Raw genomic sequence first — 57,671 nt, forward strand, 5'->3', positions numbered from 1 at the left:
GCGGCGGCCCCGCGGGGCGGGGGGGGCGCCGCCCCCCCCGCCCGCGGGGGCGGGGCGGGGGGCGGGGCCGGGGCCCCCCGCCGCCGGTTTCGCGGCGGCCGGAGCGGCCTTCGCGGGAGCCGGGGCCGGGACGGCGGCGGCGGGCTTCGGAGCCGCGGGAGCGGCGGCCGGAGCGGGTGCCGGGGCCGCAGGAGCCGCCGGAGCGGCCTGGGCCGGAGCCTGGGGCGCCGCGGGCGCGGCGGGTGCTGCCGGAGCGGCAGACGCGGACGCGGCGGCCGTGGTGGTGGTCCCTGCGGCCCCCGCGGCCGCAGTACCCGCCGGAGCCGAGGCGGCCGGAGCCCCTGGCTTGTAGTCGGCGAAGAAGTCCCACCAGGCTCGGTCTACCGAATTCGGGTCCTGGAGGTACTGCTGATAGATCTCGTCGACGAGCCACTCATTGGGACCGAACGCAGCGGCGGGGTTCTTCCCGGCTTGGTCTTCGGTCGAAGTGCTCGAGTTACTGGGGGACTGTGGCGACACGGCGGCAACCGCCCTCTTCCGCTTCACAAGGTGATGGACAGCGGGAATAAAGGCTACGCCTCTGTGGCCGGGAAGGTCAGGCCGGGCCCGTCCAACGTCGCGCAAGTCACATCGGAAAGCGTGTTTCGGTGAGGGAAATGGCGGGAAACAAGCGAGGTTCCGGACCGGAATGGGTACGTCGATTCGGGGTCGCGGCACGACTCACGCGGCCCTCTGCCTGATCACACGTGTCCACGAGCACCGGACACGGATGGATCTTGTGGCTCCGGTTCGAACTTTACGTCAACTTGGCAGAGATGGAAGGCCCGGAAGGGTGACCTGGATCCGGCAGCCCCGCTGGGATTCGGCCACGCCGATCCGGCCGCCGTGCAGATCGACCGCCCAGCGGGCGATGGCGAGCCCCAGGCCCGTACCGCCGTCGCTGCCGGGCCCGTGCGGCGCCGGCACCCCGCCGCGGTTGAACCGCTCGAAGACGCGGTGCCACTCCGACTGAGGGATGCCGGGGCCCTCGTCCAGGACCTCCAGGGCCAGCGACTCGGGGAGGTCGCCCCTGCGGGCCTTCACGGTGACCCGGCCGTGCGGCGGGCTGTGCTTGACCGCGTTGTCGATGAGGTTGGCGACGACCTGGTGGATCCGCTCCGGGTCGGCGTGCGCGGTCAGCTCCGGCGGGGAGACGTCGAGGTGCAGATGGACGTCGGTGCGGGTGTGGCTGCCGGAGCCCGAGGCGAGGCCCCCGCGCGCGGAGGCGACCATGTTGGCCTCCTTCAGGACGCCCGACAGGTAGGGCCACACCTCGAAACGGCGCTTGCGCAGCGGTACGACGCCGTTGTCGAGCCGGGAGAGGTCCAGCAGCGTCTCGACCAGCCGGCCCAGCCGCTCCGTCTGCTTCAGGGCCGTGCGCATCGTCTCGGGGTCGGCGGCGGAGACCCCGTCCACGACGTTCTCCAGGACCGCGCGCAGGGCGGCGATGGGGGTGCGCAGCTCGTGCGAGACATTCGCCACGAGTTCCTTGCGCTGGCGGTCCTGGGCCTCCAGCTCGTCGGCCATGAGGTTGATCGTCTGGGCCAGGTCACCCAGCTCGTCCCGGCGGCTGTCACTGACCCGGCGCGTGTAGTCACCGTGCGAGATGGACCGGGCGACCGTGTTCATCTCGTCCAGCGGGGAGGTGAGCGAATGCGCCACGAACTGCGTGATCAGGAGGGTGGCGATCATGGAGAAGACCGTGATGAAGCGCAGTTCCGTCTCGGTGCGCACCGCGATCATCAGCAGACCGGTGGTGATGAAGACCGAGACCACGACCAGCGTGCCCAGCTTCGTCTTGATCGAGAAGGGGCGCACGGAGCCCCAGGGGCCGGCGTTCCCGCGTTCTCCCGGTCCGCTCATGAGATCAGCCCCCTCAGGCAGGTCCTCGCGCGGGCCCCGCTCAGGGAGTCGGGGTCTCCAGCGCATAGCCCACACCGTGCACGGTGCGGATCCGCTCGGCGCCGATCTTCCGGCGCAGCGCCTTGATGTGGCTGTCCACGGTCCGGGTTCCCGAAGCGTCCGCCCAGTCCCAGACCTCGGCCAGCAACTGCTCGCGGGAGAGTACCGCGCGCGGCGTGTTCGCGAGGCAGACCAGCAGGTCGAACTCGGTGGGGGTGAGGTGCACGTCCTCGGAACGCACCCGTACCCGGCGCTGCGCGTGGTCGATCTCCAGCTCGCCGAGGCGCAGGATGCCGCTGCGCGGCGTGGAGGCGGCCACCACGGCCCGCTCGACCCGGCGCAGCAGGACGTGCACGCGGGCGGCCAGCTCGCGCATCGAGAACGGCTTCGTCATGTAGTCGTCGGCGCCCACGCCGAGCCCGACCAGCATGTCGGTCTCGTCGTCGCGCGCGGTGAGCATCAGCACCGGTACCGGGCGCTGGGCCTGGACCCGCCGGCACACCTCCAGGCCGTCGAAGCCGGGCAGCATGATGTCGAGGATCAGCAGGTCCGGCTGCCAGGCCTCCGCCGTGTCGACGGCGGCCGGTCCGTCGCCGGCGGTTTGCACGAGGAACCCTTCGGCTCGCAGACGGGCCGCGATGGCGTCGACGATCGTCGGGTCGTCCTCGACCACCAGCACCCGGCGCTGAGCGCCCGGCGTCGCCGCCGTGCCGTTGTGGGATGTGTGGGTCTGCTCCATCGCCCGCCCCTGATGTGTGCTTTCCGGAATCCGTGGGGTGATCCCATGACTGCGCTTGACGCTTGAATGATCCGCGCCAGGGGAGCAGCGTAAGGGCAGTCGCCCGCGCTCGGCTATCCAGGCCCTGTCGCGAGGTGGACGACGTCCGGAACGCCCCGGGCAACCGGGATCTCTTCGGTACGCACCCGCCGGAATCCGGCATTCCGCAAGCTACCTTCAAATTCCGGAGAGGGCTGGGCCGACCACACGGCGAGCACTCCGCCGGGTCTCAACACCCGTGCGCAGTCGGCGAGTCCGGCCGGTCCGTACAGGCTGTCGTTGTCCTCGGTGACGGTCCAGCCGGGTCCGTTGTCGATGTCCAGGCAGAGCGCGTCGTACGTGGCGGATGTCTCACGGAGGTGGGCGGACAGGTCGGCCTCCACGATCTCGGTGCGCGGATCGGCGAACGCCCGCGCGGAGAGCCCGGCGAGCGGACCGTCACGGTGCCAGCCGACGATGGCCGGCTCGCGTTCGACGACGGTGATGCGCCCCCAGCGCCGGTCCGCCGCCGCGTGGGCGAGCGAGAACCCGACGCCGAGCCCGCCGATCAGCACGTCCGGCTCCGGGCGTCCGTCGAGGGCGTCGTACGCGGCGTCGACGAGCAGCCGCTCCGAGCGGCCGTCCGAGGTGTCCATCAGGAAGCACCCGTTGGCGATGATCTGCAGCAGTGCGCCGTGGCGCCGCAACACGACCTCGCCGTACGGGCCTTCCCTGCGGTCGATGACTACGGGGATGTCGTACGGAGCCGTCATGGCGCCCATCCTGGCAGTTCCGCCCGGACGCGCGGCGGGACCCGTTCCCGGGCGCGGGGCCCTCCCTGACGGCGCACCGCATACACATACGCATCGCGTACGCGGATGCGAGGTTGCTGTGAATCCGCTCGCGGGTGGCGTCGGTCATAGACAGTGACGCGTGGGACACCCAAGGGTGGGAGGGGACGGAAGGAGCCCTCCACCTTGGACCGGAGCACGACCGCGGCGGCCACGGCCTCCCCGTCCGACGTCGCGCCGAAGGACACGGAAGCGGGCACGTCCGTGCTGGACGGCATGCCACGCCAGCGCGGCGACGCGGTCACGCGGACCTGCGCGCCCCACCCTCCCGCCCCCGGCGCTCACGCCCTCGCCCGCGTCCGGGCCCGCGCGCCACGGCCCTGGCGGCTGCTCCCCACCCCCACCGGCACCCCTTTCACCTTCGGCTACGCGGCCGTACTCGCCTTCGTCTCGGTGACCGCGGAGCACGCGCCGCCCTCCCTCGTCCACGCGCTCCAGCAGGGCTCCAGCACGGACGTGGCCCACCTCGTACGTCATCCGGTACTGGTGCTGCTGGCCAGCGCGCTGTGGATCGCGGGCGGCGTCGCGTCGATGTACGCGGCCGGGTTCGTGCTCGTGCTGACCGCGCTGGAACGGCGTATAGGGGGAGTGCGGGCGGCGGGTGTCTTCCTGCTCGGACACGTCGTGGCCACGCTGGCCACCGAGGTGCCCGTCGGTCTGTCGGTGCTGGCGGGACACCTTCCCGGCAGTTCCCTGCACCGTCTCGACTACGGCATCAGCTTCGGTGTCGCCGCGAGCGTCGGTGCCCTCGCCGGGCTGCTGAGGCCCTGGCTGCGCTGGCCGGTGCTGCTCGGCTTCGCGGCGGTGCTGGTCGGGGACCTGATCGCGTTCGCGGACCCGATGACCGACTGGGGGCACCTGCTGTCCCTGGCGGTCGGGGTCTCGACCTGGCCGCTGGTGCGGCGCCGGCACCGGGCGGGCGGGGGCGGGGGCGGAGGCCGTCGCACGGGCGACCCCGCCGTCCGGGCGGCCCAGGCGCCCGGCACCGTCGCCGCCTGAGACCGTCCGCCTCCATGGGGGCGGGCCGGCACGGCCCGCGGGACGGGCGAGACGGGGGATACGGGCGAGACGGTGGATACGGGCGGGCCATCGAAGAGGTCCCGAGGTCGGTCCCGAGGTCCTGAGGATCCGCTGACCCGAGGACCCGACGCTCCGATACCTCTCGGGAACAGGGCGCGTCCCGTGCGGGTTCTTGCCGTAGACACCCGCCCGGTGGCACTCCCGGCGCCCGCGTCGGCCCGTCGAGGACGGCGCTGACCTGGGCGGACGACCGTCGTACCGAGGGGTGGCCGGGTGATCGCCCAGAGCGAACAGGTCCGGGGGAACAATCGGGGACTCACGTGCATTGAGTCGGTGTAGCTCAACTTGACTGCCGGAGGGAAGATCATGGCTTCGACGTCCACATCGCTCACCCTGCCCGTGCTGCCGCTCGACGACGAGGTCGTGCTGCCCGGGATGGTGGTTCCGCTGGACCTGAACGACGCCGATGTGCGCGCCGCGGTGGAGGCCGCCCAGGCAGCCGCGCGGTCGGAGCCCGGCAAGCCGCGGGTCCTGCTGGTGCCACGCATCGACGGGGCGTACCCGAGCACCGGTGTGCTCGGCACCGTGGAGCAGGTCGGCCGGCTGGCCGACGGCGACCCGGGCGCGCTGATCCGCGGCCGTGGACGCGTGAAGATCGGTGCCGGGACGACGGGTCCGGGTGCCGCACTGTGGGTCGAGGGCACCCAGGTCGACGAGACCGTGCCCGACCCGCTGCCCGGTCACGTCACCGAGCTGGTCAAGGAGTACAAGGCCCTCGCCACCAGCTGGCTGCGCAAGCGCGCCGCCTGGCAGGTCGTGGACCGCGTACAGGCCATCGACGACGTGTCCGCGCTCGCCGACAACTCCGGATACTCACCGTTCCTGAGCACCGAACAGAAGGTCACGCTGCTGGAGACCGCCGACCCGGTGGCCCGGCTGAAGCTCGCCACCGAGCAGCTGCGTGAGCACCTCGCCGAGCAGGACGTCGCCGAGTCCATCGCCAAGGACGTCCAGGAGGGCGTCGACAAGCAGCAGCGCGAGTTCCTGCTGCGGCGCCAGCTGGAGGCGGTCCGCAAGGAGCTGCGCGAGCTGAACGGCGACGCCAAGGAGGGCGAGGAGTCCGACGACTACCGGACCCGCGTCGAGGCGGCCGACCTTCCCGAGAACGTCCGCGAGGCCGCGCTCAAGGAGGTCGACAAGCTGGAGCGGTCCAGTGACCAGTCGCCCGAGGGCTCCTGGATCCGGACCTGGCTCGACACGGTGCTGGAGCTGCCGTGGAACGAGCGGACCGACGACACCGGCGCGTACGACATCCAGGGCGCCAAGGCCGTCCTGGACGCCGAGCACGCCGGCCTCGACGACGTGAAGGAACGCATCACCGAGTACCTCGCCGTGCGCAAGCGGCGTTCCGAGCGCGGACTCGGCGTGGTCGGCGGGCGGCGCGGCGGCGCCGTGCTCGCGCTGGTCGGACCGCCCGGTGTCGGCAAGACCTCGCTCGGCGAGTCCGTCGCCCACGCGATGGGCCGGAAGTTCGTCCGGGTCGCCCTCGGCGGCGTCCGGGACGAGGCCGAGATCCGCGGCCACCGGCGTACGTACGTCGGTGCCCTGCCCGGCCGTATCGTCCGCGCCATCAAGGAGGCCGGGTCGATGAACCCGGTGGTCCTGCTGGACGAGATCGACAAGGTGGGGTCCGACTTCCGGGGCGACCCGGCCGCGGCCCTGCTGGAGGTCCTCGACCCCGCGCAGAACCACACCTTCCGGGACCACTACCTGGAGGTCGAGCTCGACCTCAGCGACGTGGTGTTCCTGGCCACGGCCAACGTGCTCGAAGCCATCCCGGAGGCCCTGCTCGACCGCATGGAGCTGGTCAGGCTCGACGGGTACACCGAGGACGAGAAGGTCGTCATCGCCCGTGACCACCTGCTGCAGCGGCAGCTGGAGCGGGCGGGTCTGGCGAAGGACGAGGTGACGCTCGACGAGAGCGCGCTGCGCAAGCTCGCCGGGGAGTACACCCGGGAAGCGGGCGTCCGCAACCTGGAGCGGGCCGTCGCCCGACTGCTCCGAAAGATCGCGGCGCAGCACGAACTCGGCGAGCGCGAGCTGCCGTTGACGGTGACCGACGCCGATCTGCGCGGGCTCCTGGGACGGCCGCACCACGTGCCCGAGTCCGCCCAGGACCCGGCCGAGCGCCGTACCGCTGTACCCGGTGTCGCCACCGGTCTGGCCGTGACGGGCGCGGGCGGTGACGTCCTCTACGTGGAGGCGTCGCTCGCCGACCCGGAGACGGGCGCGGCGGGTCTGACCCTGACCGGTCAGCTGGGTGACGTGATGAAGGAGTCGGCGCAGATCGCGCTGAGCTTCCTCCGGTCGCACGGAGCCGAGCTGGAACTGCCGGTCGGCGATCTGAAGGACCGGGGCGTGCACATCCACTTCCCGGCGGGCGCCGTTCCCAAGGACGGTCCGAGCGCGGGCGTCACCATGACGACGGCCCTCGCGTCGCTGCTCAGCGGGCGGCCGGTCCGTACGGACGTGGCGATGACCGGCGAGGTCTCGCTGACCGGCCGGGTGCTGCCGATCGGCGGCGTCAAGCAGAAGCTGCTTGCCGCCCACCGGGCCGGGGTGACGACGGTCGTGATCCCGAAGCGCAACGAGCCCGACCTGGACGACGTCCCCGCGGAGGTCCTGGAGAAGCTCGACGTGCACGCGGTCACGGACGTCCGGCAGGTGCTGGAGCTGGCGCTGACCCCGGCGACCAGCGGTGCGACCCCGGAGGTGCCGGTGGCGGCGTGACGGACGCCGCCGGTCCGTCCGGACGGGGAAGGCCCGGGCCCGTGAGGGAGCCCGGGCCTTCCCCTGTCCGGACGCCGGTCCGGCGGTCGTTCACCCGGTGGCGAGTGCCTGCAACCGGTCGTAGCCGCCGTTGAACCTGTCGTGGTCACCGACCGTCGGCCCCGACGACGTGTACTGCCACATCGTGTAGAAGGACCAGCCGGCCGGGAGCGCGCCGGGGTCGGAGGCGTAGCGGGCGATCCACAGCGGGTCGGCGGCGGCGAATCCGCCGTGGTCGCCGGTGCAGTCGCTCCACCAGCCGGCGGCCGTGTAGATCACGGCGTCCCGTCCCGTGCGCGCCTTGTACCGGGCGAGGAAGGAGCCGATCCAGCTGACCATCGCGCTCTGGGTCTTGCCGTAGCAGGCGGCCCCGTACGGGTTCCACTCGATGTCGAGCACGCCCGGCAGCGTCCTGCCGTCACGGGACCAGCCGCCGCCGTGGTCCACGAAGTAGTCGGCCTGGGCGGCGCCGGTCGTCGTGTCCGGGGTCGCGAAGTGATAGGCGCCGCGGATCATGCCGACGCCGTACGAGCCGTTGTACTGCTGCGCGAAGTAGGGGTTGGTGTAGTACGTCCCCTCGGTCGCCTTGGTGTAGGCCCACTTGACCCCGCTGCTCCACAGGGTCGACCAGGCGACGTTGCCCTGGTGGCCGCTGACGTCCACGCCCTCCGTCTGGGCGGCGTCACCCGTGCTGGGCGAGCCGCCCCGGCCGTCGTGCGCGAGGACGCCCATGCCGAGATGGGCGGAACCGCGGGCGGGGACGGGTTCGGCGGTGGTGGAGGGGGAGAAGGGGGCGGCACCGCGTACGGGCGGGGCCGGGGGTGCGGAGGACGCCTGGGCCGGAGGGGTGAGGAGGAGGGGGAGGGAGAGCGCGGAGAGTGCTGCGAGCAGCGTCCACGCCCTGGACAGGCGCCCCGGTGGGCGCGCGGTGCGGCTTCCGGATCGGTGCGCGGGCATGTCGTGCCTCCGAGGGGATCGGTGGTGCACGGTGGGGGGAACACTGGCGGACACCGACGGCATCGCGCCCGAAGCCCGTGGGGCCAGGTCCTCGTCGGCCCGTTGATGGCGTGCGCATGCCAGTATTTGTCCGTCAATGAAGCTAGGCACGGGGAACGCCGCGGGGAAGGGGGCCCGGAGGCTGCCGTTGGTCTATGCCTGCGAAATACTGGCGGAGCTGCGGCAACGGCGACTTTTGGCAGAAACTTTCAGGATCGGGAAACCGGGTCAGGGGTGCTGACGTGCACGAGGGCGCAAACGGCGACGGACGCCGTGTCGAATCCGAGGCGTCGGAAAATGGTGTGGACCAGGAATTCCCGGCACTGGAGCGGGAGTTGACCGTTTTCCTGCGCCGTGCACGGGCGAATTCCGGTGAGATGGCCCGCGAGGTCCACCCGGACCTGGAGTCGTCGGCGTACGGACTCCTCTTCCGCCTGGAGGAGTGCGGGCGGCAGCGCGCCACGGAGCTGGCCGCCTACATCGGCGTCGGCAAGGCCACGATGTCCCGTCAGCTCCGCGCCCTGGAGGAGCTCGGCCTGGTCGCCCGGGAGCCCGACCCGGCCGACGGCCGCGCCTGGCTCGTCCACCTCACCGAGGGGGGCCGGGAACGCTTCCGCCGGGTCCGGGAGGCGCGACGGGCACGGTACGTCCGTGAACTCGCCGGCTGGGACCCGCACGAGGTCGCCGAACTCGCCCGGCTGCTGCACCAGCTGAACCAGGGCATGGAGAAGTAGGGGCCGCCCGTTCCGGCGGGGTCCCGCCCCCGCGCGCCCGACGGCGGGGGCGGGACCGTTCAGAACTCCACGAACACCGCCGTCGCGTCGTCGTGCGTCTTGCTCCGTCGCAGGCGTATCCGGGTCTCCGCGTCCTCGCGCTCCAGCGTCCGTACGCGGTCGACGAGGGCCTGCGTGCCCTCCTTGCGGACCAGCGTGAACAGGTCGCCCCAGCCGCCCTCCTCGAACTTCTCGACCCAGCGGGTGGCGCCGTCCGTGAGGGCGGTCAGCGCGCGCACCTCCGCACGCGGCAGCACGCCCGTCACGGCCCGTGCCGCCACCGACGGATCCGCGGCCGCCGTGAAGAAGCCCCCCTCCTTGTTGCGGACCCTCGCGTCGGCGATCGCGTCCGTGGCGAGCCAGGCGCGCGGGACGAGGTCGAGGCGGCCGTCCAGGACCGGTGTCACCTCCCCGGCGGGGGACTCCAGCAGCAGGGCCGAGTCCGACAGGACCAGGTACTCGACCTGTTCGGCGGACCACCGTGCGACCACCACGGTTGCCTGCGGCGTACGCGGGTGAGAAAGGTCACAGGAGCCGGCGTGGGCCTCGGCGGTGCGCCGGATCGCCCGGGAGAGGACCTCCGTCAGGGGTAGATCCCGGCGGGTAACGGACAGTTCGGTCAGGGCTCCGCCGAGCCGCGCCGAGAACCAGGCGACGGAATGGAGACACCCGTAGTCGCTCGGCGGCGGTGTCACGCCGTCGAGGAGGACCAGTGAACCCCCCTGTCCCGAGGCCGGAAGTCCGACCGATGCGAAGTCCTCATTGGGGCGGCCCGGGTCGCCCGGTTCGGAAACGAGTTCGGTGCGCATCCAGCCAGTCTGCACGACCTCTTCACAAGGTCCACGAAAGGCTGGCAACGGCCGCCGAACCGGTGCGGAGCAGCAGCTCAGCCGCCTGGTTTGACATGGAATGATCGACTCCGGGAACGCGTGGCGGCGAATACTGCCAAAGCCCGCCGCCGACGTCCAACCGGCCCACCGCGCAAGGGGGGCGCACACGCCAGAGGAACTTGCCCGCCAACTCCCGTCCGGGGTTCACTCCTTCGGGTGGCGGGTCAGATGATGCGGGACCACTGCCCACCGGCACTGGGAGGGTCGGGAGCCGATGGGGGGTACCCCCTGCGCACGCCGGGTCGAAGGCGCGCGGAGGGCGGACACCTTCATTGACGGAGCGTCACCCGGGCCCTTGGGTACACGAGTCAGGAATGCGAGCACCGGTGCAAAAGATGCGGTCTCGGCGCACAGGCAGGCAGTCGGCCCCCGAGGGGGGCGCGGAACGCACGCCGGGGGCCGCGGGGGGCACCCCCGCGGGCAAGGGCCGCGCCGCTCACGTGCGCAATCGGCTGATCGTCGCCGTGGCGGTCGTCGCGGCGGCCATCGCCGGCGCCGGAGCGCCCACGGTCATGGCGGCCTCCGGGCAGCTCAACGATTCCCAGAACCTGGTGACGCTCGCGCAGCGGACCCAGGAGGCGCTGACGCTCGCCCACGCGCTGGCCGACGAGCGCGACGACGTCACCACGTACATCGCCGCGGGCCGCCCCAAGTCCAAGGCGCCCTCCGAGCAGCGCAGCGCCCGGGTCGACCGACAGGTCACGGAGCTGCGGGCGGACGAGGAAGCGCCCGCCGTGCTGCTGAACGACCTGGACGGCATCGGCGCGGTCCGCAGAGCGGCGCTCACCGGCAAGAGCGATGCTCTCGAGACGCACGACGCCTACTCCGCCGTCATCACCGAACTGCACGGGCTCGCGGAGGACCTGGCCGAGCGGCTGCCGCCCCGGGCGGGCTCCGGCGCGCACTCCCTCGCCGAGCTCGACTCCGCCGTCCAGCAGTCCGCCGCGGCCCGCGGGCTGCTCCTCGCGGCTCTCAGCATCCCGCGCACCACCCGGACGGTCATCGACCCGCTCACCGGACTGCCGACCACCACGAGCAGCTCCTCGGCCGCGGGCACCAAGCAGCGCGACGCGCTCAGCGCCGCCGCCCAGCAGGCCGGACTGCGCTCGGAAGCGGCCCTCGCCGATTTCCGCGAGACCGCGCCCAAGGCCGCCAAGGCCTCCTACGACTCGACGGTCACCGGACCGGACGTCACCACCGCCGACAAATACCTCGCCGGCCTCACCGACCAGCCGACGCTCTCCGACGACGAGCTCGACACCAGCACGAAGAAGGCGGACGCCGCGCTCTCCGCCCGTGTCGAGCTGATGCGCGGCGCGGAGGCCTCCCTCTACGAGCACCGCACCAAGGGCCTCGAACTGCTGCGGGACGACGACGTCACCGCGCTGGAGGTCCGGATCGCCCTGATCGGCGCCCTGCTGCTGGTCGCGGTCGGCGTCTCGATGGCGATGGCCCGCACGCTCACCCGCCCGCTGGCCGTGCTGCGGATCGGCTCGGCCCGTCTCGCCGCCGACCCGGGAGCCGGGGAACCGGTCAGGTTCACCGGCCGCAACGACGAGTTCGCCCAGGTCGTCCGCTCCGTCAACGCGCTGCACGAGCACGCCGCCGCCCTGCACGAGCGGCTCGCCACCCTTGAGGGGGACCGCAAGCACCTCGTCGGGCAGCGCCAGCTGATGGCCGACGAACGCGACCGGCTGCGGGCCGAACTCGCCCAGGCCGCCGCCCACTTGGAGCAGGTCCGCGGCACCATCCACGGCACCTTCGTCAACCTCGCGCTGCGCACCCTCGGCCTGGTCGAGCGCCAACTCGGCGTCATCGAGGGGCTGGAGGAGCGCGAGCAGGACCCGGAGCGGCTGGGCACGCTCTTCAAGCTGGACCACTTCGCCACCGTCATGCGGCGCCACAGCGAGAACCTGCTGGTCCTCGCCGGACACGAGCACGTCCAGCACCACGCCGGCCCGGTCCCGCTCGTCGACGTCGTACGCGCCGCGGTGAGCGAGATCGAGCGGTACGAACGGGTCCGTATCGCCGCGCTGCCGCCGCACGCCCACCTCGCCGGATTCGCCGCCGACGACCTCTCGCACCTGCTGGCCGAACTCCTGGAGAACGCCTCGTCGTTCTCGCCGCCCGACCTCCCCGTCGAGGTCTCCGGCTGGCTCCTGGAGAACGGCGAGGTGATGCTCTCCGTGCAGGACGAGGGCATCGGCATGGCGGCCGACCGGATGACCCAGCTCAACGCCCGCCTCTCCGCGTTCGAACCGGACGACGCCTACGACCAGGAGAGCGGCGAGGGACTCGGGCTCGGCCTGTACGTGGTGGCCCGGCTCGCCCACCGGCACGGCGTACGCGTACAGCTGCGCGAGCAGAAGCAGGGCGGGACCGCCGCGGTGGTCGTCCTCCCGAAGACGCTGCTGTCCGCGTCCCCGGCCGGCACGGTCCCCTCGACCGCCCCGGTCCCCGGCGGCGCACCCACGGTGACCCTTCCGGGGGCCGCCGCCGAGGTCAACTCCAACGTCCTGCGCGGACGTTCGGCCCTCAGGGCAGCCGTTCCCGCCGCCCCGGCCGGGGACGAGGACCCCTTGATAGCCGCGGCGGAGGAGGCCGTACGGGACGCCGGGACGCAGGACGCGTCCGCACCCGGTCCGTCGGCTTCCGAGACCACGATGGAACTCCTGGCGCCGGTGCCGCCCGCCGACGCGCCGGTACCGCCGCCGCGCGGCCCGGTCACCCGGACGGACGGCGCGATGGCGCCACCGGACGCACCGACGGCGCCCCCGGACGGACCCGCCGCGCCGGCGGACGGACCGGGCCCGGCCGCGGCGGCACCCGCCCCGCACACCGTGCCCGCCCCCCGGCCCGCCAGCGATCCCTACGCCATCGGGCCCGACGTCCACGACCGCGCCCCGGACGAGGAACCGGAGCGGGTCACCGACAAGGGCCTGCCCAAGCGCACACCGAAGATCTCCGCGCCCGCGCCCGCCCCCCGGGCACGTGCCGGCGGGGTGGACGCCGAGGCGCTGCGGCGCAGGCTCGGTGGCTTCCACCGGGGCGCGACGGAGGGCCGCCGCGACGTCGAGGCGGAGATCTCCGAACAGACGGCACAGACACGCACCCCCGGCGCGCCGGACGGCCCGGCCACCGCACCGCACCGGGCACCGGACGCAGTAGACGCATCGGGGGGCACAGTCGAGGAGGCAAGCAGTTGACCGCGCCCAGTACCTTCGGCCTGAGCAGTGAAGCCCGCAATCTGCACTGGCTGCTGACCAACCTCGTCGAGGAGGTGCCGGGACTCCTGTCGGTCGCGGTCGTCTCCTCGGACGGTCTGCTGCTGCTCTCCTCCGACCCCGGCAGGAACGCGGAGGCCCGCACCGGGACGGAGCAGCGCCCCACCGGACCGAAGGGGTCCGCCGCCGACCTCGCCACCATCGTCTCCGGCATCGGCAGCCTGACCATCGGCGCCGCCAAGCTGATGGAGGCGGGCGGCGTCAAACAGACCATGGTCGCGATGGACGACGGCAGCCTCTTCGTCATGTCGATCAGCGACGGCTCGCTGCTCGGGGTGCACGGCGCCCCGGACTGCGACATGAGCGTGGTGGCGTACCACATGGCGCTCTTCGTCGGCCGCGCCGGCCATGTGCTGACCCCCGAACTCCGCAGCGAACTGCGCCAGTCACTAGAAGCCAAGCCGACGGGGAGTGCCCAGTGAGTTCATCCTCCGCGCCCAAGCTCCCCATACGCGGCGGCGATCGCAAACCCGCCCGGGTGCGCCCCTACTCGCTCACCGGTGGCCGTACCCGCTTCGGGCACGTGCTGCTCGTCGAGACCTTCGTGGCGGCTCTGGAGGCCCCCGAGGAGCGCCGGGAACTGACCAACGGGTCGCTCGAGACCCGGGTGATGCCCGAGATGCGGGCCATCGTCGAACTCTGCCGCCGGATGCGTACGGTGGCCGAGATCGCCGCCCTGCTCAGGATGCCGCTGGGCGTGGTCCGCGTGCTCCTGAGCGACCTGGCGGACCAGGGAAAGATCCGTGTGTACGGAACAGGTCACGGCCCGGGACAGCCGGACCGCGCTCTGCTGGAAAGGGTGCTGAATGGACTCCGTCGTCTCTGAGGGCGCGCCGAGGAGCGCCTTCCCCGCCACCGCGCCGATGCCGTTGGCCCCGGTGCCGCTGTCCGAGGCGGAGTCCGACGAGAACCTCCACGCCTGGCAGACGGACCGCAGCCGTGCCCCGATCGCCACCAAGATCGTGGTCGCGGGCGGTTTCGGCGTGGGCAAGACCACGCTGGTCACGGCGGTCTCCGAGATCACGCCCCTCCAGACGGAGGCGCTGATGACGCAGGCCAGCGAGGACACCGACGACCTCACCGCGACACCGGAGAAACTGACCACCACCGTGGCCATGGACTTCGGCCGCATCACGCTCGACGACGACCTCGTGCTCTACCTCTTCGGCACGCCGGGGCAGCAGCGCTTCTGGTTCATGTGGGACGACCTGGTGCGCGGCGCGATCGGCGCGGTGGTCCTCGCGGACACCCGCCGTCTCAAGGACTGCTTCCCGGCGCTCGACTACTTCGAGAGCTGCGGACTTCCGTACGTCGTCGCGGTCAACCACTTCGACGGCAGCGAGCCGTTCGACGCCGCCGACGTGCGTGAGGCCCTCACGGTGCCTCCACACATACCTGTCATGATCATGGATGCCAGGCGTCGGATCTCGGTCGTCGAGACGCTCCTCGCGCTGGTGGGGCACGCGCTCGACGTGAGCCCCGAATAAGACGTACGCAGAGTAAGGACGCCCATGCGGAAGATACTCGTCGTCGGAGCCGGTCAGTCCGGACTCCAGCTCGCCCTCGGCCTCCAGTCGAACGGGTACGAGGTCACCCTGATGTCGAACCGGACGGCGGACGAGATCCGCACCGGCCGGGTCATGTCGACGCAGTGCATGTTCCACACGGCACTCCAGCACGAGCGCGACCTCCAGCTGAACTTCTGGGAGTCCCAGGCCCCGAGGATCGAGGGACTCGGCGTCTCGGTCGCCGCCCCCGGCTCCTTCGACCCGGGCCCCTCGCAGCGCGCGATCGACTGGGTCGGCAGGCTCGACGGTTACGCCCAGTCGGTCGACCAGCGGGTCAAGATGGCCGGCTGGATGGAGACGTTCGCCCAGCGCGGCGGCCAGTTGGTGATACACGGCGCGGCGGTCTCCGACCTGGACTACTTCGCCCGTACGTACGACCTCGTGCTGGTCTCCGCGGGCAAGGGCGAACTGGTGTCCATGTTCGGCCGGGACGCCTCCCGCTCCCCGTACGCGCAGCCGCAGCGGGCCCTCGCCGTCGCCTATGTGCACGGTCTGGGTCCGCGCCCGGAGCACCCGGACTACGACGCGGTCCGCTGCAACCTGGTCCCCGGTGTCGGCGAGCTCTTCGTCATGCCGACGCTCACCACCTCCGGCCGCGCCGACATCCTCTTCTGGGAGGGTGTGCCCGGCGGTCCGGCCGACGTCTTCAACGGCGTCAAGGACCCGGCGGAGCACCTCTCCCTGACGCTGGAGCTGATGGAGCGGTTCGTGCCGTGGGAGTACGCGCGCGCCACCAAGGTCGAACTGACGGACGCCAACGCGACGCTGTCCGGCCGTTACGCGCCCACCGTCCGCAACCCGGTCGGCCGTCTCCCCGGCGGCGGCCTGGTCCTGGGCGTCGCCGACGTGGTCGTGGCGAACGACCCGATCACCGGACAGGGCTCCAACTCCGCCTCGAAGTGCGCGGCGGCGTACCTCGGCTCGATCCTGGAACACGGCGAGAAGGAGTTCGACGAGGCCTGGATGCGCTCCACCTTCGACCGCTACTGGGACACCGCCCAGCACGTCACGAAGTGGACGAACGCCATGCTGGGCGTCCCCCCGGAGCACGTCCTCCAGCTGATCGGCGCCGGCACCCAACTGGAGCCGGTGGCTCACCGCTTCGCCAACGGGTTCGACAACCCGGCGGACTTCGAGAACTTCTTCTATGAGCCGGAGAAGACGGAGGCGTACCTCGCCTCCCTCACCGGGGCCTGATCCCCGCCCTGATGTGGGCCGAGCGTGGCCGGCCGCGCGGTTCCCGGCGCTCCGGTGAGGAGCGCCGGCGCCCGCGAGGGCCCGGGAAGTAACGATTCTTCACCACCCTGGTGACAGGACACGCCGCTCCAGTTCTCGCACACATGCGGACAAGACGTGTGTTATTCATCCATGCACACATATAAGCGGCGCACCGTGCTGGGTGCCTCGATCGTGGCCGTCGGCTCGGGAGTCCTGGCAGGCTGCTCCGGCTCCGACTCTGGGTCAGGCCCGCGCTCGGGGCCCGGGGCCGCCGGCAACGGGGGCGGCGTCTTCGTCCCCAAGGGACCCGACGGCTTTGTGAACCCCTCCGATCCCGAGGTCCTCGCCAGTGAGCGCAGACGCGGTACCGGACCCGTCCGCGAGTTCCGGCTCACCGCCGCCGAGACCTCCCTCGACCTGGGCGGACGCACCGTCAGGTCATGGGCGTACGGCGACGCGCTGCCCGGCAAGGAGGTCCGGGTCACCAAGGGCGACATCCTCGCCCTCACGGTCGCCAACCACCTGCCGGTGGAGACGACGCTGCACTCGCACGGGGTCCGGATGCGCTGCGACATGGACGGCGTGCCGGGACTGACCCAGAACTCCATCAAGCCCGGCGCGGACTTCACCTACCGCTTCGCCATGGCGCACGCGGGCACCTACTGGCTGCACTCGCACTCCGGCATGCAACTCGACCGGGGTCTGTACGCGCCCCTGATCGTCGAGGACCCCAGGGAGCCCCTGTCCTACGACCAGGAGTGGGTCGTCGTCCTGGACGACTGGGTGGACGGCGTGGGCGGCTCCACCCCGGACGGAGTCCTCTCCCAGCTGCGCGGCGGCAGGGGCGCGCCGATGGACATGGGGGAGGGCGGCGCGCACAGCGGTTCCGGCCACGACGCGGCGTCCGGCCCGCAGTCGTCGGGCCACTCCCACTCCGCCGGCCCCTCGCGCATCCTGCACGGCTCGCGCAGCCGCATCCTGCGCAGCGAGGGCGGCAACGTCGACTACCCGTACTACCTGGTCAACGGCCGTATCCCGCAGGCCCCTTCGGTCTTCCGGGCCCGTCCGGGGGACCGCATCCGGCTGCGCATCATCAACGCCGGCGGCGACACGGCCTTCCGGGTGGCGCTGGGCGGCCACCAGATGACGGTGACCCACACGGACGGCTATCCGGTCGAGCCCAAGACGACGGACGCGCTGCTGATCGGCATGGCCGAACGCTACGACGTGCTGGTCACCGCCAAGGACGGGATGTTCCCCCTGGTCGCCCTGGCCGAGGGCAAGAACGCCAGAGCCCTGGCGGTCCTGCGCACCTCCAGCGGGAGCCTGCCCCAGCCCGCCGTGCACCCGCGCGAGCTGGACGGCAAGGTGGTGCCGGCCCGACGGATGCGGCCGCACGAGTCCGTGGCGCTCAACGACTCCCGCCCGGACCGCACGCTGCGGGTCAAGCTGACCGGCGGGATGCGGCGGTTCGACTGGGCGTTCGACCACGAGCCCTACTCCCTCGGGCGCCGTCATCCGATCCGCGAGGGCGAACGGATCCGCCTGAGCCTCATCAACGCCACCAACATGTGGCACCCCCTGCACCTGCACGGCCACACGTTCGCCCTCACCGGCCTGGGCGCGATCGGAGCACGCAAGGACACCGCCGTGGTCCTGCCGCACCGGAAGATCGTCGTCGACTTCTACGCCGACAACCCGGGGCTGTGGATGCTCCACTGCCACAACCAGTACCACTCCGAGTCCGGCATGATGACCATCCTCGGCTATCGCAGGTGAGAGCCGGATGTCGCGCCCTGCCGGGGCGGACACCGCTCCCGCCGGACGGGACGCGGCGCCCCTGCCGGGCGGGACGACGGCCCCTACCGGGCGCTCCCGTCCGGCCCGTCGGCCGCCCCCGGGGGCAGCGCCGGGGGTGTGTACCGCTGGACGGGCTTCCCGGCGGGGTCGGGCCGTACGGCGCCCAGGACCGGGTTGGCGGCGATCGGTGAGATCTTGATCCTCGTCCCCGGCCGTGGCGCCTGCACCACCATGCCGTCGCCCATGTACATGGCGACGTGAGTGGCCTCGGGGAAGTAGACGACCAGGTCGCCGGGGCGCAGCTCGGTCAGCGGGATCCGCGGCAGCCGCGCCCACTGTTCCTGACTGGTGCGCGGAATGGGCTGCCCGGCGTGGTCCCAGGCCTGCGAGGTGAGCCCCGAGCAGTCGTACGCCGCGGGTCCCTCGCCACCCCACCGGTACGGCTTCCCGACCTGCCGCACGGCGTACTCCACCGCCTCCTGGCCCTTGGGCGAGGGGGCCCGTACGCTGCTGAGCGCCCCGGACGTCACCAGCTTCCGCTGGGCCACCCGCGTCCCCTGCTCCTCCAGCGCGTCGAGTTCGGCGAGCTGTCGCGCGGTGAGCGAGGCCAGCAGCTTCTCGACCTCCTTGAGCCGGCCGCGGACCTCGTCGCGCTCCTTCCGCTGCCGTTCGGCGAGGGTGAGCTGAGCGTCCAGGGCCTTGCGCGCCCGCCGTGCCAGCGCGTCGGTGTGCCGCTCGCTGCCGGCCAGCCGGTCCACGGTCCTGACCCGCTCCCGGGACAGCTGCCTGAGCACCTGCCCCTCGTTCAGCGCGCGCTGCGGATCACGGGTGAGCAGCAGCCGCAGGTACGAGGAGAACCCGCTGCTGTTCTGGTACTGCTGCCGGGCCAGCCGTCCCGCCGCGCCGCGGCTGTCGTGCAGGGAGAGGCGGGCCCTGACGAGTCTCCCGTCGAGCCGGGCGACCTCGGCCCGCTGCTTCCCGAGCTTCTCCGCGGTCGCGTTGTACGTCTCGGTGGCGCGCTCGGCGTCCCGGTACCGCTGCTGGAGGCTCGTCAGCAGATGTGCCGCGGACCGCGCTTCGGGGCCTCCCGCGCCCGCGCCGGCCCCCACGGACGCCGAGGGGCCGGGGTTCGCGCCGACCCCCGTGGGCCCGGGGCCCGGGGCGGCCACGGCGGGTACGGGCGCGAGCAGCACCCCGGTCGCCAGCGCTGCCGTGCAGACCAGGCGCAGGACGCGTCCTGACACTTCATCACCTCCGGTGCCGCGGTGGAAGGTCCACCTCGCACCGGCAGGATCCGGCGGCCACGTGCCGGGTGCGCGCCCGGTGACCGGTTCGGCCCAAGAAGGTCACTCGTCGGCGTGGGACTCCGGCGTGGCGCCGCCGTTCCTGGTGGCCGGCCTGGACCAGGGCCACTTCGGCCCGCCGCCGGCGCGCCCCTCGGGGTCGTACTCGTACTTCCATCCCTGGTGCAGTCCCAGCCGCTTGCTCCGGGCCGCCTGGACGCGGCGGTAGACGAGGACGGTCGGCGGCCCGCCCGCCGCGTCCGGCACCGGTACGCGGTACACCTTCGGCGGGTGTCCGGTCAGACCGAGCAGGACGGGCAGCACACGCCCGTCCAGCGGGCCTCCCACGAAGGGGGTGTCTTGGCTCTTCACCGCACCAGTGTCACAAACGCGCGGCCCCGTTCCGCCCGGCGCCGCCCGGCGCCGCTCAAAGAAGGCGCGCCGCGTCACCGAGCAGGGGAACGACCCGCCGGGCCAGCACCCCCACGGCACCCTCCGGCGCCTCCAGGGCGAGCGCCGCCCGTACGACGTCGGCGGTCTGCGGATCGCGCCCCGCGCTCGCCACCAGCATCGCCACGAACTGCTCCACCAGCCAGTCCCGCAGCTCGTCCAGCGGCGGTTCCTTGCCCCCGTCGAGCCAGCTGAGCGAGGCGCCCTCGACGGCGGTGATCCACATCCGTACGGTCATCCGCAGCCGGGGCCCCGGATCCCGTACGGCGAGATGGTCGACGATGTGCTCGGCGGCGGCCCGCCGCACTCCGTCCACTATGGCGGTCGTCCTGGACGTCTCGACGACGCTGCCGCCCTGTAGCAGCGCGCTGAAGCCCGCGTCGTGCTGGTCGACGAAGGCGAGATAGCGGTCCAGGGCCCGCGACAGCCGTTCGCTCAGCGAACCCTGCGGCGGCTCCGCGAAGCAGTGCTCCAGTTCCTCCGCGGCGGAGCGCAGCGCGGCCTCGTACAACTGCTGCTTGCCGCCGGGGAAGTACCGGTACACGAGCGGCCGCGACACCCCCGCGGCCTCCGCCACGTCGTCCAGCGAGACCTCCTCGGGGGCCCGGTGCGCGAAGAGGGACAGCGCCGCGTCGAGGAGCTGCGAACGCCGCTCCTCGACGCTCAGCCGACGGTATGCGGGGGTGGGAGCCGCGGAGGTCATGTCGGCAGCGTAACCCGTGGGTTCGACCCCGCAGCCCCTGCTCGCACCGGGCCCGCGGGGGTCCCCTTCCGCCACCTCGTTCGGGGCCCCGCGGCGGGTACCGGCGTGGCGCCCCCTCAGGCCAGCAGGCCCGACGCCTTCCACAGCCGCCGCCCGACCCCCCGCAGCACACCGATGTCGTCCAGGAAGTCGGTCAGGTGTTTCGCCCCGGTCTGCATCACCTCGCGCCGGTGTCCGCTCGCCCGCACCTGCGCCACGGCCTCCCGACGGTCGAGGCCGACGTTCGTGTAGACCTCCGGATTGACGAAGGCGACGGAGAAGACGCGGGCGAACTCGCCCGAGGTGACGCGGGTGAACTCCTGGGACCAGCGTGGCGCGGTCACCATCTGGCGCCGCAGCTCCTCCCGCGCGTAGCGCACGTGCCGGGCCTCCTCGACCACGTGGATACGGGTGACGCCGCGCACCAGGGTCTGCACCCGCTCGTCCGGGAAGGTCAGCCGCTGCATCCAGTCGAGGATCTCCTCGCCGAGCAGTGTGGCGGTGAAGGAGCCGGGGGTGGTCGAGACGGTCTTGAAGAGCCGCCCGAGGTTCAGGTGGGCGCGGCTGACCGGGTAGTGCGGGGTGCCGCCGCGCGAGATCAGCCGGGCGAACATCTTCGAGTGCCGGCACTCGTCCTCGATCTCGGTGAGCGCGTACCGCACGTGCGCGCTCGTGGCCGGCTTGTCGTAGATGTGACGCACCAGCAGCTGCATCAGGATGATCTCGAACCAGATCCCGAGGGAGGCGAGCGCCGCCGCCTCGTGCTGCGAGAGCAGGATGCGCTGCTCCTCGCCCATCCGCTTCCACAGCGGGGTGTCGTAGAGCGACACCAGCTCCGGCGGCCAGAACCACTTGCCCTCCTCGAAGGGCGCGTCCCAGTCCAGCTCCTTGTCCGGGTCGAAGGAGTGCTTGGCGGAAGACGCGAGCAGCCGTTCGGCCACCTGTTCCCGGTCCTTGAGCAGGCCGAGCGCGTCGCGGAGCCCGGCGAGCTCGTCGAGTCCGTCTTCCGTCACCGTCGTCATGACTGTTCCCACCTCGTCGTACGGGATCTTCAGGGTTACCGGCGGTCACTTCTTATGAGACTGCCTGTCAGCAAGCTCGTCAATCCCCTGTGCGCGACTTGTTGACGACGCGTCTACCCCGTGTGAGCCTGCCGGGTATGCCGACGCACGAGCTGTACGCCAAGGACCCGGGAGACCCCCTCTGGCAGATACCGGCCTCGGGGGCAGCACGCTTCAGCTGGGAGTACGACGACGGTCGTGACCGGCTCCTCGCCCTGTACCAGAAGGGCAAGGACAAACAGTGGGACGGACAGCGCCGTATCGACTGGGACATCGAGGTCGATCCCTGCGATCCGCTCGGCACCCCCGACGAGGCGATGACCCTGTACGGGACACCGCACTGGGCGAAGATGACCGACCGGGACAGGGGCGAACTGCGCCGGCACTACACCGCCTGGCAGTTCAGCCAGTTCCTCCACGGTGAGCAGGGCGCGATGGTGTGCGCGGCGCGCATCGTGGAGTCCGTCCCCGACCTCGACGCGAAGCTGTACTCGGCCACCCAGACCATGGACGAGGCCCGGCACGCGGAGATCTACGGCCGCTTCCTGCACGAGAAGATCGGCATGCTCTACCCGGTCAACGACCACCTGCGGTCCCTGCTCGACGACACCCTCCGCGACTCCCGCTGGGACATGCCCTACCTCGGGATGCAGGTCCTCATCGAGGGCCTGGCGCTCGCCGCCTTCGGCATGATCCGCGACACCACGGACAAGCCCCTCCCGAAACAGATCCTCGCGTACGTGATGCAGGACGAGGCCCGCCACGTCGCCTTCGGCCGCATGGCGCTGCGCGACTACTACCGGCAGCTCTCCGACGCCGAACTGCGCGAACGCGAGGAGTTCGTCATCGAGGGCTGTCATCTGATGCGGGACCGGCTGCGCGGGGTCGAGGTGCTGGAGAACTTCGGCATCCCCCGGGCCGAGGCCGAGGTGTACAGCGAGCGGTCCGAATTCCTGCACCTCTTCCGCAGGTTGCTCTTCAGCCGCATCGTCCCCTGCGTCAAGGACATCGGCCTGTGGGGCGTACGCCTCCAGCAGGCCTACGTCGACATGGGCGTCTTCGAGATGGGCGACTCCAGCCTCGACCTGCTGATGGCCCAGGACGAGGAGATCGCGGAACGGCTGGACGCGCAACGGTTCGCGGCGGAGGAGAGGGAGCGGGTGGCCGAGGTCGAGGAGATGATCGAGTCGGGCGCGGACCCCTCCACCTGAGGACGGTGTGCTCGGACCGGGGTGCGGGAGTGCTCGGACCGGGGACGCCGAGTCCGCGCCGGGGTGCGGGAGTCCGCCGGGGAGGTGTGCGCCGACCGGGGTGCGGATGCCCGGCCGCTGACCTGGTGTCCGAATCCCGGCGCGGCGGACCGCCCCGACCGGCATGATCATGCCCATGACGCCCGAACCGAACTCCGTCCCCGCCGACCGTCCGTCGGCGCGCCGCAGCCTGGAGGGCCTGGCCCTGGGCGACGCCTTCGGCGAGCGCTGGTTCCCGCTCTTCCGCGACCGCCCCCAGGCCTACGCGGAGATCCGCGCCCGGCTCACCCCGCAGGAGCCGGCCTGGCACTGGACCGACGACACCGCGATGGCACTTGGTGTGCTCAGGGTCCTCGACCGGTACGGAGAGGTCCGCCCACACGAACTGGCCCAGGCCTTCGCCCTCGGCCACGACGCGGACCCGGCCCGCGGCTACGGCCACGGCATGCACCAACTCCTGCCGCGTCTGCTCCAGGAGCCGGAGCGCTGGCCGGAGCTGGCACGGCAGCTCTTCGACGGCGAGGGCAGCCTCGGCAACGGCGCGGCCATGCGCGTCGCTCCACTCGGCGCCTGGTTCCACCGGAGCCTGCCGCTCGTCGCCGAGCAGGCCGCGCTCTCCGCCCGGGTGACCCACGCCCACCCGGAGGGCGTCGCGGGCGCGGTCGCGGTGGCGACGGCGGCCGCGCTCTCGGTCCGGGGCGAACTGGACCTCGCCGCCGTCGCGGCCGCCACCCCGGCGAGCGCGGTCCGCGACGGCCTCACCGCGGCGGCCCAGGTCTCCTTCGGCACCCAACCCTGGAAGGCCGCCGACCTCCTCGGCAACGGACAGCGCGTCCGCGCCGACGACACCGTCCCGTTCGCCGTCTGGTGCGCCGCCCGTCACCCCGGCGACCTGGTCGCCGCCCTGTGGACCACGGCCGAGGGCTTCGGCGACGTCGACACGACCTGCGCCATCGCGGGCGGCATTGTCGCCGCCCGCACCGGCGTCGACGACGTACCGCAGGAATGGCTGCGTCGCCGGGAGGCGCTGCCCGGCGCCGCCTGAGCGGTCGGGCGACCCTCCGGGCGATCCGTCCGGGCCGCCGGGGACCCCCGTCTCAGTTGTTCCAGCTCTCGTCGTACGGGTCGTGCGGGGTCGGGACCGGCTCGGCCTCGGTGACGTCCAGGAAGGGGATGACACCGTCGTTGACCGGGTCCTTGGCCCGCTTGCCGGTGTAGGTGCCGGTGACCCGCAGCCAGGCGTCGGGCTCCAGGACGGGCGGGATGTGCCCGGTCAGACCGATCTTGACCGGCTGGGCGTCGGCGGCACAGCAGTTGAGGGCCATCCGCACCAGGTACGGGGTGCCGTCGTGGCCGAGGGCGACGAAGCCGGTGACCTCGATCCGCCGGTGCCCCAGGGTGCGGCCGTGACCGTACGCGGCGCGCCCCGCGTAGTCGACGACACTGAGCGGGAGCGGGTCGGTGGCCGGCAGACGCGGATAGGCGAGGGGGGCCTGAAGGGCCGTACCGGTGTGCAGGGCGCTGTAGGAGCCGAGCGCGGGCGGGGCGACCAGGATGAGGGCGAACAGCGGCAGGACGAGGAGCCAGGAGACACGGGGTTCCCGGTGCGTATGCCCGTCCCCGTGCCCGTCCCCGTGCCCGTCCCCGTGCCCGTCCCCGGCCTCTTGGGCCGCCGGCTGTCCCTCGCCCTCAGCCTCGCCCGAGCCCTCGCCCTTCCCGTGCCGGTCCCCGTCCTTCGACGCGTCGCGGGCCCCGTCCTTCGACGCGCGCCGGTCGTACCAGACCGTCGCCAGCGCGGCGAGGATCAGGACGACACCGGCCGCGAGGAGCAGCGGCCGCAGCCCGGCCTTGACGTAGCGCAGATAGAGGTCGGTGAAGCCGGCGTGCAGCACCGCCGCGCCGAGCAGGAACATGATCGCCGCCTGGGCCTGCCGGTTCACAGGAGCACCGCCCCGACGAGCACCGATCCGACGACGGCCAGCGCGAAGGTGGCGGGCGCGAACCGCAGGGCGAACCCGCGGCCGAACGTGCCCGCCTGCATGGCGAAGAGCTTCAGGTCGATCATCGGCCCCACCACGAGGAAGGCCAGCCGCGCGGTCAGCGAGAACTGGGTCAGGGACGAGACGACGAACGCGTCGGCCTCGGAGCAGATGGACAGCAGCACCGCCAGGACGGCCAGGGCCAGGATCGCCACCACCGGGTTGTCGGCCGCGGCGTGCAGCCAGCCGGCCGGCACCACGGCCTTGAGCGTGGCCGCCGCCATGGCCCCGACGACGAGGAAGCCGCCGGCGTGCATCACGTCGTGGCGTACGGAGCCCCAGAACGCGGCCCCCTTGCCGAGGCCCTCGTGCGCGGGGCGGGCCGGTGGCCGCAGCCAGTCGGCACGGCCCAGCCGCTGCCACAGCCACCCCATCGAACACGCCACGAGCAGACTCGCCACGAAGCGGGCCACGACCATCTCGGGGTCGCGGGGGAACGCGACGGCGGTGGCCGTCAGCACGATCGGGTTGATCGCCGGCGCCGACAGCAGGAACGCCAGCGCCGCCGCCGGTGTCACCCCCCGGCGCACCAGCGCCCCGGCCACCGGTACGGACGCGCACTCGCAGCCCGGCAGCACCGCCCCGGCCATCCCGGCCACCGGCACGGCGAGCGCGGGCCGTTTCGGCAGCGCCCGGGCGAAGAACGCGGGCGGCACGAACACCGCGATGGCCGCGGACAGCAGCACACCGAGGACGAGGAAGGGCAGCGCCTGGAGGACCACCGCGACGAACACGGTCATCCAGCTCTGCATCACGGGCGCGGACAGGGCGCCGCGGACCGGGCCCTGCGCCAGTACCAGGACGACCAGCAGCATCACCAGCACGAGCGGCGAGTTGAACTGCCAGCCCTGCGGATCGTCGCCGCGCCCGCGGACGCCCTCCGCCCGCACCGTCTGCGCGTTCGCGTCCGCGACCCGTGGTGGTGCGTCCGTGTCCCGTGGTGCGTCCGGGTCGCGGTGGCCGGACCCGGGCGGGGCCGCTCTGGTGATGCTCACGGGCGAGGTACCTCCGGCATGACAGGACTGGGGCCTCGTGGTGGGGAGCCCCCCATCAGTACGCCGATTCCGGCCGGATATCTCATTCCGGCCGCAACCGGCCTCCACCACGCCCTTCGGAGCCTTCCTCACCGTGCGCCTCCCGGGACCCGAGCACCGCCTCCATCACCGCCTTCGCGATCGGTGCCGCGTCGCCGCCCCCGCTGATGTCGCCGCGGTCCGCCGCCGCGTCCTCGACGACGACCGCGACCGCCACCGCGGGCTCCAGGGAGTCGTCCGCCTGGGCCCAGGAGATGAACCAGGCGTACGGCAGCCCCAGGTTGTCGATGCCGTGCTGGGCGGTCCCGGTCTTGCCGCCGACGGTCGCGCCCGGGATCGCGGCGTTCGCGCCGGTGCCGTCCGTCACCACGTCCGTCATCAGCCGGCGCATCCGCGCGGCCGTCGCCGGGCTCATCGCCTGGCGGAGCGTGCGCGGTCCGGTCGTCGAGACGATGGTGCCGTCCAGCCCTCTCCGCCGTTCCACCAGGTAGGGCGACTTGACGGCCCCGCCGCCCGCCACGGCCGCCGAGATCATCGCCATCTGCAGGGGCGTGGCCCGGGTGTTGAACTGGCCGATGGAGGAGAGCGCCAACTGCGACCTGTCCAGGCGGGTGTCGAAATTGCTGGGGGCCGCCAGGAACGGGATCCGCAGCTTCTTGTCGTTGAACCCGAAGCCCGCCGCCGTCCGGGTCATGTCGTACAGCCCCACGTCCACGCCGAGTTTCGCGAAGACCGTGTTGCACGACCACTCGAAGGCGTACCGCAGCGACGCGTCCTCGCAGCCGTCGGTCTCGTTCGTCAGCCAGGTCCTGGTGCCGGGCAGCGTGTACGGGTCGGGGGAGTCCGTCGAGTCGTCCAGGTCCGTCACCACGCCGGACTCCAGCGCCGCCGCGGCCGTCACCACCTTGAACGTCGACCCCGGCGGATAGGTCTGCCGGATCGCCCGGTTGAGCATCGGCTTGTCCGGCGCCGCGTTCAGCCGCCGCCACGCCTCCGTCACCGCCGTGCCCGTCCCCGACAGCTGCCCGGGGTCGTAGGAGGGCGTCGACACCAGCGCCAGGATCCTCCCCGTGGACGGCTGGATGGCGGCGACCGCGCCCCGGCGCCGGCCGAGCCCCTCGTAGGCGGCCCGCTGCGCCGCCGGGTCGAGGGTGGTGACGACCTGTCCGCCGGGGTTGCGGGCGCGCGTGACGTCGTTCCACAGCGGGAGCGGGGAGAGCAGCGGATCGGTCCCGGCGAGGATGCCGTCCTCGGTGCTCTCCAGGGACGTCGTGCCGTACACCTGCGAGGCGAAGCCGGTCACGGGCGCGTACAGCGGGCCGTCCGTGTACGTCCGTTCGTAGCGCAGCTGCTCCCCGGTGTCCCTGGAGCCGGTGACCGGCCGGCCGCCGACCAGGATGTCGCCGCGCGGCTGCCCGTAACGGGCGATCGACTGACGGCGGTTGGCCGGGTTGTCGTCGTACGCCCCGCCCCGGACGATCTGGACGCGGGCGGCGTTCACGAGGAGGGCGACGAACAGCACGGCGCACAGGGCGGCCGCCCTGCGGATGTACTTGGTCATGGTGAGTCCTTCCGGCGGCTCAGGGCGCCGCCGTCCCGTCGTACTGACTGCGTGCCGAATCACTGATCCGGATCAGCAGCGCGACGATGATCCAGTTGGTGACGACCGAGGAGCCGCCCTGGGCGAGGAACGGCATCGCCATGCCGGTCAGCGGGATCAGACCGGTCACCCCGCCGGCGATCACGAAGACCTGGAGCGCAACGATCGAGGCGAGGCCGATCGCGAGGAGCCGCCCGAAGGGGTCGCGCAGGGCGAGGCCGGCCCTGTAGCCGCGCTCCACGAGCAGCGCGTAGAGGAGGAAGATCGCCGAGAGCCCGGACAGGCCCAGCTCCTCGCCCGCCGTCGCGAGAATGAAGTCCGACTTGGCGGCGAAGCCGATCAGGATGGAGTGGCCGAGTCCGAGACCGGTGCCGAGCATGCCGCCGGCGGCGAACGCGAAGAGGGACTGGGCGAGTTGGTTGGGCCCGAGCCCCGCGTCGATCGAGGCGAAGGGGTGCAGCCAGTCCTGCACCCGCCCGTGGACGTGCGGTTCCAGCCGGCCCACGGCCATCGCGCCCGCACAGGCGAGCAGGAGGCCGATCGCGATCCAGCCGGTGCGGCCGGTGGCGATGTACAGCAGGATCACGAACAGGCCGAAGAACAGCAGCGACGTCCCCAGGTCCCGTTCCAGGACGAGCACCAGCACGCTCAGCAGCCAGACCGTGACGATCGGACCCAGGACGCGGCCCGTGGGCAGCTGGAGCCGGATGAGGCCGAGGATCGGGCGGCCCGCGTGGGTGAGCGCGTTGCGGTTGGCCGCAAGGTAGCCGGCGAAGAAGACCGCGAGGAGCACCTTCGCGAACTCGCCCGGCTGGATGGAGAATCCGGCGATCCGGATCCAGATCCGGGCGCCGTTCACGGCGGGGAAGAGGATCGGCAGGAGCAGCAGCGCGAGCGCGGTGACGACCGAGACGTACGTGTAGCGCTGGAGGACACGGTGGTCGCGCAGGAAGAACACGACCACGATGAAGAGCGCGACACCGAGGGTCGACCAGATGAGCTGGATCGGGGCGGCGGGGTCGGCGGGGGTCTCCAGGTCGAGACGGTAGATCAGCACCAGGCCCAGACCGTTGAGCAGGACGGCGATCGGCAGCAGCAGTGGATCGGCGTACGGCGCCCGCAGTCGCACCGCGAGGTGCGCGAGCAGCGCCAGCACACCGAGCCCGGCGCCGTAACCGGCGGCACCGGGCGGGACGGTGCCGTGCCGGGCGAGCCCGACGGCGCAGTAGCCGTACACGGAGAGCAGCACGGCGACGACGATGAGGGTGAACTCGACGCCGCGGCGCCTGGCGAGGCGCGCGGCGGGGACGGGCGGGGGCGGGTCCGCCGCCACGGCCGTTCCGGTCGTTCCGGCTGTTCCGGTCGTTCCGGCCGGACCGGTCGATCCGCCGGTTCCGTCCGAACCGGGCATTCCGGGCTGGATCATGTCCGGAACGTAGCAAGCGGTGGAGCCGATGTCCCGTCATGGAGTGACGAACGGTCCGTTTCGGTGTACCTCGCGCGGATCGCCACGGGGACGGGCGGAGGGAGGGGAGGGCTCAGGGGCCGTTCTCGCCGTCCCGGCCGTTCCGCCGGCCCCGGACCCGGCCCTCCTCGGCGTCCGGGTCGTTCCGGGCGTTCCGGGCGCCGTGCTCGTCCCGCCCGTGTCCGTGCATGTGCCCGTGCCCGTGTCCCTGTCCGTGCCCGTCCCGTTCGTCCTGTTCACTCTGTTCGTCCTGAGGGAGCGTCAAGGTCGCCAGCGCGCCGCCGTCGGGGGCGTTGGTGAAGACCAGCCGCGCGCCCAGCACCTCCGCCTGGCCGAGCGCGATCGTCAGGCCGAGTCCGTGGCCCTTGGAGCCGCCCTCGGTACGGAACCGCTGGGGCCCGTGCTCCAGCAGGTAGTCCGGATAGCCGTCACCGTGGTCCCGTACGGTCACCACCGGGCCGTCGACGGTCAGCGCCACCGGCTCCCTGCCGTGTTTGTGCGCGTTGGCCACCAGATTCCCGAGCACCCGCTCCAGACGGCGCCGGTCGGTCTCCACCCGTGTGTCGCGCACGACCCGGACCTCGGTCTCGGTGCCCGACGCCCACACCACCCGGCCGGCCAGCGGGGCCAGCGGCTCCGAATCCAGTTCCAGCCGCTCCCGCCCGGCGTCCAGGCGGGAGATCTCCAGCAGATCCTCGGTGAGCGTGCGCAGCGTCGCGACCCGGTCGCGCACCAGCTCGGTCGGGCGGCCCGGCGGCAGCAGTTCGGCCGCCGCGTGCAGTCCGGTCAGCGGGGTGCGCAGCTCGTGCGCCACGTCCGCGGTGAAGCGCTGCTCGCTCAGCAGCTTGCTCTGCAGCGAGGCCGCCATCGTGTCGAGCGCGCCGGCGACCGCGGCCACCTCGTCCTGGGGGCGCGTCGGGCGCTGCGCACGGTGGTCGGCGAGGGCGCGGGCGTCGGCGGTACGGGAGTCGTGGACCGTACGCGGATCGTTGACGGTACGCGGGTCGTGGACCGTACGCGGGTCGTTGACGCGCGCGTCGAGGTCGCCGGCGCTGATCCGCCGGGCCACCCGCGCCGTCGCGTGCAGCCGCCGGGTCACCCGGGTCACGGCGAACGCCCCGACCAGCAGCGTCGCGCCGATCGCGAGCGCCGAGGACCACACGATGGCCCGGTCCAGGGCGTCGATGGCGTGGGCGCCCTGCGCGTAGTCGAACTGCACGGCGAGCGCCCGCCCGCGGTCGGCGGGTCCGGCCGCCCACATGGTGGGGTGCGTGTCCTGGTCGCCGACCATCGTGCCGCGCCTGCCGTCGGTGGCCAGTTCGCGCAGCGGCGCCGGCAGTCCCGGCAGGTCGACGCCGGCGCCGGGCGGCAGCCGGTCGCCCTCCTCGTAGGCCGCCGTCACCTCGGTCAGCCGGTCGAGCGCGCGGTCGCGGGCCTCACCGACGGTCTGGTTGGTCACCGACACGTGCACGAGGACACCGAGGAGGGCGGCCAGGCCGCAGCACATCACCGCGAGGAAGGCGGTCGCCTTCCAGGTGAGGGTGGCGGTCCAGTGCGGGACGCGGCAGAGGGCCCGCAGGGTGCGCACGGCACGGCGGAGCTGTCGGGAGCACCGGCCGGGACGCCGGCGGGGGCTCGTCATGAGCCGCTCGGCGACGGGGACGTGGACGGGGCGGAGGTCGTGAACGGGGGCGCGGACGCGGACGGCGGCGGGACGGGGGCCGGGGTGGTGGCACGGGTGGGGGAGGGGGTGCCCACACGGAGGATCTCGTCGCGGGTCGCCAGCATCGCGTTCTGGTGCGCGTCCCAGGTCCACACCGTACGGAACTCGTAGCCCGGCAGGGTCGAGGGCGAACGGATGATCACCTGGCGGCCCGCGAGCTCGACGCTGACCACGCTGTCCGAGGTGCTCATGACCTGCACCAGCCTGTGGTCCAGGAAGGCGTACACGCGCACGGCCAGCTGGTTGCGGGGGAAGCGGATGCCGAGCACCATGTCGTCCTTCCCGTCGCCGGTGAGATCGCGGTAGTACGCCTTCAGGACCGGGCACTGCCTGCCGAGGGCGCCCTTCTTGCCGCAGTCCTTCAGCTGCCGGGCCGTCGCCGCGTGCGAGGCCTGCGCGCCGGAGTACTCCTCGGGGTGCGCGGCGACCTCCGCGCGCACCACGTCGAGCGGGTTCACCGCGTGGATGTCGTCGCCCGGCGCGGTGACGCCCTTGACCGTCTCGGTGTCGGCCTCGCCGTAGTCGAGGGCGGGCATCGACGCGGGCGGCAGCTCCGGCCAGAGCCTGGCCGGGCCGACGGCGGTTGGCGTCTCACCCGCGGAGTGCAGCGCGCCGGAGTCGCCGCAGCCGGCCAGGACGGCCACCAGCGCGGCGGCGAGAGCGGCGAGCGTGAGGCGGCTGGGCCGAGAGGGGGTCACTGCTCTCCTGCGTCCGGGCCGGCCTCGGTCCGGGGCCGGGGACGGCTCGGTGCGCGAGGCCGGCGTGAAACCGACGGAACCGACGCCCTACACCTTATTCGTACGGAAGTCCTTTTTGTTCGCGGGTGTTCCGCCGACCGGAGGCCCACGTTCCCTCGGCCGGTGCCCCGTCCCTTCGCCGGGTCCGCCGCTCCACCGGCTCCGCCGCTCCACCGGCCCCGCTACTCCGCCAGTTCCTCCAGGAGCCGGGCGGTGGGGAGCCCGGCCCGCAGGTACTCCACGAACAGGTCGTTGTGCAGGGCCCACGGCGAGCGGCGGCCCCGGATCAGCCGTATCGCCTCGTCGGAGCTGTGCCCCGCGAGGACCAGCGCGTGCGCCACGACGAGCCCCGAGCGGTTGTAACCGTGGTAGCAGCGGACCAGGACCCGCCGCCCGTCCTCCAGCGCGTCGTCCGCGGCCCGCGCGAGACGGATCACGCCCGCCAGCTGCGTGCCGTCCAGGGGGCCGTCCGGGATCGGCCACACATGGTGCTCGACGCCCGGGTCCGGACCGTGTCCCGGCAGCCGCAGCAGCGTCAGGACCAGGTCGAACTCATCGTGCACGACGGCGAACTGCGGCTCACCGGAGCGACCGGCGAACGCGTGCCCGCCCATCCACAGACCGGGCACGATCTCGCTCCACGGGTTCTGCGGAGCGGGTACATCGGGTTGCTTTCTGCGAGTCCGCAACGGCGCCTCCCACAACTCCCCCAACTGCTCACAAAGGTAACCGGGTTCTTGCCCCTGGAGCACCCCGCCTGTTCCCATGGTCGTGGGGTGATGGTGCATGAACGGACTGCGGGTCGTACCGGCCTGGCGCCACGGACAGGAGCGCCTCTACGTGTGCCTGACCGACGGGAGGAACGTCGCCTGGTACGACCGTGACACGGCCCGGGTCAACCTGCTCAGCGAGGACCGGCGGGAGGACGTGCTCGACACGCTCGCCCCGTTCCTCACGGGCCCGGTGACCGTGGGGCCGCCCCCGGTCCCCACCCCGGCGGAACTGGCCCGTCTCACCCTCCACCCGGACGACGACCTCGCGCCCAACCGGCCCGGCGAGGCACTGGTCGTCGCCCTCGACCGGGATCCGGGACCGGCCCACCGGCTGCGGCCCGACCCGCGCCGCCGCGCGCTCGCCGCCGAACAGGCCGTGGGCGACGCCCTCGACCGGCTGGAGGGGGCGGGCTGGCACACCGTGCACTCGGTCCCCCTGCCCGGCGGTGACCGCATCCACCACCTGGTCATCGGTCCCGGGGGCCTCTTCTCCGTCCGCGCCCTGTACGCCCGCAAGCAGCGGGTCCTCATCACCGATCCGATGGTCACGGTCGGCCGCCGCGAGTCGCGTCCCCTGCTCCGGCAGGTCCGCGCCGACGCCGGCCGGGCCTCGTACGCGCTGACCGCCGAGGTCCGTCCCGTCCTGGCCCTGGCCGGACCCGCCGGTCTCGACGTCCTCACCCCCCTCCGTGAGCTGCGCGTGCTCCAGGACACCGAGCTGTCCTCACTGGCCCGGCTGGGCGGGGTCCTGAAGCCGGCGGACGTGGAGGCACTGCACGCGATGGCCCGCGACCGGCACACGTGGCTGAGGGTGTGAGGCCCCGCCGCCCCCACGCGTCCCGGGCCCGACGGTGCCACGGCTGGTTCCGACACCACGGGTCCTCCCGGCGCCACGGGTGCTCGACGGCCGATGTCGCGTCCGTACGCCCGCTCCACCCCCTCTCCATGCCCCCGCTCCACCCCCTCTCCATGCCCCCGCTCCACCCCCTCTCCATGCCCCCGCGGTGCGCGACCTCCATGCCCCCGCGGTGCGCGACGGCGGGCTCACATCCGCACGTGACGCCCGATGTCCTCCTCGAACTCGGTGAGGGCCTGCGCGGTGAGGGTCGGGCGGGTCTCGGCGATGGCGGAGAGATAGTCCTCGGTACCGGCCGGCACCCCCCGGCGGTCGCTGATCTCGCGCTCGAACGCGGCCTGGGCACCCTTGCGCGCGGCGAACTCGATGTCGGCGGGCGTGAACATCTCACTCGCCGCCACCAGCCGGCGCAGCTCGACCCGGTCGGCGGCGGCCCCGAGATAACGCCGCCAGATGGCCTCCCGGGCGGCCGGATCGGGCGGTCCCACCGGGATGACGTAGTCGAACCGCCCGGGGCGCAGGAACGCCTGGTCCAGTGAGCGGACGGAGTTCGTGGCGCAGATCAACAGCCGCTCGTCGTGGTCACGGAAGCCGGGGATCAGCTTGAGCAGCTCGTTGGTGACACCGTGGCCGGGATCGACGGCCAGACCGGACCGGGCGCCGGCGATCTCCTCGACCTCGTCGATGAACAGCACCACCGTCTCCAGCTCCGCCAGCTCGGCGAAGGTGTCCCGCAGCGAGGCGGCGAGCCCCTCGGCGCCGGCCGCCAGCCGGGACGGGAAGAGCTCGACGAACGGCCACTCCAGCCGGGAGGCCACCGCCTTCGCGAAGCTGGTCTTCCCGGTGCCCGGAGGCCCGAAGAGGATGACCGCCTTCGGCGGCGCCACCCCGTACCGGTCGGCGAGCTCGGGCTCGGCCAGCGGCAGCACGATCCGCCGCTCGATGGCGTCCTTCTCCCGTTCCATCCCGGCGAGCGCGTGCCAGAGCCCCTGCGGCTGGAGCCTTCCGCCGAGCTCTGCGAGCAGACCCGCCTCGCCCGCGCCGAGATGCTCGACCTTCTCGTAGAGGACCAGCCCGGTACGCGCCCGGTAGCCGGAGTTCTCCAGGGCCGTCGTCCCGGTGGCCCCCGGGGCGAGCAGCGCCCCGATCCGCCGTACGTCCTGGGTCCGCAGCCGCCGTTCCAGTTCGCCGATCAGCGCGCTGCCGATGCCGCGGTCCCGCCACGCGGCGGAGAGCGCCACCAGCGTGATCCAGGCCCGGTCGCCCTGGGCCTGTGCCACCGCCATGCCCACCATGTCGTTCCCGGCCACGGCGACCACGGCGGGGCCGCCGCCCCGGGCGGCCGCCATGACCTCGGAGACCGGGAACACGGTGGCGGCGTCGTCCGCCTGCCGGTTCTGGTCCCATATCTGGATCGCCTGGTCGAGATCATCGTCGTGGAAGTCCCGCAGTCGCCACGTCGGCATCGTCGCCACCTCGCCGGCAGGCCGCCACCGCCCCTGGTGGCGCGCGGCCACACACCCTGCGCTGCCTTTGTCCGGTCCGCCTTGTCCCGCCCCGCCCTGTCCCACCCTGCTCCGTGCTGCCCTGTCCAGCCCCGCCCCCGTGGCCCGTCGCTGTTCATTGTCCGCGCGGGCCGGATACCCGGCGACCCGAGACCCGGCGGGGGGATAGGGCCGGAGCGAGCGCGGGCGGACCGTGCCGGCAGCGCCGGCCTGGAACGGAGGCCGGAGCCGGAGCGGGCCGCGGGTCGTGGGAGCGCCGCCGTCGCTCACGTCGTCGCGCGCGTCGTCGCTCACGGCAAGGGGTGCGCGCGGCCCGGATCCAGCAGCGGCGCCAGCAGATCGCCGTGGAGCTCCAGCCGCGGCGCGATGTCCCCGGCGCGGAAGACGAGCCGCCCCGGCTCGTCGCAGCCCGCGACCTCGTCCCAGGTGACGGGTGTGGAGACGGTGGGCGTGGCCCGGGCCCGCAGCGTGTACGGCGTCGCCGTGGTCTTGCGCGCCGCGTTCTGGCTGTGGTCGACGAAGACCTTCCCCGGCCGCAGACTCTTCGTCATCCGGTGCGTGACGAGGCCGGGGAGCGCGCGCTCCGCCTCGACGGCGAGCTCCTTCGCGTACGCGCTGACGTCCGCGGAGGCCACCGGCACCAGCGCCGCCAGCAGATGCAGCCCCTTCGAGCCGGACGTCTTCGCGTACGCCGTGATTCCGTCCGCCGCCAGCCGCTCCCGCAGCCACAGGGCGACCTCGCAGCACTCGACGACCGTCGCGGGCGCGCCGGGGTCGAGGTCGAGCACCAGCCGGTCCGCCTCGCCGGGCGCGTCCGCCCGCCACTGCGGTGTGTGGAACTCCGTGACGAGGTTCGCGGCCCACATGAGCGAGGCGAGGTCCTGGATCAGGACCATACGGGCGGGGCCCTCCGTCCGGGGGACCTCGGCCGTCCGGACCCAGGCGGGGGTACCGGGCGGCACGTTCTTGGTGAAGAAGACCTGGCCGTCCGGTCCGTCGGGGTAGCGCAGGAAGGAGACCGGCCGGTCGTGGAGGTGCGCCAGCAGCGGGGCGGCGGCCGTCGCGCAGTAGTGCAGGACCTCGCCCTTCGTGAAGCCGGACGCGGGGTAGACGACCTTCTCCAGATTGGTGAGCGCGAGCCGCCGTCCCTCCACCTCGGTGATCGGCGTCATGGGTCGAGCGTCGCACGAAACCGCGGGCGAGGCGCTCGGCGGCCCGCCTGCGGATGTGCGGTCGCGAACACGCGTCTAGCCTGACTTCCAACCGCGTCTCGCGACATCGGTGCCGGACCCCTCACCCCTCACCTCCCGCCTCCCGCCTCTCGAATCCGTGTCAGGAAGGTGCTGCACGTGCGATCCATCTGGAACGGCGCCATCTCCTTCGGGCTGGTCAGCATCCCGATCAAGGTCGTGAACGCGACGGAGAGCCACGCGATCTCCTTCCGTCAGATCCACCTCGACGACGGGGGCCGCATCCGCTACCGGAAGTTCTGCGAACTGGAGGACCGCGAGGTCACCACCGGTGAGATCGGCAAGGCGTACGAGGACGGCGACGGCTCGCTGATCCCGGTCACGGACGAGGACCTGGCCGCGCTGCCGATCCCGACCGCCAGGACGATCGAGATCGTGGCCTTCGTGCCGGCCGACCGCATCGACCCTTTGCAGATGGACACGGCCTACTACCTGTCCGCGAACGGCGTCCCCGCCACCAAGCCGTACGTCCTGCTGCGCGAGGCCCTCAAGCGCAGCCGGAAGGTCGCCATCGCGAAGTTCGCGCTGCGCGGACGGGAGCGGCTCGGGATGCTGCGGGTGGTCGACGACGTGATCGCCATGCACGGACTGCTCTGGCCGGACGAGATCCGCGGTACGGACGAGGTCGCCCCGGACGCGAACGTGACCGTCCGCGACCAGGAGCTGGACCTGGCCGACGCCCTCATGGACACCCTCGGCGAGGTCGACCTCGCGGACCTGCACGACGACTACCGCGATGCCGTGGAGGAGCTGATCGCCGCCAAGGCCTCCGGCGAAGAGGCGCCGGCCGCGCCCGCCGGGGAGAAGGCGGGCGGCAAGGTGCTCGACCTGATGGCCGCCCTGGAGAAGAGCGTGCGCGCGGCCAAGGAGTCCCGGGGCGAGGAGACGGACGGGACGACGGCCGCGAAGGAGGCCGAGGAGACCGGCGAGGCCGCCGAGGTGACCCCGCTCCCGGCCCGCAGGCCGGCCCGTACGGCACCGAAGTCGGTCGGAGGGAAGAAGTCCACGTCGACCGCGAAGAAGACGGCGGCGAAGAAGACGGCGACGAAGAAGACCACGGCGAAGTCGGCCTCCGGGACCACCGGCCGGACGGCCACGAAGTCGACGGCCCAGGGGACCACCAAGGGCGCGGCGAAGAAGACGGCCGCCAAGAAGAACACCGCGACCGCGAAGAAGGCGACCCCGCGCAAGCGCGCCTCGGCCTGAGCCACGACAGGACCACACCGGTCGGGTACGCCTGCCCGTACGCCCGTACGCCCGTACGCCCGTACGCCCGTACGCCCGTACGCCCGTACGGCGTTACGCCGGTCAGCTGATACGGCGGAACGCCAACACCGCGTTGTGGCCACCGAAGCCGAACGAGTTGCTGAGGGCGAGGTCGCCGAACGGAGGGAGGGGACGGGGGCTCTTGGTCACCACGTTCAGATCGATGGCGTCGTCCTGGACGTCGCAGCCGAGGGTGGGCGGGATCAGGCCGTGATGAAGGGTGAGTACCGTCGCGACGGCCTCCACACCGCCCGCGGCCCCCTGGAGATGGCCGAGATGCCCCTTGAGCGCGGTGACGGGCACCCGGCCGCCGAACACGGCGCGCAGCGCGCCCGCCTCGGCGAGATCGCCGTCGACGGTGGCGGTGGCGTGCGCGTTGACGTGGACGACGTCGACGATGTGGGCGCCCGCGTCCTGGACGGCCCGGCGCAGCGCCAGTGCCACGCCGCGGCCGGACGGGTCGGGCGCGGCCATGTGGTGGGCGTCCGCGGACAGGCCCCAGCCGGCGGCCTCGCAGTAGACGCGCGCCCCGCGTGCCCGGGCGTGTTCCTCGGCCTCCAGGAGCAGGAACCCGGCGCCCTCGCCGTTCACGAAGCCGTCGCGGTCGGCGGCGAACGGCCGGGAGGGGCTGGTCGCTCCGACGGGCTGGGCGGACAGCGCGCGCATGGCGGCGAAGGAGGCCATGATCGCCGGAGTGACCACCGCCTCGGCGCCCCCGGCGAGGGCGAGGTCGACCCGCCCGTACCGGATGCGGTCGATGGCCTGGCCGACGGCCTCGGTGCCGGAGGCGCACGCGCTCGTCACCGTGCGGGCCTCGCCGGTGATGCGCAGGGCGAGCGACACCTGCGACGCGGCCTGCGAGGGGACGGTCATCGGCGTGGTCAGCGGGGACACCGCGCGCGGTCCGCGGTCGCGCAGCCTGCGGTCGCCGCCGACCAGGACCGAGGCGTCGCCGAGGATGGCGCCGACCGAGACGCCGACCCGCTCGGGCGCGAGCCCGCTCTCCAGCGTGCCGGCCGGATCGAATCCGGCGTCCTGCCAGGCCTCGCGGGCGGCGAGCACCGCGAACTGGGCGGACCGGTTCATCCGTCGCGCCTGCGGCCGGGGCAGCAGTCCGGCGGGGTCCACGGGCACGGTCCCGGCGACCCGCACCGGTAGTCCGGCGAACTCCTCGCCCTCCAACTCCCGTATTCCGCAGCGGCCTTCGAGCAGCCCCTGCCACAGTTCCGCGACTCCGATCCCGAGGGGCGTCACGGCGCCGAGCCCGGTGACGACGACCCGGCGCGGGGCGCGGGCGGCCTCGGCGGCCCGGCGCGGACGCGGGCGATGGCGTACGACGTGCCCCTGCCGGACGGCCCGCGCGGCCCGCTCCCGCAACTCCGCGTCCGAGAGCGGTTCCTGGGCCCCGCTGTCCAGATCCGGGTACCACCGGCCCCACCTGCGGGTGTACGGCTCCTCGACGGCCCGGGGGTCGACGACGCGCAGCGAACCGACGCGGTCTCCGTCCCGGAATTCCACCGTGTCGAGATCGGAGGAGACGATCTCGGGAATGGCCGCCACGTCCAACCGGCGGCAGCCGACGGTCACTCGGCGGTCCCGCTCGAACACGGCGTCGTGATCCTGTCCGCCGAGCGGCGGCCGCAGGGTCAGTCGAATGGTGTGCGGAGTCTCGGGCAACGTGTGCATCACCGCGTACCAGGTGTTCTCCTTCGCGTCCTGCTCCGAGAGGGCGAGAAGATCACCGGGAATCACTTCGGCGACGGTGACGGCGTGGGGCTGTACGGGCACGTCGGAGGAATAGCGCATGTGAGCGAGTGCTTTCTTCGGGGCCTTCCGTCATCAACTGTCGGCGAAGAAGTGCGCATTGCCTAGATGCCTGCACCAATTATGTGAGCGACTCCCCCGAGAGCGCTGATCGGAATTCACCTCCAAAGACCGCCGCACCGGCTGCCCTCTTCCCGCAATGCCGGCCAACTACCCCTGAATGAAAGGAATTCGGGACCGTGCGAGTGAGGCGCACGCGGGGGCGACGGGTAGGCGTCGGCGAGCGCCGGCCCGCCCACCGCCACTGCCCGCTCCCGCCCGCCGGTCTGCTTCCCGCCCGGCGTACGCGGGTCCCGGCCACACCACACCTCGACCCCCGTCGGACGCACCCCCATCGGACGCAGCCCCGTCGGACGCACCCCCGACCGACGACGTGACCATACGACGTGACCACGCCCTCCGAGCCGGTGCTCACCCTGGCCAGAGGAACTCGTGCGCCATGTCGATCATGGCGCGTGCCGCGGCGCCGGGCGGCCGCTCGGACGGAGCGGCCAGGGAGAACTGCCATTCCAGGTCGGCGTCGTCGACGGTCAGCACGGCGACGCCCTGCTCCTCGCCGAGGGCCACCCGCGGCAGCAGCGCGACGCCCAGGCCGTTTCGGACGTAGGCCACGCCCGTGGTGAGGTCGTTGATCTCGATGGCGACGCGATGGGGGACGGAGGCCGCGGTGAAGGCCCGGTCGGCGACGGTCCGGTTGCTGTAGCCCGCGGGGAAGTCGACGAAGTCCAGGCCGGCCAGCTCGGTGATCGACACGGTGCGGCGTCTCGCGAGCGGATGGGCGGCCGGCACGACGAGGTCGAGCACCGAGGTGGCGAGGGCGGTGAGCGTGATGCCGGTCGGGCGCGGCCCCGGTCCCGAGACGAAGGCGAGGTCGAGCCGCCGTTCGAGGAGGGCCTCGACCAGGCCCTGGGAGCCGGAGGGGGCGGCGCAGGTCCGCAGGAACACGCCGGGATGACGCCGGTGGTACGCACCGAGGAACACGGGAAGGTCGATGAGCCCCACCGTGGTCGTCGCGCCCAGCCGCAGGGTGCCGCGCAGTCCGCCGCGGACCTCGCCCACCGCGTCCGCGGCCTCCCGGGCGGCGTCGAGGGCGGCATGGGCGCGCGGGAGCAGGGCGGCACCGGCATCGGTGAGCAGCACGCGCTTGGGGGTGCGCTCCAGCAGCGGCGTGCGGAGTTCTCGCTCGAGGTTCTTGACCGTCGTGGAGACCGCGGACTGGACGACGTGCAGCCGTGCGGCGGCACGGGTGAAGTTCGCTTCCTCGGCGACGGCGACGAAGTACTCGAGCTGGCGCAGTTCCACCCTTCGAGTATCCCTCGGCGAGCCCCCGAGGTATCTCTCGGCGAGATGGCGGCAGTCTCGGACTTTCGTTGGACACCGTCCGTCGCACCCGGCGATTCTGTTAGAAGTTCAACCTATTCAGGAGGCAGAAAGATGACCTACAAGACGCCACCGACATTTCTGGGAAGCGGCGACCCGGTGCGGCAGCGCAAGGATTACTACCCGCCTTGGCTGGACAATCTGGCCGACGATGTGACGCTGGAGGCCGGAGTCTTCACGGGCACCGTCCACGGGGCCGAGGATGTCTTCGCGATTCTGTCCTATGCGCGCACTCTGTACGATTTCCAGGACTTCATCTACATCGGGAAGTACGGAGAGAACGGCTTCGTCGAGGACTACGCGGCGACGGTGGACGGCAAGCCGATCGGCAACATAGCCGTCGTCTATTTCAACGAGGAGGGGAAGACGCAGCATCTCGTGATGAACCACCGTCCGCTCCAGATGCTCAACTACTTCTCCCGCAAGCTGGGCGAACACTTCGCCGGGACGGAGTACGCGCGGTATGTCGCCGACCCGTCGGACGTCGACCGGGGCTGAACGGATTCCCGCTCAACTCTGCTGCCGCTCATCCCTGTTCCCGCTCACCCCTGCTGCGATCCGGAGGAATCATGTCGCGCAATCAGACCATCGTGGACGCCTGCCGCCGAGCGTATTCCGGATTCGAGGAGAACGACTCCTCGGACCTGGTGGCCCTCATGTCGCCCGAGGTGATCTTCGACTTCCCCACCTCCCTGCCCTATGGCGGGACATTCCACGGGCCCGAAGGATTTCTCGCCTTCTACCGGGACATCTACGACCACTACTACGAGACCTTCAACTACGACGCGCACACGGTGCTCGACGCAGGGTCGCACGTGATCGTGCCGGTCAGGGCCAGGGCGAAGGCGAAGACCGGCCGCACCATGGAGAACGAACACTGTCTGCTGTTCACCGTGAGCGACGGCCTGATAGTGAAGGCGCGACTGTACGCGGACACCGCCAAGGGACGCGACTCGATCGACGGTCTCCAGGTGTTCCCGGCGGCCACCTGAGCCCCGAACCGGCGCAGCGGACACCGACGCGACGCGACCTGTTCCGCCGCCGGGACATTCTCCCGGGATCGGGCGCGGCGACCCGTCACGACAGATAGTCCTCCGACCCGGAACGGTGCGCTGCGACGAGCGGTCCTGATCACCGAATTCAGCAGACCGTACGAACGCAGCGCCCTCCTGAGTGCCGACCGGAATGCCGGCACCAGCACCTCGTTTTCCCCGATCACCGCCGAGTTCGTAGGGCGGTGAGAGACGAAAGGTCATTCATGCCTCGGTCCATGCGTGCGCTCGTAGCCGGGAGGGTCGGCGAACCCGTCGATGTTCTGCGGCTGGAATCCCGGCCCGTTCCCGTGCCGGAGGCCGGTCAGGCGCTGATCCGTGTGACGGCGACTCCGGTCCACGCCAGTGATCTGCACGTCCTGCGCGGCCGCTACGGTTTCTCCCCCGACTTTCCCGCCGTCGGGGGTCACATGGAATGCGTGGGCCGCATCGAGGCCCTTGGCCCGGACACCGAGGGGCTGAACATCGGTGAGCGTGTGGTGGTCGCCGCCGTCCCGGCGGTACCCGGACCCCCGGTGGCCGGAACCTGGCAGGAGTACCTCGTCGCCGACACCCGAAGGCTCCTGCCGGTCCCCGACGACCTGAGCGACTCCAGCGCCTGCCAACTCGCCGTCAACCCGTTGACCGCGCTGCTCCTGGTGACGCGTGTACTCGATGTGCAGCCGGGTGAATGGCTGTTGCAGACGGCCGCGGGCTCCACCGTCGGCCGGCTCGTCATCCAGCTGTGCCGGCATCTGGGCATCCGCACGATCAACGTCGTGCGGCGGCGCGACGCCGTCGCGGAGATCCAAGCGCTCGGCGGTGACGAGGTCATCTGCACCGAGGACGAGGACCTGGTGCGGCGCGTGGCCGAGATCGCGGGACCGTCAGGCGTGCGCAAGGCCACCGACTGTGTCGCGGGAGTCGTGGGCGCCCAGGTGTCCCAGGCGCTGGCTCCGGGGGGAGAGGTCGTGGTCTACGGCGCGCTGTCCACTCACCGGCAGACGAATCCGGCGGCGCTGACCATCCCGTTGCAGGCACGCTCGGTGATCTACGAGACCAAAGTGGTCCGCGGCTTCTGGCTGAACCGCTGGTTCGGCACCGCCTCACCCGAGGACGCGCTGCGCGCGCTGTCCGAGGTGCGGGGTCTGGTGGCCGACGGCGTCCTGAGCATCCCCGAGGGCCGCCCGTTCCCGCTCGAACGCTTCGCCGAAGCCCTCGCACTCGCCGAGACACCCGCACGCGACGCCAAGCCGCTCTTCGTCTTCGAGGACGGCCTTGCCGACAGGGCTGGAACATGACGGACAGGACGAGACCGATGTACGAGGGCAGCGGCGATCCGGCCCGGCAGCGCACGGACTACTACCCCCACTGGCTGGACAACCTCGCCGACGACGTGACGATGGAGGGCTCGGTCATCGACGGGGTCGTGCGCGGAGCCGAGGACGTCCGCACGGTGCTGTCCTACGCGCGCACGCTGTACGAGCATCAGGACTTCATCCACATCGGCGCGTACGCGGAGAACGACTTCGTCGAGGACTACACGTCGACGGTGCGCGGTGAGCCGATCGCGAACATCGCCGTCGTCTACCGGAACGCGGAGGGACAGACACAACACCTCGTCGTGAACCACCGCCCCCTGCACGCGGTCCTGCTCTTCTCCCGCCTCCTGGGCGAGCACTTCGCCGGAACCCGGTTCGCCCAGTACTTCGCCGCCCCGCCGCCCGACACGCACCACGACTGAGAAGAAGCGGAACCGCCCACGCCCGCACGCGAACGAAGCCCCCAGCCCGACCGGTTCCGCCCCACGGGGTGAGCGCTGGGGGCTCCTACTCGGAGTCGGGGTCCATCCACGCCTCGCTCAAGCCCCCGCATACGGCCGCCCCGAACGGCATGCTCTATCCGCCTGCACATACGCGAAGACCCCGGCTTCAGCGTTTCCGCTGGTGACGGCGTCTTTGGGCACCTCATACAAGGTGCCCCCGGCAGGATTTGAACCTGCGCACACTGCTCCGGAGCACGATCAGAGACTGGCTGCCAGATCGCCTCTGACCAGCCGTTTCCTTGATCCCGGGAGCTGGGGGTGCCCTCGTGTGTCGCAGATAGTGCGAAGTGGGGTGAGTCGCCTCCGGCTCCTGCGTCCGTTGAAAGGTCGGCTCCGCCGACGGGTGTCGACGGTCGCGCAATTCCCCAGCAGTTGCGTACCTTCCCTGCCCGCATGTTCGAATGCGGCGGGATTTCCGACGGCTGGTGATCGCACGTGGTTTGCTCCGGTCTGCTCAGCTGATAAAAGCTGGTTCGCGTCCCGTCTCGTGCGTGAAGATTCTCGGTGTGGCAGACACGGAACCCGCCGAAGAAGAGACGCCGGACGGACTGCTGGGCTGGTGCCTGGTGGCCAACGTGGCGCAGGAAACCGCGCACGGCGAGAGTGGTCTCGACGTCCAGCGCGGCACGAAGCACTTCCCGGTAGGTGCCCTGCTGTGTATCCCGCCCGTGCGCTGGGACCCTGGCTGGGGTCGCTGGCATGCGGTCGGGCGGCACAGAGGCAACGGCCGCCGGTACGTCAACATGGTCGTGCGCGCGGACGACCTGGAGAACTTCCGGGTCAAGGGTGTCTACAGCGAAGGTCTCGTCCGCAGCCTCAACGGCTACGACCACGACCCGGCCGCCCCGCGCACCCTCCAGAACCCGTGGACTCGCGAGCGGGCCCAGAGCTGGGCGGACGGCCGGAACCACGTCCGGGAGAGCATCGTCATCGACGGCCAGCGCCATATGCGGATCACCGTTCCCAACCCTCCGCCGGCAGAACTCCAGGTCGGCTGCGAAATTCTGCACCTCGCCCAGTACGGCACCAGGGGGCCCCATTACAGTCGCATGCCCCCTCCCGTGGAATGGGTCCCCGAGACCTGAGACGTGGAGTTCGAACCTGTGGGCGGAGAAGTTGACGCCGCTGGTGGGAAATTACGTGACGTTCCACAGACGGGCTGCCCGGATACCGGCGGTGGAACCAACCCGCTGAGCCCGCGGCGGTGCTGTCGGTTCGACCTCACTAGGCATCTGAGCTGCACAGTCGTGCCGCCTACGGGGTGCTCGCCGAAGATTCTCGACACGCATTCGGCAGGGCACCCAAACCCTGCCGACGCTCTTCCGGCATGCGAATGAACCTGGTGCGGAGTGCGATCGCTATCCAGCGGTTTGCCTGGCTGGCCGAGTGGGCGTCGAATGAGCTGTGAAGGGCTGGCTGCGCTGCCCTGGTGAGGTCGGCTCTTCCACCTACTGGCGGGTGTGGGAGGAGGCGCGGGAGTATGCGCTCCCGCCTGAGCGCGTCGACTCACGGTTGGCGGGGCGCCCCTACGACCTGCGGCACGCATGCATCACGCGGTGGTTGAACGCCGGGGTGCCGATCGCTGAGGTTGCCCGGCGGGTCGGCAACTCTCCCGAGGTGATCCACCGGCGCTATCACGGCTGCGTCGACGGCCACGAGGAAGCCGCCAACGCGAAGATCACAAGGGCATTGGAAGAGGACGGAGACGCTGCACAGCGCTCCGTGTCATCGCGCTGCGAGGGCGGTCCGGGAGATTCGGACCGCCTTTATGGGGCGGCACTTACCTGCGGCTCTCCCGGCTATGGCTCGCCCGGGAGCGCCCCGCAGCGCGTGGCTGCGGGGCGCCTAGTGGGGTCTAGTCGACATCCTGCCCGTTGAACTTGCCGCCCTTGCAGGTCGGGAGCTTGGCCGCGGACGTGTGCGCCCGATCGACCGTTCCGCCGCCCTGCTCGCACTCACCCGGGGTGAGGCTGGCGGGGGTGACGGTGGTAGTTGTGGCGGTGGCGGTGGCGGCGCCTGTGATGCCGAGTCCGGAGAGGGCTGCCGTCGCGATGACGGCGGCGAGGATTCGTCGAATGCGCATTTGGTTCGCCTTTCACGGAATACCTCGGTTGGGACACCACTCAGCTTGATGTTGATCCATGTGGGTGACACGTCATGTTAGGCCGTTCGGGTGACGTTGCTGTCGGGTGCGGAGTCGGTGACGCGACCCGCCGGACAGGCCCTAGCGCTAGAGGTGCAGCAAGTGTCCGAAAGCCCTGTTGGCCCGCGCTATCGGCTCAGGCATCGCCTAGCGCCGCCCGGTACGCCTTGTACCGAACCCGGGCGTCTTCGAACATCTCGATGGCGGCTGGGATGGCGCCGCACTCTTCGAGGTAGGCATGCTGCCCGACCGCCCCTTCCATGAGGACCGGTCGGGATTATTGGCGACATCACCGATGCCACTATTTCGATCGGTTAGGTCATTGAGAAAACCTCATCAACCACGCTGTGAAGCTCTTCGGGTTGGGCATGTCCACATGCTTCCGCAGAGGCCTCCGACGTCGGCAGGGGTGCCCTGTTCGTGAGGAGCGCGTGAGCGTGTCGGAGGTGTGTCGCGTGTATCGCAAATGGTGCGCGGATAGTGAGAGACAACAGGAGACGGCGGGAGTCAGTGAGACTGACTCCCGCCCTCTTCTCTGGGCATTCGCCCTGGTCGCCTGGGAACGTTCCTAGGTGATCGGCGAGTGCCCCCGGCAGGATTCGAACCTGCGCACACGGCTCCGGAGGCCGTTGCTCTATCCCCTGAGCTACGGGGGCGTATCGGCCGTGGTGTGCGGCGACGGGTAGAACCCTACCAGCTCTTTCGAGGGGGGCTGGCATGGGTTTATGTGGGGGACGGGCGGTGTGTTGAGGAGGGATGGGGAGCGGCCGTGAGTGGGGGCGGGGGCGCCCCGGGCGGGGGGCGAGGGGGCCCCGGCCACTCCGCGAGCGTCCCGGATGTGGGGGCGGGACCGGGGCGGGGTGGGTTCCGGCCCCCCCGTCCGGGTGGAAGTGGGGAAAAGCCGGACGCGGTGGCGGACGCGGACCTACTCTCGAGTTGTGTCAGGCGCGTCCGGTCGGGTGCTTGTTGTGGACGACAACAAGGTGATCCGGCAGCTGATCAGGGTCAATCTCGAGCTGGAGGGCATCGAGGTCGTGACCGCGGCCGATGGTGCCGAATGCCTGGACGTGGTGCATCACGTGCGGCCCGATGTGGTGACCCTCGATGTGGTCATGCCCCGGCTCGACGGGCTGCGGACCGCCGCTCGCCTCCGTGCCGATCCGCGCACGCGGAACCTTCCCCTCGCCATCGTCAGCGCCTGCACTCAGTACGAGGTCGAGAGCGGGCTCGACGTGGGTGTCGACGCCTTTCTCGCCAAGCCTTTCGAACCTGCTGAACTCGTACGACTCGTGCGGCAGTTGATGGAGCGGCGGGGGAGCCGGGGCGGCGAAGGCGGTGGTGACGACGACTGCGGGTCGCCCTTCCAAGGCGCCTTCGAGGCCGCCCGTGAAGGTGAGAGCTTCGGTTCGGGAGAGTTCGGTGCCGAAGGCTTCCCTGCGGAGGGTTTCCGCACGCAGGGTCTCCGTGCGGAGAGGTTCGGTACCGAGCGGTTCGGTGCCGCAGGGTTTGGTGCCGAAGGTTTCGGTGGGGAAGGGTTCGGGGTCGACGAAGCCGAGCGTGCCGGCCGCTCCGGTCACTGATCGGCACACCGTCACGTGGTGACCGCGCCGGTCATCGAGCCGTCCGTGAGCAGTCGGTCGGCGGAGCAGTCGGTCGGCGGCGGGTCATTCGTTCGGGTCAGTTCGCCCCACGCCACCCCACGGCGCCCCACGTCACCCCACCGCGACTCACGTCACCTCGCGTCGACACACGTCACCCCACGTCACCTCGCCTCTCCTCACCGCTCCCCACGGTTCGGGTGCCCCCGTACGCAGTCGTCCCCGTCCCCCGTCACGCCGCACCCCGCCTTCCACACCACCCCGTACCCCGTCCACATCCCGGACCTCCGGCCAAACCGACTCGCATACCCACCCCCCTCCTCCCCTACGCTGGTCACGTGACCCCCGTCGAGCTCTCCCGTACCGTGCTGCGCGCGGTGCGTCGTGCCGTGGACGCGGGTGAGCTGAGTGTGGCCGTGCCGGTGCGGGCGGTGGTGGCGCCGCCGGGGCCCGGTGGGTGCGGGGACTACGCCACGAACATCGCGTTGCAGCTGGCCCGGCCCGCCGGGCGCTCCGCGGTGCAGGTCGCCGAGATCCTGCGGCCCCACCTCATCGGCACCGACGGTGTCGCCGAGGTCGCGATCACCGGGCCCGGGTTCCTCAACATCCGCCTCGGCGGCGCGGACTCGGCCGTCGCCTCCCTCGTACGGGAGATCGAGCGCGGGCGCGGTTCCTACGGTCATGGCGACGCCCTCGCCGGTCAGGTGGTCCCGCTCCGGATCCCGATGCCGTACGACATCCGTGCCGAGGTCGTCGCCGACGCGCTCGTACGGATCATCGCCACCCAGGGTGGCCGGGCCCTCGTCCAGCACGCCGAACCGACGCACGCCGAACCGACGCACGCCGGACCCCCGCACGCCGGACCCCCGCACGCCGAACCGCCGCACGCCGGCCCACGGCACGCCACGTCCCCGCGTACCGACCCCGCCCCCGGCGCCCCGACCGCCTCCGGCACCCCCGGTACCCCCACAGCCCGCACCAACCCCGTAACCCTCCGCCCCGTCCCCGCCCCCGAGGACCCCGCCCCCCTCGGCACCGACGCCGCCCGCTGGGCCCTGCTGCATCCGGCCGGGCGCGATCGGCCCCGGATCGACAGTGGGCACCTTCTTCAGCGGGAGAGCAACCCGCTCTTCCGCGTCCGGTACGCGCACGCCCGCACCCGGGCCCTCACCCGTAACGCCGCCGCCCTCGGCTTCACCGCCACCCCCGGTGACGTCCCGGGGGCCGACGACCTGCTCGGCGCCCTCGCCGAGTACCCCCGTGCCCTGCGTGTCGCCGCGACCCATCGCGCCCCCGACCGCCTCGCGCGGCATCTCGTCACCACCGCCGACGCCCTCCTCGCCCTCCAGCACCTGGTGCTGCCGCTCGGCGACGAGAAACCCTCGGCCGCCCACCGCGCCCGGCTCGCGCTCGCCGAAGCCGCCGGGACGGTGCTGGCCGGCGGCCTGTCCCTGCTCGGCATCAGCGCCCCTGACTGTCTGTGAGAGAAGAATGAGCCGTTCCGCACACCCCGCCGGGCCCCGTCACGCCGATGTCCTGCCCGAGGGGCACTACAGCGCCCCGCCCGCCGACCTCAACGCCCTCGACCCCAAGGTCTGGGCCCACACCGTCACCCGTACCGACGACGGCATCGTGAGTGTCGGCGGTGTCGAAGTCACCACCCTCGCCGAGGAGTTCGGCACCCCCGCCTACTTCCTCGACGAGTCGGACTTCCGTGCGCGCGCCCGCGCCTGGCGGACCGCCTTCGGGCACGACGCCGACGTCTTCTACGCGGGGAAGGCCTTCCTCTCGCGCGCCGTCGTGCGCTGGCTGTACGAGGAGGGGCTGAACCTCGACGTCTGCTCGGGCGGTGAACTGGTCACCGCCCTCTCCGCCGGGATGCCCGCCGACCGCATCGCCTTCCACGGCAACAACAAGTCCGCCGAGGAGATCACCGCCGCCGTCCGGGCCGGCGTCGGGCGCATCGTCCTCGACTCCTTCCAGGAGATCGTGCGCGTCGCCCACATCGCCCAGTCCCTCGGCACGCGGCAGCGCGTCCAGATCCGGGTGACGGTCGGCGTGGAGGCGCACACGCACGAGTTCATCGCCACCGCCCACGAGGACCAGAAGTTCGGGATCGCCCTCGCCGACGGACAGGCCGCGGAGGCCGTGCGGCGCGCGCTCTCCCTCGACGGTCTCGACGTGGTCGGGATCCACTCGCACATCGGCTCGCAGATCTTCGACATGGCCGGGTTCGAGGTCGCCGCCCGGCGCGTCGTGGCGCTGCTCGCGGCCGTGCGTGACGAGCACGGGGTCGAACTGCCCGAGATCGACCTCGGTGGCGGCCTCGGTATCGCGTACACCAGCGACGACGACCCCCGCGAGCCGCACGAGATCGCCAAGGCCCTCAGCGAGATCGTCACCCGGGAGTGCGAGGCCGCGAAGCTGCGGACGCCGCGGATCTCGGTGGAGCCCGGACGCGCCATCGTCGGTCCGACCGCGTTCACGCTCTACGAGGTCGGCACGATCAAGCCGCTCGAAGGGCTGCGGACGTACGTCTCGGTGGACGGCGGCATGTCCGACAACATCCGCACCGCGCTGTACGACGCCGAGTACAGCGTCGCCCTGGTCTCGCGCACCTCCGACGCCGAGCCCATGCTCGTACGCGTCGTCGGCAAGCATTGCGAGAGCGGTGACATCGTCGTGAAGGACGCCTTCCTGCCCTCCGACCTGGCCCCCGGCGACCTGATCGCCGTACCGGCCACGGGTGCCTACTGCCGGTCGATGGCCAGCAACTACAACCACGCGCTGCGGCCGCCGGTCGTCGCGGTCAACGACGGCGAGGCACGGGTCATCGTCCGGCGCGAGACGGAGGACGACCTGCTCCGGCTCGACGTGGGATGACGCACGACGGCCACCGGCGGTGTCCCGGCGGCCGGAGGAAGATCTCCGGTCCGCCGGCCCGGCAAGAATGAAATAGACATCTCACGATCCGGACAAAGGGCGGAAAGCCCCGTCCGGTGAGTGAGACTGGTCCCACCGTAGACGGTATGAGGAAACGAGGTCGGATGATGCGTACGCGTCCGCTGAAGGTGGCGCTGCTGGGCTGTGGGGTTGTCGGCTCAGAGGTGGCTCGCATCATGACGACGCACGCCGACGACCTCGCCGCGCGCATCGGAGCCCCGGTCGAACTGACCGGCGTCGCGGTGCGGCGGCCCTCCAAGGTCCGTGAGGGCATCGACCCCGCCCTGGTGACGACCGACGCCACGGCCCTGGTCAAGCGCGGGGACATCGACGTCGTCGTGGAGGTCATCGGGGGGATCGAGCCCGCCCGCTCGCTCATCACGACCGCCTTCGAGCACGGCGCCTCCGTCGTGTCCGCCAACAAGGCGCTGCTCGCCCAGGACGGTGCCGCGCTGCACGCCGCCGCCGAGGAGCACGGCAGGGACCTCTACTACGAGGCCGCCGTCGCCGGTGCCATCCCGCTGATCCGCCCGCTGCGCGAGTCCCTCGCCGGCGACAAGATCAACCGGGTGATGGGGATCGTCAACGGGACCACGAACTTCATCCTCGACAAGATGGACTCCACGGGAGCGGGCTACCAGGAGGCCCTCGACGAGGCCACCGCGCTCGGGTACGCGGAGGCCGACCCGACCGCCGACGTCGAGGGCTTCGACGCGGCCGCCAAGGCCGCCATCCTCGCCGGGATCTCCTTCCACACGCGGGTGCGCCTCGACGACGTCTACCGCGAGGGCATGAACGAGGTCACCTCCGCGGACTTCGCCTCGGCCAAGGCGATGGGCTGCACCATCAAACTGCTCGCCATCTGCGAGCGGGCCGCGGACGGGGGCTCGGTGACGGCGCGCGTGCACCCGGCGATGATTCCGCTGAGCCACCCGCTCGCCTCCGTGCGCGGCGCGTACAACGCGGTGTTCGTCGAGTCGGACGCCGCCGGTCAGCTCATGTTCTACGGACCGGGCGCCGGCGGCGCCCCGACCGCCTCCGCGGTCCTCGGCGACCTCGTCGCCGTCTGCCGCAACAAGCTCAACGGCGCGACCGGCCCCGGCGACTCCGCGTACACCCAGCTGCCCGTGAGCTCCATGGGCGAGGTCGTCACGCGCTACCACATCAGCCTCGACGTGGCCGACAAACCGGGTGTTCTCGCCCAGGTGGCCACGGTCTTCGCCGAGCACGGCGTCTCGATCGATACGGTTCGCCAGCAGGGCCGGCAGGACGGAGGCGGCGAGGCCTCTCTCGTCGTGGTCACCCACCGTGCGTCCGACGCGTCCCTGAACGGGACCGTCGAGGCGCTGCGCAGCCTCGACACCGTGCGGGGTGTCGCCAGCATCATGCGGGTTGAAGGAGAGTAACCAGCAATGACCCACCAATGGCGCGGAATCATCGAGGAGTACCGGGACCGGCTCCCGGTGTCCGAGAACACGCCGGTCGTGACGCTCCGTGAAGGCGGTACGCCGCTCGTGCCCGCGCAGGTGCTCTCCGAGCGCACGGGCTGCGACGTCCACCTCAAGGTGGAGGGTGCGAATCCGACCGGGTCCTTCAAGGACCGCGGTATGACGATGGCCATCACGCGGGCGAAGGAGGAGGGCGCCAAGGCCGTCATCTGCGCCTCCACCGGCAACACGTCGGCCTCCGCCGCGGCCTACGCGGTGCGGGCCGGGATGGTCTGCGCCGTCCTGGTGCCGCAGGGCAAGATCGCGCTCGGCAAGATGGGGCAGGCCCTCATCCACGGCGCGAAGATCCTCCAGGTCGACGGGAACTTCGACGACTGCCTCACCCTGGCGCGCTCGCTGTCCGACAACTACCCGGTGGCGCTGGTCAATTCGGTCAATCCGGTGCGCATCGAGGGTCAGAAGACCGCGGCTTTCGAGATCGTGGACATGCTCGGCGACGCGCCCGACATCCACGTCCTGCCGGTGGGCAACGCGGGCAACATCACGGCGTACTGGAAGGGCTACACCGAGTACGCCGCCGACGGCATCGCCGCGCGGACCCCGCGCATGTGGGGCTTCCAGGCCTCCGGTTCCGCGCCCATCGTGCGCGGCGAGGTGGTCAAGGACCCCTCGACCATCGCCACCGCGATCCGTATCGGCAACCCGGCCTCGTGGCAGTTCGCGCTCGCCGCGCGGGACGAGTCCGGCGGCTTCATCGACGAGGTGACGGACCGTGAGATCCTGCGCGCCTACCGGCTGTTGGCCGCGCAGGAGGGTGTCTTCGTCGAGCCGGCGTCGGCCGCGTCCGTCGCCGGTCTGCTGAAGGCCGCCGAGCAGGGCAAGGTCGACCCCGGCCAGCGGATCGTCTGCACGGTGACCGGCAACGGGCTCAAGGATCCGGACTGGGCCGTCGCCGGCGCCCCGCAGCCCGTGACCGTACCGGTGGACGCGGTCGCGGCGGCGGAGCGGCTCGGGCTGGCGTAAGCCGGCCGATCGGCGCGAACCCGCCGCGGCTCGCAGGGGTCCCGTGGAAGTCTCCGGCCGGAGTTCCCCGGCAAAGGGCCCCTGGGGGTCCGCGGGGGCGTATGGGTCCGTAAGGGGGCATGCGGCGTACAGGGGGTGCGGCGGAGTCGTTCGGGGCGGGGTGAAAGCGCCGGAAAGCGGCGAAAAGCACCGGCCGCCACGGGCGACCCCGTGACAACCCCGCCGGGGGTGCACGGGGGGCTTACGACACGCATCGTGCGCCTCCTGTGCGCCCTATGTCGCCACAGAACCTTCCTTCGATAGGCTGTACCGAACCCGCCCGCCGCATATGCCGCGGTGCCGCGCCGTCATTGCGGCCTCCGGGTCTCCCCGTAGACATCGCAACCCGTCGCAGTTCCTCGCAGCAGTCACCTCAGCAGTCCACCGCAGTTCCTCGCAGTTCATCGAGAATCTCGCACATCACGCAGCTCAAGGAGAGTCATCGAGCGATGGCCGGTCCAGCGTTCCGCGCCGCCGCCGTCCGGGTGCGCGTCCCCGCCACCAGCGCCAACCTCGGGCCGGGCTTCGACGCCTTCGGCCTGTCACTGGGGCTGTACGACGACGTGGTCGTCCGGGTGGCCGACTCCGGGCTGCACATCGACATCGCGGGTGAGGGCAGCGAGACGCTGCCGCGCGACGAGAACCATCTCCTCGTACGCTCCCTGCGCACCGCCTTCGACCTGCTCGGCGGACAGCCGCGCGGCCTTGAGATCGTCTGCGCCAACCGCATTCCGCACGGACGGGGACTCGGTTCCTCCTCGGCCGCCATCTGCGCCGGAATCGTCGCCGCGCGTGCCGTGACCATAGGCGGCGACAGCAGGCTCGACGACTCCGCGCTGCTGGAACTCGCCACCGAGATCGAAGGGCATCCCGACAATGTCGCGGCCTGCCTGCTCGGTGGTTTCACGCTCTCCTGGATGGAGGCCGGAGCCGCGCGGGCGATCCGGATGGAACCCGCCGATTCCATCGTTCCGGTGGTTTTCGTACCGGGAAAGCCGGTGCTCACCGAGACCGCCCGCGGACTGCTGCCCCGCACCGTCCCGCATGTCGACGCCGCCACGAACGCGGGCCGTGCCGCACTGCTCGTCGAGGCCCTCACCCGGCGCCCCGAGCTGCTGCTGCCCGCCACCGAGGACCGTCTGCACCAGGAGTACCGCGCGCCGGCGATGCCGGAGAGCGCGGCGCTGGTGGAGCGGTTGCGGGCCGACGGCATTCCCGCGGTGATCTCCGGCGCGGGCCCCACCGTCCTCGCGCTCGCCGACGCGGAATCGGCCGACAAAGTCGCTGACCTCGCAGGTCAGGGCTGGGCCGCCAATCGACTGGACCTCGACGCCACGGGGGCGAGTGTGTTGCCGCTCGCGCCCACGGGTGTCCATTAAAAGCGCACGGTTGCCGGATTTCGAGAGGGGGAATGTTTGTTGGATCCGGTAGTGTTAACCTCAAGTCTGCACCCGACCCCACCATGGCGAGGTGCATCGTGTCCCCGTCCGGGACAACCTTTCTTCCGGGAGCCTCCCAAACTGCTTTGTGCCATGCATTGGGTGCTATGCGCTGAGCAGTGCTGAGCACGCTCCGGAACCGGCGTGACCGTGCCGATGTCACCGCAATTCAGTGCCACGGCTCCGGAATCGTCATCACGTCATCACCAGATATGTCTTCCGCCGCTTTGGCGGACCACCGCCCCGGCGCGGTCCACACCACAAGGGACCAAAGCCGGACAGCACAACCGGTCGCCGAGCCAGACAGGCCGACGTCCGCTCCAGGGAAGGACCCTTCGTGAGCGACACCACCGATCTGATGGGCGCGCGTGTCGAGGAGACCGCTGCCGCGCCCGCCACGGACGCCTCTGCCGCGCCTGCCTCCGGTGCCGGCTCCCGGCGGCGCCGCGGTACCGGCCTCGACGGCATGGTGCTGGCCGAGCTTCAGCAGGTCGCGTCCGGCCTCGGTATCAGGGGCACCGCGCGGATGCGCAAGAGCCAGCTGATCGAGGTCATCAAGGAGGCGCAGGCGGGCGGTGCCCCGGCGCAGGCCGCCGAGACCGCCACCGAGGCCAAGCCGAAGCGCCGGGCCACCTCCAAGGCCCGTACCGGCGACGAGGCCGCCCCGGCCGAGAAGAAGGCCGAGAAGGCCGCCGAGAAGGCCGTGGCCCAGCAGCAGATCGAGATCCCCGGCCAGCCCGCCGGAGGCCCCTCCCTCGCGAACGAGGCCGAGCGGGAGGACGTCCCCGCCGGGGAGCGCCGCCGCCGTCGCGCCGTCGCCGAGGCGGGCAGCCCCGAGACGGTCGCCGTCGAGGCGAAGAGCGAGCCGAAGACCGAGACGGGCGGCGAGGCCAAGGGCGACGCCGGTGACGGCGACGGCCGTCAGGGCCGCCGTGACCGCCGGGACCGCGGCGAGCGCGGTGACCGCGAGCGGGGCGGGCGTGAGCGCGACCGCCGCGGCGGCAAGGGCGACGAGCAGCAGCAGGGCCAGGCAGGCGGCGGGCAGCAGCGCCCCGAGCGCCAGGACCGGCAGGACCGTCAGGACCGCCAGCAGCAGCAGGGCGGCGGCCGTCAGGACCGTCAGGACCGCCAGCAGCGTGACAACGGCCCCCAGGACGACGACGACTTCGACGGTGGCCGTCGCGGCCGTCGCGGCCGTTACCGCGACCGCCGCGGCCGTCGTGGCCGCGACGAGTTCGCGACCAACGAGCCGCAGCTCGCGGACGACGACGTCCTGATCCCCGTCGCGGGCATCCTGGACATCCTCGACAACTACGCGTTCATCCGCACCTCGGGCTACCTGCCGGGTCCGAACGACGTGTACGTGTCGCTGGCCCAGGTCCGCAAGAACGGTCTGCGCAAGGGTGACCACGTCACCGGCGCGGTCCGGCAGCCCAAGGACGGCGAGCGCCGCGAGAAGTTCAACGCGCTGGTCCGCCTGGACTCGACCAACGGCATGGCCCCCGACTCCGGGCGCGGGCGACCGGAGTTCAACAAGCTGACGCCGCTGTACCCGCAGGACCGGCTCCGCCTGGAGACCGACCCGGGCGTGCTGACGACCCGGATCATCGACCTCGTCGCGCCGATCGGCAAGGGCCAGCGTGGTCTGATCGTGGCCCCGCCGAAGACCGGCAAGACCATGATCATGCAGGCGATCGCCAACGCGATCACGCACAACAACCCCGAGTGCCACCTGATGGTCGTCCTGGTCGACGAGCGTCCGGAAGAGGTCACCGACATGCAGCGGTCGGTGAAGGGCGAGGTCATCTCCTCGACCTTCGACCGCCCGGCCGAGGACCACACCACGGTCGCCGAGCTCGCCATCGAGCGCGCCAAGCGTCTGGTGGAGCTGGGCCACGACGTCGTCGTGCTGCTCGACTCGATCACGCGTCTGGGCCGTGCGTACAACCTCGCCGCCCCGGCCTCCGGCCGCATCCTGTCCGGTGGTGTCGACTCGACCGCGCTGTACCCGCCGAAGCGGTTCTTCGGCGCGGCGCGCAACATCGAGGACGGCGGCTCGCTGACGATCCTCGCCACCGCGCTCGTCGACACCGGCTCGCGCATGGACGAGGTCATCTTCGAGGAGTTCAAGGGCACCGGCAACGCCGAGCTCAAGCTCGACCGGAAGCTCGCCGACAAGCGCATCTTCCCGGCGGTGGACGTCGACGCGTCCGGTACCCGTAAGGAAGAGATCCTGCTCGGCAGCGACGAGCTCGCGATCACCTGGAAGCTGCGCCGCGTGCTGCACGCGCTCGACCAGCAGCAGGCGATCGAGCTGCTGCTCGACAAGATGAAGCAGACGAAGTCGAACGCGGAGTTCCTTCTGCAGATCCAGAAGACGACGCCGTCGCCGGGCAACGGCAACGACTGACCTGCGCACGACTGAGGGCCGCCCCCGCTGCGGGGGCGGCCCTTCGTGCTGTCCGGCACCGCCGTACGACCCACAGGCTCCCGCCAACGGGCCGGTCCCGGTGGGGACTTGACCGCCGGGACGGATGCGGAAGAAGGCGCCGGCGCGGGCAGCGACGCAGACGCGCACGCCGACGCGGGCCCCGGCCCGTACGCGTCGGCGCGCCGTGTCCGCGGCCGGGTCACCGGTGACGCCGCGGGCGAGACCTTCGCCACAAGGACCGAGGGCGGTCCCGTTTTGGCGTGGCACCGCGTCCGCGGCTGAAAGAGCAGGTGAGCGGGTTTCTGTCGGCACACGCCGGGCTTTCGGCGTGCCCGTCGTGACGGGCGGCGCGCGCATCGCGCTGTGCAACCCTTTGCCGAGTTTCCCCGTCTGACCGTGGGGAGTGACCATGGAGAAGTACGTGTCACGACCACAGACGGGCCTGGCCCTGAGAGACAGGGGTAACCGACAGCACGAGGACTGAGGGAGTACATGCCTGCCGAGACCACGCCGGACCCCGGGACACCGGGCGAGACCGGCACGAGCAGCCCGCGCCGCCGTGCGAAGGGCAGTCGCCGCAAGCCGCGGGGCACGCGTCGCAAGGCCCTGCTCATCACGGCCTGGACCGCGGCGGGCATCGTCGTGCTGGGCGGTACCGGTGTCGGGATCCTGTACTTCAAGCTCAACGACAACCTCAAGTCCGTCGACATCAACCAGGCCCTCGGTTCGGACCGGCCCATGAAGGTCGACAACGGCTCCGAGAACATCCTCGTGCTGGGGTCCGACACCCGGTCCGGCGGCAACGAGAAGCTCGGCGGCGGCGTCGACGACGGCAGCGCCCGCTCGGACACGGCGATGGTCGTGCACATATACGAGGGCCACAAGAAGGCCAGCGTGGTCTCCATACCCCGCGACACCCTCGTCCGGCGCCCCTCCTGCACCGACGCCAAGGGTGTCACCCACGACGCCGCGACCGGCGTCATGTTCAACTCCGCGTACTCCACCGGTGGCGCCACCTGCGCCGTGAAGACCGTCGAGTCCCTGTCCGGCATCCGCATGGACCACTACCTCGAGGTCGACTTCAGCGGCTTCCAGAAGCTCATCGACGATCTGGGCGGTGTCTCGGTCACCACGACCAAGGACATCAAGGACCCCGACAGCCACCTGAACCTCACGGCCGGCCCGCACAAGCTCAACGGCCGGCAGGCCCTCGGTCTGGTCCGCACCCGTCACGGCGTCGGCGACGGCTCCGACCTCGGCCGCATCCAGCTCCAGCAGGCGTTCATCAAGGCCCTGGTCGACCAGGTCAAGCACCTCGGCGTCCTGACCAGCCCCGCGAAGCTCTACCAGCTCGCGGACACCGCCACCAGGACCGTCACCACCGACTCCGACATCGGTTCGGTCAGGGACCTCGCGTCCTTCGCCGACGGCCTCAAGGGCATCGGCTCCTCGCACATGAACATGGTGACGATGCCGGTCCAGTACGACACCGCGGACGCCAACCGTGTCCTGGTCGACGAGACCAAGGCCAAGCTGGTCTGGAACGCCCTCAGGGACGACCGGGCGATTCCGAAGGCCGCCACCGA

Annotated in this window: 46 protein-coding genes, 1 tRNA gene and 3 pseudogenes (1 of these 50 running past the window's edge); 27 read left to right on the top strand and 23 right to left on the bottom strand. The window is 71.7% G+C overall.

Annotation, left to right across the window (positions count from 1 at the left end; genetic code table 11):
• The 4 genes and pseudogenes from ACFV2J_RS26005 to ACFV2J_RS26020 all read right to left on the bottom strand — a co-directional run.
• Window positions 1-717 (bottom strand): annotated as a pseudogene (locus ACFV2J_RS26005) (hypothetical protein); the annotation flags it as partial.
• Window positions 718-801: 84 nt separating this feature from the next.
• A complete protein-coding gene (locus tag ACFV2J_RS26010) occupies window positions 802-1,902 on the bottom strand; it encodes an ATP-binding protein (protein WP_385093982.1) in 1,101 nt (366 codons plus the stop codon).
• 40 nt (window positions 1,903-1,942) lie between these two features.
• Window positions 1,943-2,680 carry a response regulator transcription factor gene (locus tag ACFV2J_RS26015; RefSeq protein ID WP_054236710.1) on the bottom strand — a complete coding sequence of 246 codons (738 nt, stop codon included), beginning with the start codon at window positions 2,678-2,680 and terminating at the stop codon, window positions 1,943-1,945.
• A 113-nt stretch (window positions 2,681-2,793) separates the two neighbouring features.
• On the bottom strand, window positions 2,794-3,471 hold the full coding sequence (locus ACFV2J_RS26020; RefSeq protein ID WP_385093979.1) for a spermidine synthase: 678 nt from the start codon (window positions 3,469-3,471) through the stop codon (window positions 2,794-2,796).
• 204 nt (window positions 3,472-3,675) lie between these two features.
• On the opposite strand from ACFV2J_RS26020, the gene ACFV2J_RS26025 reads away from it, so the two are divergent.
• Entirely contained in the window at window positions 3,676-4,548 is an 873-nt protein-coding gene (locus ACFV2J_RS26025; protein WP_385093976.1) for a rhomboid-like protein, read from the top strand.
• 387 nt (window positions 4,549-4,935) lie between these two features.
• On the top strand, window positions 4,936-7,359 hold the full coding sequence (gene lon / locus ACFV2J_RS26030) for an endopeptidase La (protein WP_385093973.1): 2,424 nt from the start codon (window positions 4,936-4,938) through the stop codon (window positions 7,357-7,359).
• 90 nt (window positions 7,360-7,449) lie between these two features.
• On the opposite strand, the gene ACFV2J_RS26035 is transcribed toward lon, so the two are convergent.
• Window positions 7,450-8,355 carry a lysozyme gene (locus ACFV2J_RS26035; protein ID WP_385087803.1) on the bottom strand — a complete coding sequence of 302 codons (906 nt, stop codon included), beginning with the start codon at window positions 8,353-8,355 and terminating at the stop codon, window positions 7,450-7,452.
• A 281-nt stretch (window positions 8,356-8,636) separates the two neighbouring features.
• Between ACFV2J_RS26035 and ACFV2J_RS26040 the strand changes: the two genes are divergently transcribed.
• The gene (locus ACFV2J_RS26040; RefSeq protein WP_385087805.1) at window positions 8,637-9,128 is read left to right on the top strand and encodes a MarR family winged helix-turn-helix transcriptional regulator; all 492 of its coding nucleotides are present in this window, start codon (window positions 8,637-8,639) and stop codon (window positions 9,126-9,128) included.
• Between the two features lie 59 nt (window positions 9,129-9,187).
• Here ACFV2J_RS26040 and ACFV2J_RS26045 read toward each other — a convergent pair whose 3' ends face one another.
• Window positions 9,188-9,976: a hypothetical protein gene (locus tag ACFV2J_RS26045; protein ID WP_385087801.1), complete on the bottom strand. Its 789-nt coding sequence runs from the start codon at window positions 9,974-9,976 to the stop codon at window positions 9,188-9,190.
• A 395-nt stretch (window positions 9,977-10,371) separates the two neighbouring features.
• Here ACFV2J_RS26045 and ACFV2J_RS26050 point away from each other — a divergent pair, with 395 nt between their 5' ends.
• The 6 genes from ACFV2J_RS26050 to ACFV2J_RS26075 all read left to right on the top strand — a co-directional run bounded on the left by ACFV2J_RS26050 (window position 10,372) and on the right by ACFV2J_RS26075 (window position 17,906).
• Complete coding sequence (locus ACFV2J_RS26050) at window positions 10,372-13,263, top strand: nitrate- and nitrite sensing domain-containing protein (RefSeq protein ID WP_385440894.1); 2,892 nt, start codon at window positions 10,372-10,374, stop codon at window positions 13,261-13,263.
• Window positions 13,260-13,763 (top strand): roadblock/LC7 domain-containing protein, encoded by a 504-nt coding sequence (locus ACFV2J_RS26055; protein ID WP_168530199.1) that lies wholly within the window; start codon window positions 13,260-13,262, stop codon window positions 13,761-13,763. Before ACFV2J_RS26050 ends, ACFV2J_RS26055 begins: the two co-directional genes overlap by 4 nt.
• Entirely contained in the window at window positions 13,760-14,167 is a 408-nt protein-coding gene (locus ACFV2J_RS26060) for a DUF742 domain-containing protein (protein WP_153288648.1), read from the top strand. Before ACFV2J_RS26055 ends, ACFV2J_RS26060 begins: the two co-directional genes overlap by 4 nt.
• Entirely contained in the window at window positions 14,148-14,828 is a 681-nt protein-coding gene (locus ACFV2J_RS26065; protein WP_385087797.1) for an ATP/GTP-binding protein, read from the top strand. Before ACFV2J_RS26060 ends, ACFV2J_RS26065 begins: the two co-directional genes overlap by 20 nt.
• A gap of 24 nt (window positions 14,829-14,852) precedes the next feature.
• Window positions 14,853-16,106, top strand: coding sequence for a styrene monooxygenase/indole monooxygenase family protein (locus tag ACFV2J_RS26070; RefSeq protein ID WP_385087795.1), 1,254 nt, complete (start codon window positions 14,853-14,855; stop codon window positions 16,104-16,106).
• 171 nt (window positions 16,107-16,277) lie between these two features.
• On the top strand, window positions 16,278-17,906 hold the full coding sequence (locus tag ACFV2J_RS26075; protein ID WP_385087793.1) for a multicopper oxidase family protein: 1,629 nt from the start codon (window positions 16,278-16,280) through the stop codon (window positions 17,904-17,906).
• An 83-nt stretch (window positions 17,907-17,989) separates the two neighbouring features.
• On the opposite strand, the gene ACFV2J_RS26080 is transcribed toward ACFV2J_RS26075, so the two are convergent.
• The 4 genes from ACFV2J_RS26080 to ACFV2J_RS26095 form a co-directional block, all read right to left on the bottom strand.
• Window positions 17,990-19,171 carry an NlpC/P60 family protein gene (locus ACFV2J_RS26080; protein WP_385440901.1) on the bottom strand — a complete coding sequence of 394 codons (1,182 nt, stop codon included), beginning with the start codon at window positions 19,169-19,171 and terminating at the stop codon, window positions 17,990-17,992.
• Between the two features lie 102 nt (window positions 19,172-19,273).
• Window positions 19,274-19,582, bottom strand: a complete 309-nt coding sequence (locus ACFV2J_RS26085) for a hypothetical protein (RefSeq protein WP_385087789.1) — start codon at window positions 19,580-19,582, stop codon at window positions 19,274-19,276.
• 55 nt (window positions 19,583-19,637) lie between these two features.
• Window positions 19,638-20,363 (bottom strand): TetR/AcrR family transcriptional regulator, encoded by a 726-nt coding sequence (locus ACFV2J_RS26090; RefSeq protein ID WP_385440904.1) that lies wholly within the window; start codon window positions 20,361-20,363, stop codon window positions 19,638-19,640.
• A gap of 116 nt (window positions 20,364-20,479) precedes the next feature.
• Window positions 20,480-21,424 carry a diiron oxygenase gene (locus tag ACFV2J_RS26095; protein ID WP_385087785.1) on the bottom strand — a complete coding sequence of 315 codons (945 nt, stop codon included), beginning with the start codon at window positions 21,422-21,424 and terminating at the stop codon, window positions 20,480-20,482.
• A 137-nt stretch (window positions 21,425-21,561) separates the two neighbouring features.
• Here ACFV2J_RS26095 and ACFV2J_RS26100 point away from each other — a divergent pair, with 137 nt between their 5' ends.
• Window positions 21,562-22,674: a ferritin-like domain-containing protein gene (locus ACFV2J_RS26100; RefSeq protein ID WP_385087783.1), complete on the top strand. Its 1,113-nt coding sequence runs from the start codon at window positions 21,562-21,564 to the stop codon at window positions 22,672-22,674.
• Between the two features lie 175 nt (window positions 22,675-22,849).
• The gene (locus ACFV2J_RS26105) at window positions 22,850-23,758 is read left to right on the top strand and encodes an ADP-ribosylglycohydrolase family protein (protein ID WP_385440909.1); all 909 of its coding nucleotides are present in this window, start codon (window positions 22,850-22,852) and stop codon (window positions 23,756-23,758) included.
• A 52-nt stretch (window positions 23,759-23,810) separates the two neighbouring features.
• Here the strand turns inward: ACFV2J_RS26105 and ACFV2J_RS26110 are convergent, their stop codons facing one another.
• The 7 genes from ACFV2J_RS26110 to ACFV2J_RS26140 form a co-directional block, all read right to left on the bottom strand.
• A complete protein-coding gene (locus tag ACFV2J_RS26110) occupies window positions 23,811-24,653 on the bottom strand; it encodes a TIGR03943 family putative permease subunit (RefSeq protein WP_385081389.1) in 843 nt (280 codons plus the stop codon).
• Window positions 24,650-25,747 (bottom strand): permease, encoded by a 1,098-nt coding sequence (locus tag ACFV2J_RS26115; RefSeq protein WP_385081391.1) that lies wholly within the window; start codon window positions 25,745-25,747, stop codon window positions 24,650-24,652. The genes ACFV2J_RS26110 and ACFV2J_RS26115 overlap by 4 nt, the downstream gene beginning before the upstream one ends.
• 82 nt (window positions 25,748-25,829) lie before the next feature.
• On the bottom strand, window positions 25,830-27,347 hold the full coding sequence (locus ACFV2J_RS26120) for a penicillin-binding transpeptidase domain-containing protein (RefSeq protein ID WP_385081392.1): 1,518 nt from the start codon (window positions 27,345-27,347) through the stop codon (window positions 25,830-25,832).
• A gap of 19 nt (window positions 27,348-27,366) precedes the next feature.
• Window positions 27,367-28,797, bottom strand: a complete 1,431-nt coding sequence (locus ACFV2J_RS26125) for an FtsW/RodA/SpoVE family cell cycle protein (protein ID WP_385081470.1) — start codon at window positions 28,795-28,797, stop codon at window positions 27,367-27,369.
• Window positions 28,798-28,924: 127 nt separating this feature from the next.
• Window positions 28,925-30,358 carry an ATP-binding protein gene (locus ACFV2J_RS26130; protein ID WP_385440951.1) on the bottom strand — a complete coding sequence of 478 codons (1,434 nt, stop codon included), beginning with the start codon at window positions 30,356-30,358 and terminating at the stop codon, window positions 28,925-28,927.
• 131 nt (window positions 30,359-30,489) lie between these two features.
• On the bottom strand, window positions 30,490-31,272 hold the full coding sequence (locus tag ACFV2J_RS26135) for a hypothetical protein (protein ID WP_385081393.1): 783 nt from the start codon (window positions 31,270-31,272) through the stop codon (window positions 30,490-30,492).
• A 221-nt stretch (window positions 31,273-31,493) separates the two neighbouring features.
• Window positions 31,494-32,000, bottom strand: a complete 507-nt coding sequence (locus ACFV2J_RS26140; protein WP_385081395.1) for a dual specificity protein phosphatase family protein — start codon at window positions 31,998-32,000, stop codon at window positions 31,494-31,496.
• Between the two features lie 97 nt (window positions 32,001-32,097).
• Between ACFV2J_RS26140 and ACFV2J_RS26145 the strand changes: the two genes are divergently transcribed.
• The gene (locus ACFV2J_RS26145; RefSeq protein ID WP_385440915.1) at window positions 32,098-32,901 is read left to right on the top strand and encodes a nuclease-related domain-containing protein; all 804 of its coding nucleotides are present in this window, start codon (window positions 32,098-32,100) and stop codon (window positions 32,899-32,901) included.
• A gap of 227 nt (window positions 32,902-33,128) precedes the next feature.
• Here ACFV2J_RS26145 and ACFV2J_RS26150 read toward each other — a convergent pair whose 3' ends face one another.
• Together ACFV2J_RS26150 and ligD are read right to left on the bottom strand one after the other, a co-directional pair.
• Window positions 33,129-34,406 carry an ATP-binding protein gene (locus tag ACFV2J_RS26150; protein WP_385081398.1) on the bottom strand — a complete coding sequence of 426 codons (1,278 nt, stop codon included), beginning with the start codon at window positions 34,404-34,406 and terminating at the stop codon, window positions 33,129-33,131.
• A gap of 329 nt (window positions 34,407-34,735) precedes the next feature.
• On the bottom strand, window positions 34,736-35,617 hold the full coding sequence (ligD, locus tag ACFV2J_RS26155; RefSeq protein WP_385081400.1) for a non-homologous end-joining DNA ligase: 882 nt from the start codon (window positions 35,615-35,617) through the stop codon (window positions 34,736-34,738).
• A 177-nt stretch (window positions 35,618-35,794) separates the two neighbouring features.
• Between ligD and ACFV2J_RS26160 the strand changes: the two genes are divergently transcribed.
• Window positions 35,795-36,901 carry a Ku protein gene (locus ACFV2J_RS26160; RefSeq protein ID WP_385081401.1) on the top strand — a complete coding sequence of 369 codons (1,107 nt, stop codon included), beginning with the start codon at window positions 35,795-35,797 and terminating at the stop codon, window positions 36,899-36,901.
• 102 nt (window positions 36,902-37,003) lie between these two features.
• Here ACFV2J_RS26160 and ACFV2J_RS26165 read toward each other — a convergent pair whose 3' ends face one another.
• Both ACFV2J_RS26165 and ACFV2J_RS26170 read right to left on the bottom strand, forming a co-directional pair.
• On the bottom strand, window positions 37,004-38,767 hold the full coding sequence (locus ACFV2J_RS26165; protein ID WP_385081402.1) for a beta-ketoacyl-[acyl-carrier-protein] synthase family protein: 1,764 nt from the start codon (window positions 38,765-38,767) through the stop codon (window positions 37,004-37,006).
• Between the two features lie 429 nt (window positions 38,768-39,196).
• Complete coding sequence (locus ACFV2J_RS26170) at window positions 39,197-40,087, bottom strand: LysR family transcriptional regulator (RefSeq protein WP_385081403.1); 891 nt, start codon at window positions 40,085-40,087, stop codon at window positions 39,197-39,199.
• Between the two features lie 132 nt (window positions 40,088-40,219).
• On the opposite strand from ACFV2J_RS26170, the gene ACFV2J_RS26175 reads away from it, so the two are divergent.
• The 6 genes and pseudogenes from ACFV2J_RS26175 to ACFV2J_RS26200 all read left to right on the top strand — a co-directional run.
• Window positions 40,220-40,663, top strand: coding sequence for a hypothetical protein (locus ACFV2J_RS26175; RefSeq protein ID WP_385081405.1), 444 nt, complete (start codon window positions 40,220-40,222; stop codon window positions 40,661-40,663).
• Between the two features lie 71 nt (window positions 40,664-40,734).
• On the top strand, window positions 40,735-41,157 hold the full coding sequence (locus ACFV2J_RS26180; RefSeq protein WP_385081406.1) for a nuclear transport factor 2 family protein: 423 nt from the start codon (window positions 40,735-40,737) through the stop codon (window positions 41,155-41,157).
• Between the two features lie 278 nt (window positions 41,158-41,435).
• Window positions 41,436-42,497 (top strand): zinc-dependent alcohol dehydrogenase family protein, encoded by a 1,062-nt coding sequence (locus ACFV2J_RS26185; protein ID WP_385081407.1) that lies wholly within the window; start codon window positions 41,436-41,438, stop codon window positions 42,495-42,497.
• Entirely contained in the window at window positions 42,494-42,940 is a 447-nt protein-coding gene (locus tag ACFV2J_RS26190) for a hypothetical protein (protein WP_385440924.1), read from the top strand. Before ACFV2J_RS26185 ends, ACFV2J_RS26190 begins: the two co-directional genes overlap by 4 nt.
• A gap of 587 nt (window positions 42,941-43,527) precedes the next feature.
• Window positions 43,528-44,106, top strand: a complete 579-nt coding sequence (locus ACFV2J_RS26195; protein WP_385440927.1) for a hypothetical protein — start codon at window positions 43,528-43,530, stop codon at window positions 44,104-44,106.
• Window positions 44,107-44,449: 343 nt separating this feature from the next.
• Window positions 44,450-44,719 (top strand): annotated as a pseudogene (locus ACFV2J_RS26200) (site-specific integrase); the annotation flags it as partial.
• Window positions 44,720-44,876: 157 nt separating this feature from the next.
• Here ACFV2J_RS26200 and ACFV2J_RS26205 read toward each other — a convergent pair.
• Window positions 44,877-45,104, bottom strand: coding sequence for a hypothetical protein (locus ACFV2J_RS26205; RefSeq protein WP_385081410.1), 228 nt, complete (start codon window positions 45,102-45,104; stop codon window positions 44,877-44,879).
• Window positions 45,105-45,748: 644 nt separating this feature from the next.
• Window positions 45,749-45,820, bottom strand: a tRNA-Arg gene (locus ACFV2J_RS26210).
• Between the two features lie 180 nt (window positions 45,821-46,000).
• Here ACFV2J_RS26210 and ACFV2J_RS26215 point away from each other — a divergent pair.
• The 8 genes and pseudogenes from ACFV2J_RS26215 to ACFV2J_RS26250 all read left to right on the top strand — a co-directional run.
• Window positions 46,001-46,549 (top strand): annotated as a pseudogene (locus tag ACFV2J_RS26215) (response regulator); the annotation flags it as partial.
• 551 nt (window positions 46,550-47,100) lie between these two features.
• Window positions 47,101-48,246, top strand: coding sequence for an ArgS-related anticodon-binding protein NrtL (gene nrtL / locus ACFV2J_RS26220; RefSeq protein ID WP_385081445.1), 1,146 nt, complete (start codon window positions 47,101-47,103; stop codon window positions 48,244-48,246).
• Window positions 48,247-48,253: 7 nt separating this feature from the next.
• Window positions 48,254-49,645 carry a diaminopimelate decarboxylase gene (lysA, locus tag ACFV2J_RS26225; RefSeq protein ID WP_385081447.1) on the top strand — a complete coding sequence of 464 codons (1,392 nt, stop codon included), beginning with the start codon at window positions 48,254-48,256 and terminating at the stop codon, window positions 49,643-49,645.
• A gap of 167 nt (window positions 49,646-49,812) precedes the next feature.
• Window positions 49,813-51,111: a homoserine dehydrogenase gene (locus tag ACFV2J_RS26230; RefSeq protein ID WP_385081476.1), complete on the top strand. Its 1,299-nt coding sequence runs from the start codon at window positions 49,813-49,815 to the stop codon at window positions 51,109-51,111.
• Between the two features lie 6 nt (window positions 51,112-51,117).
• Window positions 51,118-52,176 carry a threonine synthase gene (gene thrC / locus ACFV2J_RS26235; protein WP_385081449.1) on the top strand — a complete coding sequence of 353 codons (1,059 nt, stop codon included), beginning with the start codon at window positions 51,118-51,120 and terminating at the stop codon, window positions 52,174-52,176.
• A gap of 488 nt (window positions 52,177-52,664) precedes the next feature.
• On the top strand, window positions 52,665-53,594 hold the full coding sequence (thrB, locus tag ACFV2J_RS26240) for a homoserine kinase (RefSeq protein ID WP_385081451.1): 930 nt from the start codon (window positions 52,665-52,667) through the stop codon (window positions 53,592-53,594).
• Between the two features lie 397 nt (window positions 53,595-53,991).
• Entirely contained in the window at window positions 53,992-56,064 is a 2,073-nt protein-coding gene (rho, locus tag ACFV2J_RS26245) for a transcription termination factor Rho (protein ID WP_385440933.1), read from the top strand.
• A gap of 513 nt (window positions 56,065-56,577) precedes the next feature.
• Window positions 56,578-57,671, top strand: partial view of an LCP family protein gene (locus tag ACFV2J_RS26250; RefSeq protein WP_385081453.1) — the 5' portion only. Its footprint extends 46 nt past the window's final position; the window shows 1,094 of its 1,140 coding nt (coding positions 1-1,094); its start codon is at window positions 56,578-56,580; its stop codon lies off the right edge, out of view.

This window comes from Streptomyces sp. NPDC059668, assembly GCF_042734135.1.
Taxonomy (GTDB): domain Bacteria; phylum Actinomycetota; class Actinomycetes; order Streptomycetales; family Streptomycetaceae; genus Streptomyces.

Bases quoted from the DNA above. Each gene is read 5' to 3' on its own strand.
- ACFV2J_RS26010 (WP_385093982.1), bottom strand. From the start codon at position 1,902: ATGAGCGGACCGGGAGAACGCGGGAACGCCGGCCCCTGGGGCTCCGTG.
- ACFV2J_RS26015 (WP_054236710.1), bottom strand. From the start codon at position 2,680: ATGGAGCAGACCCACACATCCCACAACGGCACGGCGGCGACGCCGGGC.
- ACFV2J_RS26020 (WP_385093979.1), bottom strand. From the start codon at position 3,471: ATGACGGCTCCGTACGACATCCCCGTAGTCATCGACCGCAGGGAAGGC.
- lon (WP_385093973.1), top strand. From the start codon at position 4,936: ATGGCTTCGACGTCCACATCGCTCACCCTGCCCGTGCTGCCGCTCGAC.
- ACFV2J_RS26035 (WP_385087803.1), bottom strand. From the start codon at position 8,355: ATGCCCGCGCACCGATCCGGAAGCCGCACCGCGCGCCCACCGGGGCGC.
- ACFV2J_RS26045 (WP_385087801.1), bottom strand. From the start codon at position 9,976: ATGCGCACCGAACTCGTTTCCGAACCGGGCGACCCGGGCCGCCCCAAT.
- ACFV2J_RS26050 (WP_385440894.1), top strand. From the start codon at position 10,372: ATGCGAGCACCGGTGCAAAAGATGCGGTCTCGGCGCACAGGCAGGCAG.
- ACFV2J_RS26065 (WP_385087797.1), top strand. From the start codon at position 14,148: ATGGACTCCGTCGTCTCTGAGGGCGCGCCGAGGAGCGCCTTCCCCGCC.
- ACFV2J_RS26070 (WP_385087795.1), top strand. From the start codon at position 14,853: ATGCGGAAGATACTCGTCGTCGGAGCCGGTCAGTCCGGACTCCAGCTC.
- ACFV2J_RS26075 (WP_385087793.1), top strand. From the start codon at position 16,278: ATGCACACATATAAGCGGCGCACCGTGCTGGGTGCCTCGATCGTGGCC.
- ACFV2J_RS26090 (WP_385440904.1), bottom strand. From the start codon at position 20,363: ATGACCTCCGCGGCTCCCACCCCCGCATACCGTCGGCTGAGCGTCGAG.
- ACFV2J_RS26095 (WP_385087785.1), bottom strand. From the start codon at position 21,424: ATGACGACGGTGACGGAAGACGGACTCGACGAGCTCGCCGGGCTCCGC.
- ACFV2J_RS26100 (WP_385087783.1), top strand. From the start codon at position 21,562: ATGCCGACGCACGAGCTGTACGCCAAGGACCCGGGAGACCCCCTCTGG.
- ACFV2J_RS26105 (WP_385440909.1), top strand. From the start codon at position 22,850: ATGACGCCCGAACCGAACTCCGTCCCCGCCGACCGTCCGTCGGCGCGC.
- ACFV2J_RS26120 (WP_385081392.1), bottom strand. From the start codon at position 27,347: ATGACCAAGTACATCCGCAGGGCGGCCGCCCTGTGCGCCGTGCTGTTC.
- ACFV2J_RS26125 (WP_385081470.1), bottom strand. From the start codon at position 28,797: ATGCCCGGTTCGGACGGAACCGGCGGATCGACCGGTCCGGCCGGAACG.
- ACFV2J_RS26130 (WP_385440951.1), bottom strand. From the start codon at position 30,358: ATGTGCTGCGGCCTGGCCGCCCTCCTCGGTGTCCTCGTGCACGTGTCG.
- ACFV2J_RS26145 (WP_385440915.1), top strand. From the start codon at position 32,098: ATGAACGGACTGCGGGTCGTACCGGCCTGGCGCCACGGACAGGAGCGC.
- ACFV2J_RS26150 (WP_385081398.1), bottom strand. From the start codon at position 34,406: ATGCCGACGTGGCGACTGCGGGACTTCCACGACGATGATCTCGACCAG.
- ligD (WP_385081400.1), bottom strand. From the start codon at position 35,617: ATGACGCCGATCACCGAGGTGGAGGGACGGCGGCTCGCGCTCACCAAT.
- ACFV2J_RS26165 (WP_385081402.1), bottom strand. From the start codon at position 38,767: ATGCGCTATTCCTCCGACGTGCCCGTACAGCCCCACGCCGTCACCGTC.
- ACFV2J_RS26175 (WP_385081405.1), top strand. From the start codon at position 40,220: ATGACCTACAAGACGCCACCGACATTTCTGGGAAGCGGCGACCCGGTG.
- ACFV2J_RS26180 (WP_385081406.1), top strand. From the start codon at position 40,735: ATGTCGCGCAATCAGACCATCGTGGACGCCTGCCGCCGAGCGTATTCC.
- ACFV2J_RS26185 (WP_385081407.1), top strand. From the start codon at position 41,436: ATGCGTGCGCTCGTAGCCGGGAGGGTCGGCGAACCCGTCGATGTTCTG.
- ACFV2J_RS26190 (WP_385440924.1), top strand. From the start codon at position 42,494: ATGACGGACAGGACGAGACCGATGTACGAGGGCAGCGGCGATCCGGCC.
- ACFV2J_RS26205 (WP_385081410.1), bottom strand. From the start codon at position 45,104: ATGCGCATTCGACGAATCCTCGCCGCCGTCATCGCGACGGCAGCCCTC.
- lysA (WP_385081447.1), top strand. From the start codon at position 48,254: ATGAGCCGTTCCGCACACCCCGCCGGGCCCCGTCACGCCGATGTCCTG.
- ACFV2J_RS26230 (WP_385081476.1), top strand. From the start codon at position 49,813: ATGCGTACGCGTCCGCTGAAGGTGGCGCTGCTGGGCTGTGGGGTTGTC.
- thrC (WP_385081449.1), top strand. From the start codon at position 51,118: ATGACCCACCAATGGCGCGGAATCATCGAGGAGTACCGGGACCGGCTC.
- thrB (WP_385081451.1), top strand. From the start codon at position 52,665: ATGGCCGGTCCAGCGTTCCGCGCCGCCGCCGTCCGGGTGCGCGTCCCC.